The following is a 57,671-nucleotide window of genomic DNA, read 5'->3' on the forward strand; positions in this document are numbered from 1 at the left end:
CCCGCCTCTTGGTGGCGGAACAGACCGTGGCCCGGCAACCCACGAACCTCTTTGAACCCGAGGTTCCAGTCCTACATCAGGGACCGGCCCGCCACACTTCATATCGTCTAGCCCCTGCCGGAGCGGTTCCTGCTTCGGACGGTCCTGGTTGGACTGTTCCTACTTGTCCTTGGCGTCGGGAGTAGCGCCATCGGTGCCGTCATCCTCCGCGGTGCCGCTATCCTCTGCCACACCATCCTCCGGGGCGCCGGAATCCTCGGCGGCCCCGGCTTCGGGGCTGTCGAAGCCGCCGTTCAGCAGTTTCGTGAGTGCGTCGTCCACCTCGCTGTCGCTGGCTTCGGCCAGCTTGCGGCGTTCGCTGAAGCCCTTGGGGTCATCGAGGTCCTCGGCCGTGGGGAGCAGGTCGGGATGCTTCCAGATGGCATCGCGGCCATCAATTCCGCGCTCTTCCTTCAAAGACGCCCACAGTGTTGCGGCCTCGCGGAGGCGCCGGGGGCGCAGTTCCAGTCCCACCAGGGAGGCGAAGGCGTGTTCGGCAGGGCCGCCGGTGGCGCGGCGGCGCCGGACGGTTTCGCGGAGGGCGGCGGCGGACGGGAGGACCTTCTCGGTGGCCGCCGCGGTGAGTTCGTCAACCCATCCTTCAACCAGGGCGAGGGCGGTCTCCAGTTTCTGGAGGGCCTGCTCCTGGGCCGGGGTCCGCTGGGGCATGAAGACACCCTGCGAAAGGGCCTCCTGAATTCCTTCGGGGTTGCTGGGGTCGAGGTCCCGGGCGAGCTCTTCAATCCGGGACGTGTCGATGTGGATGCCTCGGGCGTAGGCCTCGATGGCGCCCAGCAGGTGCCCCCGCAGCCACGGGACCTGGACGAACAGCCGGGCGTGGGCGGCCTCGCGGACAGCAAGGAACAGGCGAATGTCGTTCTCCGGCAGGCTGAGTCCCTCGCCGAACTTTGCCACGTTGCCCGGAAGCAACGCCATTTCCAGGTCGGCCAGCGGAACGCCGATGTCAGTTGAACTGACCACCTCGGCGGACAGTGCACCGATGGCCTGCCCCAGCTGCATGCCGAAGATGGCGCCGCCCATGTTCTGCAGCATGGAGGAAGCGCCGCCCATCATGGACTTCATTTCCTCGGGCATCTGCTCGGTCATGGCGCTGGACAGCGCGTTGGCGATGCTGTTGGCCACCGGCTCCGTAAGCCGCTTCCAGGTTCCGAGCGTTTCCTCGACCCACTCTGCACGCGACCAGGCGCGGCCGATCAGGCCCGTCGCCGGCAGGTCGGTGACCGGGTCCAGCCACAGTTCGGCAAGCCGCAGGGCCTCGTCCACCTCGCGTAACTGCGGCGTCGTGACGGACGGATCAGAACTGCTGGCGGCAACACGACGGGCGTTGTCGTGGGCCAGTTTCCAGTTGACGGGTCCCTCGGACGGGGCGCTCATCATGGCTTGGACCTGTGAAAACATCTGTGCCAGCAGGTTGGGATCGTCGGGGAGCCCGGCCGCTTTCGCCAATTCGGCGGGGTCGATGTCGCCCATGCCCTTGCCGCCCATGAGGTTCTGCAGCATTTCTGCCAGCGGATCCTTCGGGTTTTCTTCGCCGTTAGGCGGATTGAGTGGGTTGGAGGTCATGATCCCGCCGATCGTCGGTGTGACTACTGATCAACCTTCACGCTACCCCGCGGGCGGGCGGCTGTCTGCCGAATGGGGGTCCGTTCGCTGTAGGCAAAGAGCTTTCACCCGGCGCGGACGCGTAGTGTTAGAAATCGGAATGTTTGCAGGTTGTGCCACGGCTGTCCGCTGGCCGCCGCCACGGTGCCGCGAGCTACAAACGCGGTGGGGAGAGGTCCTTCAGTGACGATTACCAAGGGCGATCAGCCCTCAGAGGAGTCCGCGGCTGCCGCGGGCAGCGGCGAGCCGGCCGGCGCGGAAATGCACGGCACGCCCAAGTCGGCGCGCGACCCCCGGGTCTCGACCATGATGCTCGCCGGACTCCTTGCCCTCGGACTCGGCGTGACAGCCGCCGTCCTGCCGGTCCCGTACGTGGTGGAGTCGCCGGGGCCCACGTTCAACACCCTGGCCAGTGACAACGCCAAGCCCGTCATCAGTGTCACCGGGCACGAGACGTTCCCTGCGAAGGGAAACCTTGACCTCACCACCGTCTACGTGGACGGAGGGCCCAATGGTCCGGTCAGCGTTTTCGAGGCCTTCTCCTCCTGGCTCGACGGCTCGAAGGCCGTCTATCCGCAGGAACTGATCTTCCCGACGGGCGTCACCAAGGAACAGTCGCAGCAGGAGAGCGCCGTGGCCATGACCACGTCGCAGGAGAATGCCGTGGCCTCGGCGCTGCACGAACTCGACATCCCGTACGGGCAGAAACTGGAAGTCGCCGATCTTTCTGACGGCTCAGCCGCCGCGGGCAAGCTCAAGGCGGGAGACGTCTTCGCCTCGATCAACGGCAAGGCGGTCACGTCACTGACGGTGATCCAGGAGGAACTGGCCGCCGGCAAGGGCAAGCCGGTCGCCGTCGTCGTGGACCGTGGCGGGAAGCCGGTCACGGAAACCGTAACGCCGGCCCGGAGCGAATCGGGGCGCTACATCCTGGGCGTCCTGCTCAAGTACCGGTTTACCTTTCCGTTCGACGTGAAAATTTCGCTCGACAAGGTGGGCGGCCCCAGCGCAGGAATGATGTTCGCCCTGGGAATCATCGATACCGTGACGCCCGGAGACCTCACCGGCGGAAAACACATCGCGGGGACGGGCACCATCACACCCGAAGGCGCCGTGGGGCCCATCGGGGGAGTTGCCGTGAAGATGCATGGCGCGCGGGCCGCCGGCGCCACGATGTTCCTCGCACCCGCAGCGAACTGTGCCGAGGTCACCGGGCACATTCCGGACGGTCTCCAGGTGGTCAAAGTGGAGAACCTGGACGAGGCGCGCCGTGCGGTCGAACTGGCCGCAAAGGGCGGCGACACATCGGGCCTTCCGGGCTGCACCAACAACTAGACTAAACCTAGGAACTATGGCCGGGCTTCACTCGTGGCAGTAATTGACAGCCGTTGCCACGCGGGCCGTCGGACAGCGCAAGCTGACAGGTGCAGGGTGCCCGCGGGCGCCCGGCACCGGGCATGTTGCTGTCACCTGAAAACTGAAAATACGATCAGCAACTGACAAAGCTATGAGGTACAGAGTTTGTCCCGTCCTGCCAGCCCCACCCCGCCCGGAAGACTCCAACCAAGGCGCGGTGCCTTGACGCCGACGCTCATTGTCGTAGCGCTGGTTGTCGTCGGATTCATTTTCTTCGCCAACGTGTGGACGGACGTCCTCTGGTACCAGCAGCTTGGCTTCTTCGAAGTGTTCCTGACGGAAAACCTCGCCAGGATCGGCATCTTTGCCGTTGGATTCGCCATCATGTTCGCCGGCGTTTTCTTCGCCATCCGGATCGCCTACCATGCCCGCCCGGTTTATGCTCCGGACTCTGAAATCCGCGACAACCTCAACCGGTACCAGGCCCAGCTGGAGCCCGTTCGCCGTGTGGTCATGATCGGACTTCCCGTGCTGTTCGGCCTCTTCGCCGGCAGCGCGGCCTCCAGCCAGTGGCAGAAAGTCCTTCTGTTCTTCAACCAGGAGCCCTTCGGCCAGAACGATCCCGCGTTCGGGCTGGACATCGGCTTTTACCTGATGACGCTACCGTTCCTGGGCTTCGTCACCGGATTCCTGATCAGCGTGGCAATCGTGGCCGGCATTGCCGGCATCCTGACGCACTACCTCTACGGCAGCATCCGGATCATGGAGCGCGGCATCTTCACGAGCCGCGCCGCCCAGATCCACCTCGCCGTTACGGGCGCATCGTTCCTGATCCTCCTCGGCGTCAACTTCTGGCTGGACCGCTACGCCGCCGTGCAGAACAGCGGCGGCCGGTGGGCCGGCGCGCTGTACACGGACGTCAACGCCGTCATCCCCACCAAGGCCATCCTGGCCGTAGCGGCTGTCCTCGTCGCCATCCTCTACATCGTGGCCGCGGTCATCGGAAAGTGGCGGCTGCCCGTCATCGGTACGGCCATGCTGGTCATCACGTCCATCCTCGCCGGCGGCGTGTACCCCTGGGTGATCCAGCAGTTCCAGGTGCGTCCCTCGGAGCAGACGCTGGAACGGGAATTTATCGAGCGCAACATCGGAATGACGCGTTCGGCGTACGGTCTCGACCAGGTCAAGGTGCAGCGGTACAACGCCACCACCACCACCTCAGCCGGGGCGCTGGCGCCGGACGCCCAGACCACCGCCAATATCCGGCTCCTGGACCCGAACCTGATTTCGGACGCCTTCTCGCAGCTCGAACAGTTCCGTCCGTACTACCAGTTCCCCAAGGCCCTCAACGTGGACCGGTACCTGGTCAACGGCAAGGTGCAGGACACCGTCATCGCGGTGCGCGAGCTCAATCCCGAGGGCCTCAGCCCGGATCAGCAGTCCTGGCTGAACCGTCACGTCGTATACACCCACGGCTATGGCGTGGTCGCTGCCAAGGGCAACAAGTTCACGGCGGACGGAAAGCCCGAGTTCCTGCAGTCCGGCATCCCGTCCACGGGTGTCCTCGGCAACGACAAGACCTACGAGCCGCGAATCTACTTCGGCGAGGACTCTCCGGAGTACTCGATCGTGGGAGCGCCGGAGGGCGCGGCGCATCGTGAGCAGGACAGGCCCGCGTCCAAGGAGGGCGGCGAGACCCAGTACACCTTCACGGGCAACGGCGGCCCCAATGTCGGAAGCTTCTTCAACCGGGTCCTGTACTCGATCAAGTTCCAGTCCTCGGACCTCCTGCTTTCCGACGGCGTGAACGACGCTTCGCAGATCCTGTACGAGCGCAACCCCCGTGAACGCGTGCAGAAAGTGGCGCCTTACCTGACCGTTGACGGAAACGCGTACCCCGCCGTCGTCGACGGCCGGGTCAAGTGGATCGTGGACGGTTACACCACCAGCCAGTACTACCCGTACTCCCAGCAGGAACAGCTGTCGGACGCCACCAAGGACTCTCAGACCACCGCCGGCCGCAATGTTGCACTGCCCAACAGCTCGGTGAACTACATCCGCAACTCCGTCAAGGCGACCGTGGATGCCTACGACGGCTCCGTCACCCTCTACGCGTGGGACGATCAGGATCCCCTTCTGAAGGCCTGGCAGAAGGTCTTCCCCACTTCCCTGAAGCCCTTCTCGGAGATGTCTGCGGACGTCATGAGCCACGTCCGCTACCCGGAGGACCTGTTCAAGGTTCAGCGTGAGCTCCTGGGGCGTTACCACGTGACGGACCCCGTGAGCTTCTACAAGAACGACGACGCGTGGAGCGTTCCCAACGATCCCACCGTTTCGGATCCGGTCAAGCAGCCGCCGTTCTACATGTCGCTGCAGATGCCGGACCAGAAGACGCCGGCGTTCCAGCTGACATCGGCCTATATTCCCCAGGTGGTGGACGGGAATGCCCGCAACGTGCTCTATGGATTCCTGGCCGCCGATTCGGACGCGGGCAGTAAGAAGGGCGTGAAGGCCGGTTCATACGGTGAGCTCAGGCTCCTGCAGGTTCCGCCGGAGGCCCAGGTTCCGGGCCCAGGCCAGGCACAGAACAAGTTCAACTCTGATCCGACGGTGTCGCAGGCACTGAACCTGCTGCGGCAGGGTGCCTCCGACGTGCTGAACGGCAACCTGCTGACGCTGCCGGCCGGTGGCGGCATGCTGTACATCCAGCCTGTCTACCTCAAGTCCACGGGTGAGACGTCCTACCCGACCCTGCAGCGGGTGCTGGTGGCCTTTGGCGACAAGATCGGCTTCGCGCCCACCTTGGATGCCGCCCTGAACCAGTTGTTCGGCGGCAATTCCGGGGCGACGGCCGGAGACAAGGACAACAACGGGCAGACGTCCACGCCGCCCGGCGGCACGACGCCTCCGGCAACGGGCGAGGTGGGTGCCAAGGCTGCGCTGAAGGCCGCCCTGGACGAAGCCAACGCCGCCATCAAGGCCGGCCAGGAGGCTTTGGCGAAGGGCGATTTCGCGGCCTACGGCGAACAGCAGAAGAAGCTGGCGGCGGCGTTGAAGAAGGCGCTGGACGCCGAGGCCAGGATTCCCGGCACCGGCACTGCCAGCACTCCGACGTCACCGTCTGCCACGCCGACGCCGACGCCGAGCAGTTAGCGGCTAAGCAGCCGCACGCGAACGGTCAATGGCCAGCACGTGAGGAAGCCGGTCCCGCACCCCCGGAAGGGGAGCGGGACCGGCTTTTCGCATTTCCCGCCCGGCGGCGAAGGCACCGGAGACGCAGATCACGTCGCCGCGATTTGGCCTCCCGTTCACTGGACGGTAGAGTTGTTCTTGCGACGCGGGGTGGAGCAGTTCGGTAGCTCGCTGGGCTCATAACCCAGAGGTCACAGGTTCAAATCCTGTCCCCGCAACTGAAGAAAAGACCCGGATCACCGCAAGGTGGTCCGGGTCTTTTGCTGTTTCCGGCGCTGTTTCCGGCGCTGTTTCCGGATTGGAATGCGGGGTGGCCGGTCCGGGGCGACCGCCCAGGGTCCGCCCCAGGGGTCCGCTCCGGGCGTCCGTGCGGGGTCCGGCCGCGGACGTCGGAGGCCACCGGAACGGGAGTGGCGGGAGTGACGGCAAAAGTAGGGTAGTGTTGATCAAGCGACGCGGGGTGGAGCAGTTCGGTAGCTCGCTGGGCTCATAACCCAGAGGTCACAGGTTCAAATCCTGTCCCCGCAACCACAAAGAGGCCCTGACCGGGGATAATCCGGTCGGGGCCTCTTGCATTGCCGGGCCGTTGTCCAAGTGCTAGCAGTTCCTAGTATTCTCTTTCGCAGGGCCCGGAATTCCTGGCAAGCGCGCGGCACCCACACTGGTCAGTCATTCTCGAGAGGAATGTAGTTCGATGTCCACAACGAAGAACAAGTCCGGCACTTCGAAGGGCAAGCGGTCCAGGCTCTACTGGGCGGTGCCTGCGGCGCTTGTGGCCATGGTGCTGGTGGTCCTTCTCGCCAAGTGGCTCACGGGCCTGCCCGCGGTCCGGTCCTTCATGACGGACTACCCGGGGCACTCGGAGCTGCCGGCCGGTGCTCCCGTCGGTTTCCCCGCGTGGCTGGCGTGGCAGCACTTCCTGAACGCCTTCTTCCTCCTGCTCATCATCCGCACCGGGTGGCAGGTGCGGACCACTACGCGGCCGGGCGGCTACTGGACCCGCAACAACAAGGGACTCATCCGGACCAAGACCGCCCCCACGAAAATCAGCCTGGAACTGTGGTTCCACCTGACCCTGGACGCGCTCTGGATCCTGAACGGGCTGACCTTCGCGGTCCTGCTGTTCGCCACCGGTCAATGGATGCGGATCGTGCCCACCGGCTGGGACGTTTTCCCCAATGCAGCCTCCGCCGTGCTCCAGTACGCGTCGCTGAACTGGCCCACGGAAAACGGCTGGGTCAACTACAACGCCCTGCAGTTGCTGACGTACTTCGTGACCGTCTTCATCGCCGCTCCGCTGGCATTCATCACCGGCCTGCGGATGTCCAACGCGTGGCCCAAAAAAGCTGCCGCCCTCAACAGGGCCTACCCGATCGAGGCCGCCAGGGCAGTGCACTTCCCTGTGATGATCTACTTCGTGGCGTTCATCGTTGTCCACGTGTTCCTGGTCCTGGCCACCGGCGCCCTGCGGAACCTCAATCACATGTATGGCGGAAGCGACGACGTGAGCTGGGTGGGTTTCTGGATCTTCGCCGCGTCGGTGGCGGTAATGGTCGGGGCGTGGTTCCTGGCCACGCCGCTGTTCCTGCGCCCCATTGCCTCCCTCATGGGCAAGGTCACCAGCCGCTGATCCGCGGGCCGCTCAGGTCGCCTTGAGCTGCTGGTAGCTCTCCAGCGCGCGTTCGCGGGATTCCTGCAGGCCCACCAGCGGGCCCGGATAGTTCGGCGCCGCAGCCGGGTTTTTCCAGGGCTCGTGGACGGCACTGTCATCCAGGGCGGCGAGTTCCGGGATGAACCCGCGAAGGTACCGGCCGCCGGCGTCGAACTTCTTGCTTTGCGTCACGGGATTGAAAATCCGGAAGTAGGGCGAAGCATCCGCGCCCGAGCCCGCCACCCACTGCCAGTTGGCCGGATTGCTGGCCGGATCGGCGTCAACGAGTGTGTCCCAGAACCAGGCCTCACCCAGGCGCCAGTCGGCCAGCAGGTTCTTCACCAGGAACGACGCCGCGGCCATGCGGACCCGGTTGTGCATCCAGCCGGTCTGCCACAGTTGCCGCATGCCCGCGTCCACGAGCGGATACCCCGTGCGACCCTGCTGCCACGCCGCCAGTTCGGCCGCCGACGGCGTTTGCCAGGCAAAGCGGTCGAACTCGGGACGGTAATTCTCTGTCGCCAGGCCAGGATTTTCGTACAGGAGCTGCCAGCAGAATTCACGCCAGCCGAGCTCGCTTCGAAAAATACCGACGTCGGCCGGAGCGTGCCGCGGGAACCGCTCGCGGAGCGCGTGCCAGATCCGGAACGGGCTGATCTCGCCAAAGCGAAGATACGGGGAAAGCCGGCTGGTGCCCTCTACCCCGGGCACGTCCCGTCCGGTCCCGTATTCTTCAACAGGCCCGTCCAGGAAGTCCTCAAGCCGCCGGTGGGCTCCTTCTTCGCCGGGCGTCCAGGCCTCCGCGAGGCCCCCGCTCCAGTCGGGGCTGCGGGGGAGCAGCCCCCAGCTGTCGAGATCGTCACCGGCCGGCACGGAGCCGGACACAGTGGCGGGCTTTGGAAACTGAGCGGGTGAGCCGGCAGGTGGCCGGGGCTCTGCTCCGGCCAGGCAGGAACGCCAGAACGGCGTGAACACCTTGTACGGGCCTCCCGTGCCAGTCCGGACCGTCCACGGCTCGAACAGCAGGTTCGCCTGGTGGCTCGTGGCGTCAATGCCCTGTTCGGTGGCCCACTCCTTGATGCCGGCGTCCAGCGTCCGCTCCGGCAGCCCGTAACGCCGGTTCCAAAAGATGGCCCCGGCAGCGGTCTGCTCCGCCAGTTCCCGGATGACGGAGGCGGCGCCACCCCGGCGGAGCAGCAGGCGTGATCCGTTCGACTCCAGGTCCGCGGCAAGAGCGGACAGCGAATGGTGAAGCCACCATTTGGCGGCTCCGCCGAGCGGGCGGATTCCGGGAGAGACCTCATCCAGGATGTAGACCACGGTCAGCGGATCCGGCAGGGAGGCCGCGGCAACGAGGGCCGGGTTGTCGTCGAGGCGAAGGTCGTCCCTGAGCCAGACAATCGTGGAAGCCATGGCTCCACGCTACACGCCGCGGGCATAGCGGAGGCCGGGGTCCTGGGGACCCCGGCCTCCGCCCGGTTAGGTCGCTAGTTAAGGGGCTAGAGCTTGTCGAAGTCAGCCTCTTCGACGGTCGATCCTGACGCCGAACCGTTGGCTCCGGCGCCGATGGCAGGCTTGGCGCCTCCGGACTTCAGAGCGGCCAGGCGTGCCTCGATTTCCGTCTGCTCGCCGAGATCCTCCAGCTGGTTGAACTGGGCGTCAAGGCTCGACGCCGCGAGCTCCTGCTGGCCGCGGACCTTTGCCTCTTCGCGGCGGATTTTCTCCTCGAAACGCCCGACTTCGCTGGTGGGGTCCATGAAGTCGATGCTCTTGAGGGCGTCGTGGACCTGGGACTGCGCGGCAGCCGTCTTCGAACGGGCAACCAGCTCGTTGCGCTTGCTGGTGAGCTGGTTGAGCTTCCCCTTCATCTGGTCCAGGCCGGTCTTGAGCCGGTCCACCACCTCGGACTGGGATGCAATGTTGGGTTCAGCTGCCCTTGCCTCGTTCTCCGAGGACATCTGGCGCTGCAGGGCAACCTTCGCGAGGTTGTCGAATTTCTGGGCGTCGGCTGCATTGCCGCCGGACCGGTACTCATCGGCCTTGCGCGACGCCGCCAGGGCCTTGTTGCCCCAGTCCTGGGCGTTCTTGATGTCCTCGTTGTAATCGTCCTGGAGCATGCGCAGGTTTCCGATGGTCTGGGCCACAGCAGCTTCGGCTTCCGCAATGTTGTTGGTGTAGTCCCTGACCATCTGGTCCAGCATCTTTTGCGGATCCTCAGCCTGGTCCAGCAAGGAGTTGATGTTGGCCTTTGCCAGCTGCGCCATGCGGCCGAAAATGGACTGCTTCATGGTGTTACCTTTCGTCCTGCTCAGTGTGTCCCACTGAATTCAGTGAACAGTTGATACCGCTTCTACCCGCCGGCCGGATTCACCGTCACGGCGCCTAGTTTTGCCCTACTGGAGCTGGCTGCCTGCTAGAAACTGCCGGAGTCGCCTCCGCCGAAGTCGCCGCCGCCAAAGTCGCCGCCGCCGAAGCCGCCGCCTGAGTCGCCGCCCCAGCCTCCGCCGTCGCCGCCGTCGCTGTGACCGCCACCCCAGCCGCCGCCGCTGCCGCCGTTCAGGATGGAGTTGATGAGGATGCCGCCAAGTATGGCGCCGCCCAGGCCGCCGCCTCCGCCGCCGCCGAACATGCTGTTCCTGCCATAGCCCTGATTGGCGTAACCGCCGAAACTGTCGACGTCGGACTGGGCCAGCTGGGCGGCCTGGGCAGCGAGGGCGTGCGCCTGCTGCGCGTACGTCAGTGCGGTGACGGGATCATTGCGTGAGATGGACAGCGCGTAATCGAGGTTGCGCTGGGCCTCCGCCAGCCGGGTCCGGGCTTCAGTACCCACCCCGCCGCGCCTGGCCGTGATGTAATCCGAGGTCGCGCTGATCTGCGCCTGTGCAGACATGATGGTCTGCTGCAGGGATGCCTGGGCACGGCGTGCCTGCTCTTGCTGGTCACGGATACCGCTCAGGGCCTGGTCCAGGGTCCGGTGCGCCGATTCGACGCGCTCGAGCGTGGCGATCGGGTCAATCCTGCCGCCTTGGATTTCACTCTTCACCTGGGCCAGTGCCGCTTCCACGCCGGCTACCGGGCCGGAAAGCTCCGGATGCTCGCCGGTCTGGATCATGGCCTTCGCCTGGGCCAGGTCCTGGGACGTGTCCACGACTGCGGATTCGAGTCCCTGCCGGGCCTCGTCCAGGCTGCCGGCAACCTTGGAAATGGCGCCCAGGAGCACGTTGGTCTGATGCAGGCTCTCCTCGGCGGCACGGACCGCCACGGCGGCAAGGCTTCCCTCGCCTGTTTCGAGCTTTTCGTGGGCGGTGGCACCAGCGTTCTGAACGAAGGCGAGGCGTTCCTTGGCCTGGGTGATGTTGTCCGCGACCTGGACGAGCGCGCTGTCGGCGTACTTGCCGCGCAGCTCAGCCAGCGTCTGTTCAGCCTTCGCTATTTTCGCGTCGGCGTCCACGGCCTCGGCGTTGACGGCGGCCAGGGCCTGCGGCGCGTTCTTTTCCAGTTCGCGGAGCGAGTCGAAGTCGGCCTTCTGCTCTTGGAGCGATGACAGGGCTGCCTCGGAGCGGCGGATGATTTCGCCCAGCCAGCTGCGCTGCTGCTCCTCGGTGTCGGGAATGTGGTCGTCCAGCTGCTGCTGTAGCTTGAAGGATTCGGACATATGCCCCTTGGCCTCCTGGAGCGCCCGGGTGAAGTTGCCGACGGCGGACTCACCGTACTGGGCCTCTGCGAAGCCGAGCTCCTGCTCGCTGGACTTGATGGCGTCGTCGGCCTCGATCAGCAGCGAGCCGCTCTTCTTGCGGAGTTCGTCGACACTCAACGAAGCAAGGGGATCAAGCTCCGCGCCCTGCGGGCCGTAGCTCGCGCTGGACGCCTGGGCCTTCTTCCTGCGGTTCCTGAGGTAGAGATAGGTTCCCGCACCGCCTGCCGCCAGGACGCCGGCACCCACGAGGACGGCCGTTCCGGCGCCGCCGCCGGACGGAACGGTGCCGCTCCCGCCGCCGGCAGCATCACCAACGGCTGCCGCGGTGTCAATGGCAGCCTGTGCGTAGTCCTTCTTTCCGCCAGCCAGGTTGGCTGCGACCGCGTTTTGTGAGATGGCCCCGGCCTTTGAGGCAATGGCACTCGCCGAGTTCGGGGCGAAGTAGTACTGGCCGGCGGTTGAGATGGCAAGGAGGACATCAGCCCTGCCCATGCCCTTCTGTTCGGCGACGGCCTTGCCCCAGTCCGCGGGCTTTGCGGGGTTTTCAAAGGAATTCACAGTGACCACGTACAGGTTGTACTTGTGGTCCTTGAGCAGCTTCTGGATGGCGTCCTGGACTTCACCCTTGCGGCTGCCCAGGACATTAGCCTTATCTACGATGTTCTGGCCGGACGGGATGGGTACCGGATCCTCAGCCCAAGCTGCCGCGGCGGGAAACGCCAGCATTCCAGTCAGGCCGATCACGGCGAGAACACGTTTCAACATTGACCGCATGGCAACCCTTCAGCACACCTGCGACTGTATCGGGACGAACAGTCGTCTCAGAACGCAGCAGCGCCCCCACGCCGGGTGTAAAGCCGCAGGTCGCTGTGGCAATTCTTCTTGATTCTATGGTGCACCAATGGGGCCGTCCACCGCAGGGAATATGCCACCAGCGAAAAGCGCTCAAGAGCCAGGACGACGCCCCGGCTGCGGCTTGGCGCCCCTCGGAAGGGCGGTCGCGGCGCACATTCAGGAACCTCCCAGCAAACATCGATTTTAGTTTCAGTCGAATCGTCCATAGTTAATACAGACGAGGATGAAAGGAAGTCCAATGACTGAGAACCCAGTGCCGGGCGCAGCACCTGAGAACCGAGATCCTGCAGGGCGGCCCGCTGATCCCACGGCTCGGCCTGCGCACGAGGAGGGTTTCCAATCTCAGGGAAGTCAGCCGGAGGGAAACTACAGGGACCACCCCACCGAACAGCTGGGCGGCGGGGATGCGGGCCGCGATAACATGGGCGGCGATGATGCCCTGCCCGCCGGCTCTGCCAACCCCACCATGCGGCTTGACCGGCCGGACCAGGAGGCTCCGGGCGAGCTCCAGGGCCACCCGCAGTCAGAGCCCTTCAACGGGCCGCGTCCCGTATATCCCCAGCACGCTCCTTTCTACGGGCACGAGTCGGGGCCTGCAACCCAGCAGTTCGCGTCCGCCCCGCATCCCGGGGGCCCGGGCCAGCCCCATCAGTCTCCCTATGCCCAGCACGTCCCCCACTCGGCCCCTTATGACAACCGGGCCAACGCGCCCAGGCGCAAGGCCAGTTTCGGCGTTGGCACGCTCGTGGCCAGCATCCTCGCCGCAGGACTCGTTGGCGGTGGGGTGGCGACGGTCGGCGCCGGCAATCTCTTCGTCGCCGGGACGGCGCCAGCCGTCAGCACCGGCAGCCAGCCCGGGACAGTGATCGTCAACAACAAGGATGACGTCAACGCCATCACGGCCGCTGCCGTCAAGGCATCGCCGAGCGTTGTGACGATCAAGGCCACGAACGGCAGCGAGGGCGGCACCGGCTCAGGTGTCATCCTCGACGACCAGGGCCATATTCTCACCAACACCCACGTGGTGACCCTGGACGGCACGGCGGCCAGCGCGGATATTGAAATCCGCACGAACGACGGCCGCGTCATGACAGCGAAGATCGTAGGAACGGACCCCCTCTCGGACCTGGCCGTCATCAAGGTGGACAACCCCTCAGGGCTCACGCCGGCCACGCTCGGTGACTCGGGGAAGCTGAACGTCGGCGACACCGCAGTGGCCATCGGCTCTCCCCTGGGCCTCACGGGCACCGTGACGGACGGTATCGTATCCACCCTCAACCGGACTATCAGCGTTGCGTCCTCGGCAGCACCCAAGGGCGGCGCCGACAATTCCCAGGGCGGAGACCAGGGCTTCGAGTTCGCTCCTCCGGGCCAGGGGCAGGGCCAAAGCTCCGCGAGCAAGGGAACCATCGCCATCAACGTCATCCAGACGGACGCCGCCATCAACCCCGGTAACTCCGGCGGTGCCCTGGTGAACAGCAAGGGCGAGGTGATCGGCGTCAACGTCGCCATCGCGTCGGCCGGCGGCAGCTCCGCAGCGACCGGAACAGGCAACATCGGAGTGGGCTTCAGCATCCCGATCAACAACGCCAAGCGCGTGGCCCAGGAGATCATCGACAATGGCAAGGCGACCCACGGCCAGCTGGGCGTCAGCGTCAAGGCGAAGGCTGCTTCGGCGTCCGGCTTCTCCGTGGGCGCGGATGTCGACACGGTGGAGCAGGGCTCGGCGGCGGCCAAGGCAGGCATCCGGAGCGGCGACGTCGTGACGCGGTTCAACGACCTCGCCATCAGCGACCCGAACCAGCTCACCGCAGCGGTCCGTGAACAGCCGGCCGGCGCAACGGTCAAGATCACCATCCAGCGGAACGGCCGCGAGCAGCAGTTGGACGTGACGCTGGGCGCCGCCGCAGAGCAGTAGGACAGCAGCAGAACAGCAGCGGAAGCAGCAAGCAGTAGCGGCGGGCCGCGCCTCCCAGACGATGGACAGCGAGGCGCGGCCCGCCGTCGTACGCGGAAGAACCTCGCCGCTTCCAATGCAACGGCCCTCTGACACAGGCGTTAACGGGGCGTCATCGGGCCGCCCCTATATGGTTAGCTAGGAGCTACCCGTATCCCGGGCGTTCCGCGGCCATGACCTCACCCGGCTGGCTATCCACAAGCATGGAAGGCTGCTGTAAATACAGTGGAAGAGACATTGAAGATCATCGTCCTGGTCAAGCATGTGCCGGACGCGCAGTTTGACCGGCACCTCAGCGGCGAGGGCCACACCACGGACCGCGATGAGAGCATTCTGTCCGAGCTGGATGAATACGCCCTGGAAGCCGCACTGCAGCTCACCGAGGCGCGCGGCGGAAGCAAGGCGGGCAACAAGGTCATCGCCCTCAGCATGGGCCCGGCCGGCGCCGTGAATGCCATCAAGAAGTCCCTCCAGATCGGAGCGTCCGAAGGCGTCCACCTCACGGACGAGGCACTCGCCGGCTCTGACGCAGCCGCCACCTCGCTGGCGCTCGCCGCCGCGATCCGCCATCTCGGCGCGGACACCCCGGTGGACCTGGTCCTGACCGGCATGGCATCCACCGACGGCGAAACGTCACTCGTTCCGGCCCAGCTCGCTGAGCGCCTCGGCCTGCCGCAGGTGACTTTCGCGTCGTCGCTGGATGTTGACGGGGGACGCATCACCGCCCGCCGCGACGCCGACACGCACTCGGAGACGGTCGAAGCCCCGCTGCCAGCAGTGGTGTCGGTGACGGACCAGATCAACGAGCCCCGCTACCCCAACTTCAAGGGCATCATCGCGGCCAAGCGCAAGAGCATCACCACACTGTCGCTGGCGGACGTTGGAGTGGATCCCTCCCAGGTGGGCCACGCCGGATCCTGGACCACGGTGACTTCGGCTGAGGAACGCCCGCCGCGCACCGCGGGCACCATCATCACCGACGAAGGCGACGCCGGCATCAAGCTGGTTGACTTCCTGGCCGCACAGAAGCTGCTCTAAGAGGGATCACACAACATGGCAAACGTACTGGTATTCATTGACAACCCCGGCCAGGCTCTGAAGAAGAGCAGCCTTGAACTCCTCACCATCGCCCGTTCCCTCGGGGAGACGGCCGTGGCCGTCAACGGCGAACTGCACGACGGCGTCGCAGCCTCCCTCGGTGAGCACGGGGCCGTTGCCGTCTACCGGCCCTCCGCGCAGGACCTTGATGACTATCTCGTGGCGCCCAAGGCAGCTTTCGTGGCGGCGGCGGCCGACAAGTCCGGCGCCACCGCGGTGCTGGTTGAAAATTCGCCTGAGGGCAAGGAAATCGCGGCGCGGCTCGGGATCCGCCTCAGCGCAGGCGTAATCACTGACGTCGTTGCCGTCGACCCCGACGGCACCGCCCGCAAATCAGTGCTGGCAGGTTCCTACACCACCGCGGCTAAGGCGACCACGCCGGTCAGCGTGCTGACGGTCAAGGCCAACAGCGTCACCCCCGAACCGGCCGCGGCGCCCAGCACCCCCGAAACAGTGACGGTTGACGTGCCTGCCGACGCCACTGCTTCGGCAGCGCGCATCACGGCCCGGGAACAGAAGGCCGTCAGCGGCCGCCCGGACCTCACCGACGCGCGGATCGTGGTGGCCGGCGGACGGGGGCTTGACGGCGACTTCGGCCCGGTGGAGGACCTGGCAGACGCGCTGGGTGCTGCCGTGGGCGCATCGCGGGCGGCTACAGACGCCGGCTGGATCAGCCACGACGCCCAGGTCGGCCAGACCGGCAAGACCGTATCCCCGCAGCTGTACATTTCGGCAGGCATCTCCGGCGCCATCCAGCAGAAGGCCGGCATGCAGACGGCGAAGGTGATCGTGGCCGTCAACAAGGACGCGGAATCTCCCGTCTTCGAAATCGCTGACTTCGGCATTATCGGGGATCTCTTCCAGGTCCTGCCGCAGGCGACGGAAGAAATCAAGAAGCGCAAGGGCTGAGTCCTTGACTTCAAACGCTGCTCCGGCACAGAGCCCGTTCAACCCGGACAAGCACCGGGTTGAGCGGGTGCTCTGTTTCGCCGCCCATCCGGACGACATCGACTTTGGCGCTGCCGGGACCATCGCCGCGTGGACGGCAGCCGGCGTCGAGGTGAGCTACTGCATCATGACGGACGGCGATGCCGGCGGTTTCGATCCGGCCCACCGGGCCGAAATCATCGCCATGAGGGCCGCCGAGCAGCAGCGTGCCGCAGCGCTCGTCGGCGTCACCGACATCCACTATCTGCACGAGCGGGACGGATTCCTGGAACCGAACCACCAGGTGATGTGGGGAGTGGTGAAGCTGATCCGCGAAATCCGCCCCGACGTCGTGCTTTCCATGCATCCGGAACGCAACTGGAACCGCATCCAGAAAAGCCACCCCGACCACCTGGCCGTCGGGGAAGCGGTGACCCGGGCCGTCTACCCGGCCGTGGAAAACCCGTACGCGTATCCGGAACTGGCCGAATCCGGCCTCGAGGCCTACAAGGTGCCGTGGCTGTGGCTCTATGCCGGGCCGGAGGAACGCGAAAACCACTTCACCGACGTCACGGAGCACGTGGACAGCAAGCTCGGGGCGATCCACGTCCATGTCAGCCAGCACCCCGACGTCGAGGCCATGGAGGCTGCCGTGCGCAACGGAATGCAGGTCAACGCACGGCGCGCGGGTTTGCCGGACGGCCGCAGCGCGGAGGCATTCCACGTCGTAACAATCAACGGGCCGGGCACGATCGCGGGCTTCTAGTATTGCCACACTGTAACCCGTGTCATATGCTTGCCTCTGTTTAAATCATATTTATTCAGGAAGGCAGACTTTGATGGCGAAGACTGCACAGCAGCCGGTCCTGGTGATCATGGGCGTCTCAGGATCCGGCAAATCAACAGTGGCCGGCGTTGTGTCCGGCAAGCTCGGCTGGGACCTCGCGGAAGGCGACGACCTGCACCCTGCGGCAAACGTGGCCAAGATGCAGGCCGGCGAACCCCTCACCGATGACGACCGTTGGCCGTGGCTGGAAACCATTGCTGACTGGATCCGGCACCACACCCAGGCCGGCACTCCGGGCGTTATCACGTGCTCAGCGCTCAAGAAGCGGTACCGTGATGTGCTCCGGGGCGAAAATGTCGTGTTCGTGTTTCTTCAGGGCAGCAAGGACAACATCTCGGGCCGGCTTGCCTCACGGCACGGACACTTCATGCCTCCGGCCCTGCTCGAATCGCAGTTCGAGGCGCTGGAAGAACCCACCGAGGATGAAAACTACATCGCCCTGTGCGTCTCGGCCACCCCGGCCGAGGAGGCCCAGGAAATCATTGAACGACTGAATCTCGCAGCTGCCTCCGCCGCTCCGGATCAGAACTAGGAACTTACCTTGAACTCTCGCATTGCAACGCAGCTACCCGCTGCCGTCGAAGGCTGGACAGGCCACGACACCCAGCTGCTGGTTGTGGCTGGCCTCGGCATTGCCCTCATCGTGGTGCTGATCGCCAAGCTCAAGCTGCACCCCTTCCTCGCACTCGTGCTGGGCTCGGCCTTCGTGGGCCTGGCATCCGGCGTCGAGCTGCCCAAGATCATCACCAACTTCGAGGAGGGAGTAGGCGGCGTCCTCAAAGAAGTCGGACTGCTGATCGCCCTGGGCGCCATGCTGGGAAAGCTCCTGGCAGACTCCGGCGGCGCGAACCGGGTGGTGGACACCCTGTTGGAGAAGGCAAGCGGCAACAAGGTGGTCTGGTCCATCACGCTCGTGGCCGTCATCATCGGGCTGCCGATGTTCTTCGAGATCGGCCTGGTCCTCCTGCTCCCCGTGGTGGTCCTGGTTACCCAGCGCTCCCGCATGCCCTTGATGCGCATTGCCATTCCGGCGCTGGCCGGCCTGTCCGTGCTCCATGGCCTAGTGCCTCCGCACCCGGGCCCGTTGATCGCCATTAGCGCTGTCAAGGCCGAGCTGGGCACCACGCTGGCCCTGGGCCTGCTGGTGGCCATACCTACGGTCATCATCTGCGGACCGCTGTTTTCCCGGCTGGCGGCCAAATGGGTTCCCGTCGGCGCGCCGGCGGTTGCGGGCGGCATCGACACGGAGCACGGCGCGGACACGACGGGCGTCAAGCGCCAGCCGACGTTCCTCGTCACCCTGCTGACCATCATCTTCCCCGTGGTGCTGATGCTCGCCAAGGCAATCGTGGACATCATCTGGCCGGACCCCCAGACCGCACCGCCGGTCCGGATCTTCTTCGACTTCGTCGGCCAGCCCCTCGTGGCCATGACCCTCGCGGTGCTCCTGGCCATCGTCACCTTCGGCTACGCCGTGGGCTTCACCGGAAACCGGATCACGTCCAAGATCGGCGCGAGCCTCGGGCCCATCGCGGCCATCCTGCTCATTGTGGGTGCGGGCGGCGGCTTCAAGCAGACCCTGATCGGTGCGGGAGTCGGCGACGCCGTCAAGAAGTGGGCTGAAGGCACCAACATGTCGGTGCTGGTCCTCGGCTTCATCGTGGCCGTTGCGCTGCGGCTGGCCACCGGCTCCGCGACGGTGGCCACGGTGACGGCGGCCGGAATCGTCGCGCCGCTGGCCGGCTCGCTGAGCCCCACCCATGCCGCGCTGCTGGCCTTGGCGATCGGTGCAGGGTCACTGTTCCTCTCGCACGTCAACGATGCGGGGTTCTGGCTGGTCAAGGAGCTCTTCGGACTCACGGTGGGCCAGACGTTCAAGACGTGGTCCGTCATGGAAACGCTGATCTCGGTGGTCGGCTTCGGCTTCGTGATGCTGTTGTCGCTGATCATTTAGCGTCACACCACGTGCGGCGGAGCCGCGCAGGCCTTGCTCCTGGTTCATAGGAGCAGGGCCTGCGCGGCTTTTTGTCGTTAACCCCACCGGACGTTTGTAGGCCCGGAGGTAGTAGGCCCGGACGTAGGAGCCACCCACGGACGAACTAGGAGCCACCCACGGACGAACTAGGGTCCCGCGGACGGGGCCCTAGTTCGATGTTCGGCTACCGGGTGGCCATAGCCAGGTGAGGTCAGGTGTTGAGCGCCGCGGCAGCAACCGTGGGAAGCGTGGGCGAGGCGGAGCCGCCCTCAGGCTCCACAGTGATCCCGAGCGAGGCCGCCGAACCGATCCCCTTGACGACGGCAGGCTTTGACAGGGCCTCGGCATCCATCAGGCCCTCGGAAACCGGAGCGGAACCGTCCTTCGGGATCAGCCACATCTGGTAGACCTTGCCCGGGGGAGGAGCGGGAACGTCCTTCATCCGCACCACCAGGGCGTCCCTCGACGACGAGATGGAAACTGTCGCCGTCCCGCCGCCGCTGACATCCACGGTCGCCTGGCGAACGTCTTGTGCCTCCAGGACCTGCCGCAGCGGATCATTCTGGTTGGCCACATAGGCGCCGACACCCACACCGCCCAAGGCGATCACCGCAGCAGCCGCAACACCGACCAGCCAGTTGCGAACGCCGGGGGACCGGCGTCGGACTTCACGGCGTTCGCGTGCAGCGGCAAGCTGATCGGGCACGGGCGGCACAGCCGCCGCGACGGCAGGCGCGTTGCCGATATTCGCGAATGGCGCCGGAAGCTGGGCCACTATGCGGTCGAACAGGTCTGCCGGCGGCTCCTCCTCGTCCGTGAACGAGGTGGCGAGTGTTTCCCTGGCCTGGCGGACGCGCTCGTAGAAGGACTGGCGTTCTGCTTCCGGGGCGGTGCTGACGTAGGCCTCGATGGCTCCGCGCTCAGCGTCGCTCACGGCATCGAGCGCGTAGACTTCGGCGAGCTCGACGGCGCGGCCCGCTGCGAGGTCAGTGGAAATGTCGGCAGCGAAGGCACGGGGCAGCTGGCGGCCGTGTGCATCATTTGTATCGGTCATTTCAACTCACCCCCAGACAGGTCTTCAATCGGATCAGTCCGTCGCGGATGCGGGACTTGATGGTAGGTACGGCCGCGTTGAGCTTTTCAGCGACTTCGCGGTAGGTGAGGCCGCCGTAATAGGCGAGCCGCACGGATTCCTGCTGTGTCTCGGTCAGGGTCTCGAGGCAGCGGACCACGGCCTCGGCCTCCAGCCTGCTGCCCACCTCATCGGACACGGAATCGTGGTCTATGTCCTGGCTGCTGGCGCCGTATTTGGCCTCACGGTCAGTGGATGACTGCGACGACCGGACTTTGTCCACGGCGCGGCGGTGCGAGATGGTCATCAGCCACGCCAGTGGGCTGCCGCTGGCCGGATCGAATTTGGCGGCGTTCTGCCAGACCTGCAGGAACGCCTCCTGGGTAGCGTCCTCGCTCAGCTCCGGATCGATGAGCACCCTGCGGGCCATGCCGAACACGCGGCGCGAGGTGAGCTGATAGAACTCGGCAAAGGACGCCTGGTCGCCGCCGGCAATCCGCTCGAGCAGCGTTGCGAGCTGGCGGTTAAGGTCGACGGCGGTGCCGGGCGGCGCTGGGGCGCCAAAGTTCGGCGCGTTGGGAGTTTCCATCACAGTCAAGCATAGTTCGCCGGACGACAATCGCTGAGCACCCGAACCGGATACGGCACCGTCGTGCCGGGCAAAACGCAGTGCCGTCCTGCTCGCATGAACTGTTTTCACCTGCCGCTCCTCAATCCGGGGGATTTGCTCAGGAGTGATTCGGCGTCGGAGCAGCTCCGGATGGGTGCGGGCAGGCGATTAGTTCCCCCCGCATGCTTCCCGGGCGGGACCTCCCGGTCAGAGCTGGGCGCCCGTGAAGCCCTGCTGCCGCCAGGCCTCATACACGGCGATCGATGCGGCGTTGGCCAGGTTCAGGGAACGCAGCGACGGCAGCATGGGCAGCCGGACCCTGGACGTGACATGGGGATCGTGCTTCAACTCCTCCGGCAGTCCCACCGACTCCGGGCCGAAGAGCAGGACGTCGCCCGGCCGGTAGGAAACGTCCGTGTAGGACACCTCGCCGTCGGAAGTGAAGGCGAAGACCCGCTCGGGCTGCAGGGCTTCCCACGCGGCCTCGATGTCGGGATGAACCGTCACCACGGCCAGGTCGTGGTAATCCAGGCCGGCGCGGCGCAGCTTGGCGTCGGAGAAGTCGAAGCCCAGCGGTTCCACCAGGTGGAGCTCGGCGCCGGTGATGGCGGCCAGGCGGATGGCGTTGCCGGTATTGCCGGGAATTTCAGGGGTATGGAAGAGGATGCGGAACACGGTTCCATCCTATCGCCGGGGAAAATTCCGGCGGACGCACGTGCATCAGTGCCGCGGGACAGCCTCTGTCAGTGCATGCCCCGGAGCAGCCGGGCGAGCACGGGCACATTGACGGTATTGGGTGCCGGGCCCCCGGCCAGGAACTGCTTGAGGCCCCTCGACAGCCCCGCTGCATTGACCACCTGCACCATGTCAGAAGCGCCGCGGGCCCGGCGGTGGTGATCGATGACCGGTTCATGCAGGTTGCCGTCCGGGCTGTGGACCACGGTCCACCCGGTCACGTTCAGTTCCGGAAAAATGTCCTGCATCCGCCTGACCACCGGGGCGAGCTGCGGGGGAGCGATGGACCTGCCGCCGTGGTTCAGCGTGTTGCCGTCCCACGCGTAGGCCCCCTTGGGCAGGAGCATGGAGCCGATCAGCGCCAGCCGGTAGCCTGAGAGCAGGGCGTGGTCGATGTGGCTGTTGTCGGCGGGAGACAGCAGTCCATTGATCAGCCGCGCCGCCGGGATGGCCGGGAGGACCTGCCTGTCGATGAGCTGCACCGTACGCATCTCGCGCTGGATCCTGGCTTCAGCGCCGAAGATGCCGCGTTTCCTTGGCATTCCGTGGATCTGTTGGCTGGCCAGGTCGAGGGGGATCAGCGGCACGCTGCCCGGAACGTCGAAGGGCGGCACGTAGATAGGGGCGTCACCTGAGGTATTCCGGGGAGTTCCGGGCCGGTGGATCGTGGCGGAGGCGTGGCTGCCGGCGGCCGGAGCGTCGAAGTGCGCCTCGTCGGCGCCCGCCGGAGTCCTGTGGCGCGGCCCGCCCGCATAGGAGCGGTCGTAGGCTGCGCGTCGCCGGGGATCGATCAGCGTTTCGTAGGCCAACGTGACCTGCCGGAAGGCGGCGGCGTCGCCGCCGTGATCCGGGTGGGAAGCGCGGGCCGCCTTGCGGTAGGCCACCTTGATCTCTCTTTCCGTGGCGGTCACGGCGACGCGGAGTACCTCGTAGTGGGAACTGCTGCCCTCGGTCAAGCATGGTCCTTCGGTTGTCGTTGCCAGCGCAGACTTGCAGCCCGGTGTGCCCAGCATATCGGCCGGGTCGCCGGGCTACTCAGACAACGCACGGGCCCGTGTCCCGGGTTCCCGGTGGCTGGAGGTCCGGCAGAAGCAGGCCGGACGTCTAGACTTTTCGGGGAGCGGGGCCGGCTTTGCCAGGTGCCGCGGTGGCCTCCCGGGTGATCCGGGATCCACATGACAGCTGGGTCCGTGGGTCCGTGTCCATGAGCCGTGTCCGTCAGTCGACGTCCGTGATTCAGTAGTGAGGTGCGTATGGCAGCCAGGCCCCGGAGTGGAATCCGCCGCAGCGGGCGGCAGGCCGTGGCTGCAGCGGCGGCTGTCGCGTTCCTCGGGGGTTGCAGCCTGGGGATACCCGATCCGGCTGTTCCCGGCACAGTGCCTGCCACACGTCAGCTAGCCACTCCCACCATCACTCCGGGCCACGACGCCGCGGCGGTCGCCGCCCGCAACATGACGTTTTCCGCCGGGACCACGCTCGCCCGTGGGATCCCCGTGGGGCTGTCCGAGGGCCTGGCCGACGCGCCGGAATGGAGGCGTTCGGGGAGCGGCGGAGGCGGTACGAACGTCTACCTCAAGTCCGACGGTTGCCAGGTTGCGGCGAAGGTGAGCGCAAATCAGTGGCCCCTGGTTAAGGGGGATGACCGGGAATCCACGGCCGCGCTGTTCGCCTACCTCGACCCGACCATTCTGCCCAAATACCTCAAACCGGCGGTGCTGCGCTGGGGCGGGGAACCGGGCAGGCCTGGGCCGACGGTGGACGTCCTTGTCCTTGAGCGGGCGGCCCGGCCCGCGGGCAGGGCCGCCGTTGTGCTGGCAAGGGTGTTCGGAACGGCCGGTTCCTCCGTGTACGCATCGGTCTCATGCCCGTCTGCGCCGGCGCTCGCCGCCGCAAGGGCCGACGTCGAGCGCCTGCTGACCGTGGTTCCGCCCTCGGAATAGCGGCAAACGCGTGGGCGGAGCATGGCGGCCCCTGCGCGTGCGAGGGCGCTGGCCTGCTGTTACCGTTTTGCGGCTGTGGCGAGCCGGTTCAGGGCCAGGGCACCCACAAGCAGTCCGAAGTCCCGCAGGGCTACGTCGTAGAAATTGCCGAGGATCAACAGGTTAACGATGATCCCGAGCAGCCAGGCCGCGACGACCAATGAGCCGATCCGCGGGCGGAAGGCTACCAACAGCCCGGCGAGTATTTCGATAACGCCGACGGCGTACATGATGGTCTGCCCGGGCAGCGGCACCACGGACGGCACCACCGGGGCGAGGTAGCTTGTCCAGTCCGTGAGCACGTTGGTGAACTTGTCCAGCCCGAACAGGACCGGGGCCACCGTGAAGACGGTGCGGAGGAGGAGGAACGCCTGCCTGACCGTGTCCGGAGCCAGTGCCTCCGTGCGTCCGGGCTCCTTCAATGCTGTGGTTTTCATGATTGCTCCTTCTAAAAGTGGATGTATTGATTTTAGACCCGCGCACCTTATTTAGCAACGGATCTTGTTTTTAGAGATACGCTGGAGTCATGAACCGTCAACCGAGTACCAGGCTTTCGTGGGCCGGCCGCCTCGCCGCCCTCGCGTCGCTGGGGGATGACACCCGGCGGCGGTTGTTCGAATTCGTCGCTGCGTCGGCTTCCGCGGTGGGACGCGACGACGCCGCGGAAGGCCTGGGCCTGCCCAGGAGCACCGCCTCGTTCCACCTGGACAGGCTGGTCCGTGAAGGCCTGCTTGCCGTGGAGTTCAGGAAGCTCGGCGGGAAGGGTGGCCCGGGCTCCGGCCGGCCGGCGAAACTTTACCGCCCGGCGCTGGAGGAAGTGGGAGCGTCGGTCCCGGAGCGGAGCTACGACCTGGCCGGCGAGCTCATGGCCTCCGCGATCGAGGAATCGATGTCCGGCAGGGCGTCTGCCCATGAGGCGCTGCTTGCCACGTCGTACTCCCGCGGCCGTGCGTCCGCGACCGGGGGAGCGTCATTCGAGGACCTGCTGAGCGGGATCGGGTACAGGCCGGCGCCGGACGGCAACGGCGGACTTGTTCTCATGAACTGTCCCTTCCACCGGCTGGCGGACGGACATGCGGATGTGGTGTGCGCAATGAACGGTGCCTTCCTGAGCGGAGCCGCCGCGGCCTGCGGCATGCCTGAAGACACGGTGGAAGAGGACCGGACAGCCGGGCGCTGCTGCGCCCGGATCAAGCCATAGCTGGCTGCCGCGCCCGGCGCTTCACTCCGGTGAGGAGCACGCCGGAGATGACCAACAATCCGCCTAGTATTTGCGGGGTGGTCACCGGAATGCCCAGGAGCAGGGTGATCACTGCCGTAAAGACCACTATGAGGTTGAGGTAGTTTCCGGCTACGGCCGGTGCGGTGGACTTAAGGGCCAGGTTCCACAGCAGGTAGGCGCCGAACGACGGGAAGAGTGCCACGTACGCGAGCGACCACGCTCCGGCGGCGGTGTCCGGTAGCTCCGCGCCTGCAGCCAGTGCAATTGGCGTGAGCGAGATGGTCGCCATCGCCACCTGGACAGCTGTGGCGGCGATGGCAGGCAGGTCCAGCCGCCTGGCAATGATGGTGTAAAGCCCCCAGACGACGATCGCACAGAGCATGAGCAGCTCGCCGGCGTTGAACGACAGGTGGGAAATCTGCTGCACGTCGCCGCCGGTGAGGACAAGAAGCACGCCGAACAGGCCCAGTGCGATCCCAAGCCAGCCCACCGGGCCGGGCCGGTCTCCAAGCATGAATATGGCCATCACCATGATCAGCGCCGGATTGGCTGCCGTGATGAGGGAGGCGTTGAGGGCAGAAGTGTGGCCCAATGCGCTGTAGAGCAGCAGCGTGTAGCCGCTCATGCCGAGGGCGCTCAGGAGCAGGAGCGCGGGCCAGCGCCGCAGCACGGCCCGCCAGTCCGGTCTTTCCACCCGCTGAGCGAGGAGCAGAAGCGGCACGGCCACGAGGGCCCAACGCCAAAAGGTGAGCTCCAGCGGCGTCATTGACTTCATCGCCGCCTGGCCTACGACAAAGTTTCCGGACCAGAACAGGGTGGCAATGACGAGGAAGATGGGCGCTCTCACCGCTCGAATCTACAGGCGGTGCGCCAACAGGAGGCATTGGGGCGGGCGGCCGCGGCGGTCGCCGGGGGAGTAATTCGCGGCGGGGAGAATTAAGCCGCGGGTAGAATTTTAAGCGTGCCTGCTTACCTGGATCATGCCGCCACCACGCCCATCGCCGCCGAGGCCCTGGCTGCGCTGACCCGTGAACTGGCCCGGACGGGAAACCCGTCGTCACTGCACGGTGCGGGCCGACGCGCGCGGCGGTCCGTGGAGGACTCACGGGAGGCCATTGCCGCGGCCGCCGGGGCTCACCCGTCGGAGGTCATTTTCACCTCCGGCGGCACCGAAGCGGACAATCTCGCAGTCAAGGGTCTGTTTTGGTCGCGGCGCGGCCAGGATCCGCGCCGGCGGCGCATCCTGTGTACCGCCGTCGAACACCATGCCGTTCTGGACACGGTGGAGTGGCTGGAACGCCACGAGGGGGCTGAGGTGTCCTGGCTTCCGGTGGACTCGGAAGGCGTCCTTGACCTTGAGGCGTTCCAGGCCGAGCTGCTCCGGGATCCCGCGTCCATCGCCCTTGTCACTGTCATGTGGGCCAACAACGAGGTGGGCAGCATCCAGCCCATCGCGCAGGTTGTCGAGCTTTCCCGCGCGGCGGGAGTGCCGGTGCACTCCGATGCCGTGCAGGCATTCGGGTCGGTTGCCGTGGACTTCAAGGCTTCCGGGCTGGACGCGATGTCCATCTCCGGCCACAAGATCGGCGGCCCGGTCGGCGTCGGGGCCCTGCTCCTGGGACGTGCCGTGAAGCTCACTCCGGTCCAGCACGGCGGGGGCCAGGAGCGTGACGTCCGTTCCGGCACGCTGGACACAGCCTCCATCGCCGCCTTTGCCGCCGCGGCGGAAGCCGCTGCCAAGAACCTCCCGGCGGAATCCGCGCGGATCTCCGCCCTGCGGGACCGACTCATCGCAGGGGTGCAGGACGCCGTGCCCTCTGCCGTGCTCCGCGGGGCGCGCGGCCCCGGAAGGCTGCCCGGAAACGCGCACTTCACGTTCCCCGGTTGCGAGGGTGATTCCCTGCTCTTCCTCCTCGACCTCGCCGGCGTCGAGTCGTCCACGGGTTCCGCCTGCACTGCCGGTGTTCCGCGCCCGTCGCACGTTCTCCTGGCCATGGGACTGGACGAGGCAACTGCCAGGGGTGCCCAGCGTTTCACCCTGGGCCACCCGTCAACTGACGAGGATGTGGACGCGCTGCTAGCCGCCCTCCCCGGAGCGTATGCCCGCGCCCGGCAGGCGGGCATGGCCGGTCATGAGTCCTCCATCCAGACTGCCGCCACCGTTGCCCGTCAGGGTTCGGGAATCAGCTGATCAAAGGGGACTGCCGCGTCCGCCAGGGCGGCCGCCGCCACCTCGGAGCGGGCCGAGATGAGGGCCTTAATGGTCTTCTGTGCGCCCGGCTTGCCGGTGCGCGGCCAGTTGACGTTCATCCCCGCCACCACGCGCCCGTCCCGCTGCCAGAAGGCAACGAATTCCTTCGCTTCGAGCGAGCCGCGGATGACGGGAGCAGACCCCGCCGCGAGTGTGGGGAATCCCGAGTACTCCATGCTGACGTCGAACTGATCGGTGTAGAAGTACGGAATGGCGTCCAGGACGGCCTCCTGACCGAGCATGGCCTTGGCCGCCACCTTGCCTCCGTTCAGCGCGTTGGCCCAGTGTTCGCTGCGGTGGTGCCCACCCGTGAACGGATGCAGCGCGTTGGCGACGTCGCCCGCCGCGAAAATATCCGGGGCGCTGGTCCGCAGTGAGGCATCGGTGAGGACCCCGTTACGGATCTCGAGGCCGGCTGAACTGGCAAGGGCGGTGTCGGGAACCACGCCTACGGCGATGACCACAACGTCTGCCGGCAGATGCTCGCCCGAATCGGTCAGGACGCCCGTGGCGCTTCCTGCGTGACCCGTGATCTCCTTAGCGGAAGCCGGCAGCCGGAATTGGACACCGTTGCCCTCGTGCAGCGACCGGAAGAACCTGCCCAGGTCCGGACCGATCGCCCCGCCGAGCGGAACCTCCTCGAGTCCCAGCAGGGTGACTTCGTTGCCGTAGGTGCTCGCGGCTGCCGCCAGTTCCATTCCTATCCAGCCGGAGCCGATGAGGACCACCTTCCGGCCACCGGCCGCGAGTTGCCCGCGCAGGCGGCGGCTGTCATCCAGCGTGCGGAACGTCGTAACGCCGTCGAGCCCGCTGCCGGGCAGCGGAATCTGCCGGGGCGCCGCGCCCGTGGCGAGCAGCAGGGCTCCGTACCGTTCGGTTGCCCCGTCGGCGTAGCGGACGATGCGGGCGGAAGGATCGACGCCGGCCACGGGAGCGCCGAGGCGCAGGTTGACGTTGTTTTCGGCGTACCAGGTTTCCGGAACCACCTCGACGGCGTCCTCACCGGCTTTTCCCAGCAGGTATTCCTTGGACAGCGGGGGCCTGATGTAGGGATGATGCGCTTCGGCCGCGGCGACGGTGATGTTGCCCTGGAAGCCTTCGGCGCGCAGCGTGCGTGCCGCGGTGGCCCCCGCCAGGCCGCCACCGGCGATGATGATGCTCTCAAGAGTCATGACATGCTCGATTCATCCGGTGGCCGAGTGCGGCCGCGTTCTAAAACCAGTACGTTTGACTTTAGAAGTGCCGTCCTGCGCGGTCAAGGGAATTTAGGGCCTGATTCGGCCGGGCGCTAGAATAGATGGGCAAGCGGTGTGTCATCTGACGTAGGTGCCAACAGGGGAGTGACCCGAGCCCCGCACTGCGTTTCAGAATCCGGCGTTGCGAATCGCCGGCCGGGCCGCCATCAGACTACAGAAAGCCGAAATGCGAGTTCTAGCAGCTATGAGCGGCGGAGTTGACTCCGCCGTCGCCGCCGCCCGCGCCGTCGACGCGGGGCACGACGTCGTCGGCGTTCACCTGGCGCTGTCCAGGATGCCGGGCACCCTGCGCACGGGAAGCCGCGGCTGCTGCACCATTGAGGACTCGCGCGACGCGTGGCGCGCCTGTGACGTTCTGGGAATCCCTTACTACGTGTGGGACTTTTCCGAGCGGTTCAAGGAAGACGTGGTCCAGGACTTTATCGACGAGTACGCTGCCGGCCGGACGCCCAACCCCTGCATGCGCTGCAATGAGCGCATCAAGTTCGCGGCCCTGCTGGAGAAGGCCATCGCCCTTGGCTTCGACGCCGTCTGCACCGGCCACTACGCGAAGGTGATCACCGACGCCGACGGCAACCCCGAGCTGCACCGCGCCGCTGACTGGGCCAAGGACCAGAGCTACGTCCTCGGGGTGTTGACCCATGAGCAGCTCAAGCACTCGATGTTTCCCCTCGCGGACACACCCTCCAAGGCCGAGGTCCGGGCGGAAGCGGAACGGCGCGGCCTGTCCGTCGCCAACAAGCCGGACAGCCACGATATCTGCTTCATCCCGGACGGGGATACCGCCGGCTGGCTCGCCGAGAAGATTGAGATGAGCACCGGCGACATCGTTGACGAAACCGGTTCCAAGGTTGGCGAGCACCCGGGGGCAAATGCCTTCACGGTCGGCCAGCGCCGTGGCCTCAAGCTCGGCCGGCCTGCCGCCGACGGGAAGCCCAGGTTCGTGCTGGAAATCCGGCCCAAGGAAAACAAGGTGGTGGTCGGGCCGGAGGCGCTGCTCGCCATCGACGAGATCCGCGGCATCAAGGTTTCCTGGGCGGGGCTGCCCATCGCCGAGGTGGGCACAGGGGCGGAGTTTGACTGCTATGCGCAGGTGCGCGCCCACGGCGACCCCGTCCCCGCGACGGCCCGCATGGAGCGGATGGCCGATGACGCCGGAGTGCTGCGCGACCGCCTCGTGGTTACGCTGACTGATCCCCTTCGCGGAGTCGCCCCCGGACAGACGGTGGTCCTGTACCAGGGCAGCCGGGTCCTCGGCCAAGCCACCATCGACGCCGCGCGTTCGTTGCAGCGCGCTGAACTCAACTGACGCGCACCCCTGAACTGGTCTGACGCAACTCCGGACCACGTAACGGCCGACGGATACCCGTCGGCCGTTTTTCGTACCCACGGGTAGCTCCGAAACCCTGCCTCGGCCCCATTATGGTAAATTTTGTGTCTCATCTCACAAGATGCAGCGATTCACCGGGCAACCGTCTGGTTCAATCAAGGCATCAGGACAGCGCGTCGCCCGCACGATTCATGCCGGGCCGCGCGCACTCATCGAACAGAAAGTTCACAGATGGCAATGAACAAAAAGGCCTTGCAGGGCGCTATCGCGTTCGCAGGCATTTCCGCTTTCGCATTGACTGCCTGCACGGGCCCCTCCGGCGGCGGCGGAACAACCACCGGCAGCGCTGGCGGTGGCACCATCACCTATGGCACCACCGACAAGGTGGTAACTCTCGATCCGGCCGGTTCCTACGACGCCGGTTCCTTCATGGTCATGAACCAGATCTATCCGTTCCTCATGAACTCCAAGCCCGGATCTGCCGATGCTTCCCCCGACATCGCCGAATCTGCGTCCTTCACCACCCCGACGGAATACACCGTCAAGCTCAAGCCGGGCCTCAAGTTCGCCAACGGCCACGCGCTGACGTCCTCGGACGTGAAGTTCTCCATCGACCGCGTAGTCAAGATCGCTGACCCCAACGGCCCGGCGTCACTGCTGGGCAACCTGAAGTCAGTGGCAGCCAAGGACGATTCCACGGTCGTCTTCACGCTCAAGGCCGGCAACGACCAGGTGTTCCCGGGTGTCCTCGCATCCAACTCCGGCCCGATCGTCGACGAAGAGGTCTTCCCGGCGGACAAGATCATGGGCGACGACGAAATCGTCAAGGCCAAGCCCTTTGCCGGGCCGTACACCATTGAGAGCTACAAGAAGAACGAGCTGGTCAGCCTCAAGGCCAACCCGGACTACCAGGGCCTCCTCGGCAAACCGGCCAACGACGGCGCCAACATCAAGTACTACGCCGACTCCAACAACCTGAAGCTGGACGTTCAGCAGGGCAACATCGACGTCGCCGGCCGCAGCCTTACAGCCACCGACGCCGCAGACCTGGAAAAGGACTCGAAGGTCAAGGTCCACAAGGGTCCCGGCGGCGAGTTGCGCTACATCGTGTTCAACTTCGACACCATGCCGTTCGGCGCCAAGTCCGCCGACGCCGATCCCAAGAAGGCCCTCGCAGTGCGCCAGGCCATGGCCGACCTGGTGGACCGTGACGCCATCGCCACGCAGGTGTACAAGGGCACCTACCTGCCGGCGTACTCCGTGGTTCCGGACGGATTCGCCGGCGCCATCCAGCCGCTCAAAGAAATGTACGGCGACGGCAGCGGCAAGCCCAGCCTGGACAAGGCCAAGAAGGCCTTCGCCGACGCCGGCATCACCGGCACCGTCAACATCAAGCTCCAGTACAATCCGGACCACTACGGCAAGTCCTCGGGCGACGAATACGCCATGATCAAGGAACAGCTGGAGAAGTCGGGCCTGTTCAAGGTGGACCTCCAGTCCACCGAATGGGTCACCTACTCCAAGGCACGCACCGCGGACGCCTACCCGGTCTACCAGCTCGGCTGGTTCCCGGACTACTCCGACGCTGACAACTACCTGACGCCGTTCTTCGTGCCCGGCAACTTCCTCAAGAACCACTACGAGAACCCGGCTGTTACGGATCTCGTCAGCAAGCAGCTCACCACGGTTGACAAGGCCGAACGCGAAAAGGTGCTGGGCGAAGCCCAGACGGCCGTCGCCAAGGACCTGTCCACGCTGCCGCTGCTGCAGGGTGCCCAGCTGATGGTGGCGGGAGCGGACGTCAAGGGTGTTGAAAAGACCCTCGATGCATCGTTCAAGACCCGTCTCGGCGTAATCTCCAAGTAGGACTGCATCCCCATTAGGTCCTGACCAGCTGAGGAGGCGGGACGCCTGCGAGGCGTCCCGCCTTTCTTACTGGTTGCCGAACAGCAGAATCCGGAGCCCGACGGCCCGGAAACACAAAATTAGGCAGTAATGACAACACTGATTGAGGCGCCGCCAACCGACGCCGACGGCCTTCTGCCGTCAAAGAAGAAGAAGTCCGGTGGGGGACTGGGCCAGTACATCATGATCAGGTTCCTCCTGATCTTTCCCACCATATTCATCCTGGTCACCATGGTGTTCTTCCTCATGCGGATCACCGGTGATCCTGTCACGGCCGCTATGGGCGGCCGGCTACCGCCGGAGCAGCTGCAGGAGCGGATCCATGCTGCGGGCTACGACCGCCCGCTCCTGGTCCAGTACTTCGAGTACCTGGCACAGCTTGCCACCGGGAACTTCGGAACCACGCTGTCGGACAACCGCAGGGTCACCGAGATGCTGGCCACGTACGGCGCGGCCACCCTCGAACTGACCATCAACGCCCTGATCGTCGCGCTTCTGGTGGGCATTCCCCTCGGCATGATCGCTGCCCACCGTCGTGATCACGCTCCCGACGCCGTGCTGCGCGTGTTCGCGATCCTCTGCTACGCCACGCCGGTATTCTTCGCGGGCCTGCTGCTGAAACTGACGTTCTCGGTGTGGCTCGGCTGGCTCCCGGTGGCGGGGCGCGCCAAGACGTCCAGCGAACTGGCACTCACCGGACTGCAGGCACCCACCGGCATCTATTGGCTCGATGCAATCCGCAGCGGCAATGTGGCGGCCCTGGGCGATGTGATGGCGCATGCCGTCCTTCCCGCAGTTGCCCTGGGGCTCCTGACAGCCGGCATCTTCCTCCGGCTGGTGAGGACCAACGTGATCGGCACGCTCGGCCGGGACTACGTCGAGGCAGGGCGTTCCCGCGGTGTAAGCGAATTCCGTCTGGTCACCAAACACGCCTACAAGCCCGCGCTGATCCCCATCATCACCGTGATGGGCCTCCAGATCGCAGTGATGCTCGGCGGCGCCGTGCTGACGGAAAAGACCTTCGAGTGGCAGGGTCTCGGCTTCCAGCTGGCCAACTACCTGACGGCCCGCGACTTTGTGGCGGTTCAGGGCATTGTGGTGCTCCTGGCCGTCATCGTGGCCGTCACCAACTTCATCGTGGACATCGTGGCCGCGCTGATCGATCCCCGCGTGAGGTACTGACATGAGTACGAATGTTCCGGTGGAAACCACCGTGGATCACAGGGCTCCGCTGTTCAAGCGGCTCCCCGTCATTTCGCATTTCAACAAGAGCGTGGGGCTGCAGCGGGGGATGCTCGTCATGGGCCTCGTCCTGACCGGGACGTTCCTGTTGACCGCCATCTTTGCACCGCTCATTGCTCCCTTCGGCTTTGCCCAGCTTTCCGACGCCGACGGCAGCTTTCCCACGCAGGAACCGCCCGGCGGCAAGCATCTGTGGGGCACTACCGTGGGTGGCTACGATGTTCTTTCCCGCGTCGTCTGGGGTTCCCAGACGGCGGTCTTCGTCATCGTTGTAGCTGTACTGCTGTCCATCTTCGCCGGCGTCATCCTGGGCCTGGTCAGCGGCTACATCGGCGGCTGGCTGGACCGCATCCTGGTGGTCGTTGCAGACGCCATTTATGCCTTCCCCTCGCTGCTCGTGGCCATTGTCATGGCCATCGTCATCAGCGGCGGCCAGTCGAGCCTCTTCGGCGGCGTGATGGCGGCAGCCATCTCCATCACCGTCGTGTTCATTCCCCAGTACTTCCGGGTCATCCGGGCCGAGACCATCCGGCTTAAGGCTGAGCCGTTCGTCGAATCGGCCAAGGTAGTGGGCGCATCGAGCATCCGCATCATGAGCAGGCACATTTATCGGAACGCCACGCGGACCCTTCCGCTGATTTTCACGCTGAACGCTTCCGAGGCGATCCTGACCCTTGCCGGCCTGGGCTTCCTGGGATTCGGCATCGAGCCCTCCTCGGCCGCTGAATGGGGCTTCGACCTCAACAAGGCCCTGGCGGACACAACCTCCGGCATCTGGTGGACGGGTGTATTCCCCGGCGTCGCCATCGTCTGGACCGTACTGGGACTCACCCTGGTGGGCGAGAGCATCAACGACCTGAACGATCCGCGCCTTCGCGGCCGCAAGAAAGCTGCCTCCGGCAAGGGCGGGCCGGACTCGACCGCAGGTGCGCAGGCAGCCATCGACGCAGAAGTGAGAAGCTCATGACCGTCAACATCGACAGGAGAGGCACCGGCACAGGCCCGGTCCTCGACATTGACCACCTCGAGGTCACCTTCGCCACCGACGCCGGCGATGTACATGCCGTCAAGGACGTCAGCCTCCAGGTCAACCCCGGCGAGGTCCTGGCCATCGTCGGCGAATCCGGTTCCGGCAAAACAGTCACCGCCAAGACCATCCTCGGCCTGCTGCCCGAAACGGCCACCAGCCGCGGAGCCGTGCTGATCAACGGAAACAACGTCATCAGCGTCAGTGCCAGGGAGCTCCGGCAGATCCGGGGACGCGACGTGGCCATGGTGTTCCAGGAGCCGTCCACGGCCCTGAACCCGGTATTCACCGTCGGCTGGCAGATCGCCGAAGGCATCCGGGCGCATTCCGGCGGTCCCGGCGGAAGGCGGGTTTCGGCCAAGGACGCGAAGACCAGGGCCATCGAGGCCCTGGGGAAAGTGGGGATTCCGGATCCGGAAACGCGGGTCAACTACTATCCGCACCAGTTCTCCGGCGGGCAGAAGCAGCGCGTGGTCATTGCCGCTGCCCTCGCGCTGAATCCTGGCCTCATTGTGGCGGACGAACCCACCACGGCTCTGGACGTCACCGTGCAGGCCGAGATCCTGGAGCTCCTGCGGGACCTGCGGGACAAGTACGGAACCTCCATCGTGCTGATCACGCACAACATGGGGGTCGTGGCAGACCTCGCCGACCGCGTCGTGGTGATGTACCAGGGCGACGTCGTGGAGGAGGCGTCGGTCAAGACCCTGTTTGCCGAACCGCGGCAGGACTACACCAGAAAACTGCTGGCTGCCGTCCCCCACCTCGGCCGGAACTCGGCCTCGGAAGGGATGACGGAACGGGCGCACCAGGGCGGCAAGGTGCTGGTGGAGGCCAAAGGCCTGACCATCGAATACCCTGGCCGGCTGGGCAGCCCCGCCTTCAAAGCCGTGGACGGTGTGAGCTTCACGGTGTCCGAGGGCGAGGTCTTTGGCCTCGTGGGCGAGTCAGGTTCCGGCAAAACCACCATCGGCCGTGCCATTGCGGGGCTCAACCGCACCACGGGCGGAAGCCTCAGCGTGCTCGGCTACGAGATGCTCAACCTCAAGGAGCGGACCTTCAAGCCGCTTCGCAAGGACATCGGATTCGTGTTCCAGGACCCGGCAGCGTCGTTCAATCCCCAGCTGACCATCGGGGACTGTGTGGCGGAGCCGCTGATCATCCACACAAATCCGTCGGCGGCGCAGGCGCGCAAACGCGTCGGCGAGCTGCTCGAATCAGTTCAGTTGCCGGCGTCGTACGCTGACCGCTTTCCGCACGAACTGTCCGGCGGGCAGCGCCAGCGGGCATCGCTGGCGCGGGCCCTGATCCTCAACCCGAAGCTGCTGATCGCCGACGAGCCCACCTCCGCGCTGGACGTTTCGGTGCAGGCGAAGGTGCTGGAGCTATTCAAGGAAATCCAGCGGGAGTTCGGATTCGCAGCCCTGTTCATCAGCCACGACCTGGCCGTGGTGGACATGCTGTCGCACTGGGTGGGGGTGCTGTACAAGGGCAAGCTGGTTGAACAGGGGATCGGCCAGCATGTCATGGGTGCGCCCCAGCACGATTACACCAAGCGACTCATCGCGTCGCTCCCGGTTCCGGATCCGGCCGAGCAGGCCAAGCGCAGGGAGGACCACCGCGCCCTCCTGGGCATCTAGCAGCACCTCCGGCAGCAAAGGCCTGCCCGTCCGGCATGCGTGGCGGACGGGCAGGCCTTTTGCATTCAATTGTCTGCGGCTTACTCGGAAACCACCTTGATGTTGAAGACGCGGTCGCCTTGCCGGAGGAAGATGCGGAGCCACAGCGGAAGCCACATCTCCATCCCCCGCGCCGCTTCGAGGGCGCCCAGATCCCGGATGTGTTCGGGCCGCCAGCCAAATTCCCGCAGCAGCCCGGCCACCACTTCCTTGGCCTGGGCGTCGTCGCCGGCCATGAACACGTCGTGGTCGCCGCCGGCCAGGCGGTCCGGAGCCACCATGACGTCGGCCCGCATGGTGTTCAGGGCTTTGACCACGCGGGTCGTGGGGAAGGACCGCTGGATGGTTTCCGCCAGGCTGTCCGTATTGGAGATGGAGAGCGACGGCGGGAAGCCCGCCGAAAGGTCCAGCGGATTCGCCACATCAAGGAGCACCTTGCCGTCCAGGTTCTTCGTGCTGGCGGCGGCCAACACGTCCAGCGATACGGCTCCGGGAGTGGCATTGATGATCACTTCGCCGTCCGCAGCGGCGTCGAAGAACGTGGCGGCCTTCGCCTGCGGGCCTGCACCAGCGGCCCACTCCAGCGCCGCCGCATTGGTGGCACTCCGGGATCCGATGGTGACCTGGTGCCCCGTCTGGACCAGTTTTCCGGCCAGGGTCCTGCCCACCGTGCCGGTGCCGAGAACTGCAATCCTCATGTCCAACCTCCATGACCGATGTGTGTTGCGTGACACCTACATTGTCCGCCCGTCCGTCGCGGCTGCGGACGTCCGGACCCGGCCGCGCCCGCCCTGACGCCAGCCGCTTAACACCGGCGGAGTTTCCGGCAGTGCCCATAGACTGGATCCATGACCGAGCTAAACCATGATCTGCCTGACACCGACTCCTACGACCCCGCCGCGAGTTCCCTCGCCGGGCATGTGGATCCTTCAGTGATGGCGGAACTGTTGTCGATCCGGTCGAGCATCGACAACATCGATGCGACCCTGGTGTACCTCCTGGCGGAGCGGTTCAAAGCCACCCAGAAGGTGGGTTTCCTCAAGGCGGCGCACCGGCTTCCGGCGGGGGATCCCGGACGTGAGACCGCCCAGATCGCCCGGCTGCGCCGGCTCGCCGAGGATGCCCAGCTGGACCCGGCCTTCGCGGAAAAATTCCTGAACTTCATCATTGGCGAGGTGATCCGCCACCACGAGGCGATCGCCGAGGACCACAACGCGGCCGGCGGCAACAACCGGGCCGGCGGCGCGTCACCCGGGGCCGCAACAGGCATGCCCGCTGCCGGCCCTTCCACCTCGCTCAACGCCTAAGCCGTGCCAGAGGCAGCAACGTCACCGCAACGGCAAGTGACGGCCACCGCACTCGGCCCGTGGCCCGGGGAGGACCCGATCGAAGCCACCCGGATCATCCGCGGGGAACTTGGCAGCCCGCATCTTCCGTTCCTGGCAGAGCTCCCCGGCAGGGGAGTGGGCGCGGACGCCATCGGCCGGACGGCGTCCCTGCTCGTGGAGATGGCCGTGGATGTCCAGCCCCATGGCTGGCGCATCGTCGACCGTCCCGGGCGTGACCTCATCCGGGCCAGATCGGCCCTGTCCACCGATATCAACGTGCTCGCCGACGTGGCCGGCGAAGAGGACGGCCAGGCGGCCGCTGAATTCAAGGTCCAGCTGCGGGGGCCGCTGAGCATGGCCGCCGGGTTGCACCTCCACAACGGTGAACGCGCCCTGATCGACTACGGTGCGCGCCGTGACATTGCAGCCTCCCTTGCCGCCGGCGTTGGCGAGCACCTCACCCGCGTGTCTGCTGCCGTGCCGGGTGCACGGCTCGTGGTGCAGCTCGACGAGCCGGACATCGCCTCCGTGCTGGCCGGCACCATTCCCACCTCCAGCGGCTACCGGACGCTGCGGTCCGTTGCCGGACAGGAAGTGACGGAGCTGTGGCGCGTGGTGATTGACGCCGTCCGCGACGCCGGTGCCGCCGAGATCGCCATCGCGGTCCCGGAGATCGAGGCTCCGTTCGACAGGATCCTCGCCGCCGGCGCGGACGGCATCGCCGTTCCGCTGAAGGCGCTGACGTCCCGCCAGTGGGAGCAGCTGGCCGAAGCGGTTGAAGCCGGCAGGCGGATCTGGGCTGGCGCCCTGCGCGTGGACAACCCTGCCGGCGAGCTGCCCCGGGTCGCCGATGTCGTTGAAACGGTACGTCGCCCCTGGCAGCAGCTGGGGTTGCCGCTGGCAGAGCTGGGGACGCTCCGGATCACGCCGTCGGGTGGGCTTGAGGAGCACACCCCCAAGGCCGCGACGGCGGTGCTCACGCGCCTGACGCAGGCGGCCGACGGCCTGAACCAGCTGGCGCTCGGCTGAGGCGGAGGCGTTAGGTCCGTTGTTCCCAGCGGTCCGGCACGGCATGCAACGGGAGGAAGCCAGGCGCCGAATTCCCGCCCGGGTAGGCCTCGAGCCGGTAATCGAAGTGCCCGGCATAGACCAGGACCAGGCCGACCTGCGGCTGGATCACCTTCACCTGGATCCGGTGCCTGCCATGTGCCCCTTCTGACGGGTCCCACCACTGTTCGGCATAGGCTTTGGCATCGAGCGGCGGGGGCAGCTGCACACGCAGCGGCCCCAGGAACAGCCGGGACGCTTCGGAGACCCCGCGGAGCCGGCCTTTGGCCGTCGCGCTCAGGTTCAGGTCGGTGACCAGGCGGCGGTACCTGCCGACGTAGTCCACGAGCCGCGCCGCTCCGGGGGGATCGCCCGTGCCCGGGGAGCGCACGCTGGTGGTGTCCTGGAAAATCCGGGTGCGGCCGGGAAAGAAGATCTGCCGGCGGGCGGTCAGGCTCGAGCGGCCGAACGGGTCCAGATGTGCATGGTTTTCGATCCGGAACGGTACGCGCTCACCGTATTCCGGGAAGAAGGCCTCCTCGCCGGCGGTCAACCCCAGCAGCGGCCGCAGCCAGCGCTGCCGGCAGCCCACGACGTCGAACACGCCCTCCCCGACGCCGTACCGGCCGGAACCGGGGGCCAGTGAAAAGTAATCCTGGAGTTCGGGCTGAAGACGGCCGAAGCCGGCACCCATGGCCTGCTGGTAGATCGGCGTGTTCACGGAAGACCTCCTGATGGGCTGAGCTGCTGAATTGATTTTGAATGCTCTTTACCGTTCACAGGCGGCCCGCCGCCTTGAGCCGGATGTAGGCGTCCGCCAGCGCAGGGGGCAGCTGGTGGGGTTCCGCGTCCACGACCTCCACGCCGAGGTGGCGGAGCTGCAGGCTCACCGCCTCGCGCTCCAGCAGGGCGCGTTCCGCCGCCGCCGCGCGGAACACCTGCGCCGCCGTCGTCCGTTCCGCCAGCAGCTCGCCCAGCATGGGATCGCGGACGGAAGCCACCACCACCATATGCTGCTGGGCCAGCCGCGCCGCCATCGGAATGAGCCCCTCCTCCGGAGCGCCGCCGTCGAGCGACGTCAGCAGCACCACGAGTGAGCGGTGCGCGGAAACGGCCCGGACCTGCCCGGGAATCTGTGCCCAATCAAGCTCGATGAGCTCCGCTTCGAGGGGCGCCATGGCCTGTACGAGCTGTCCCAGCAGGTTTCCGCCGGCAGCCGTTCCGGCCCTGGCCCGCGTCCGGCGGTCGAAGGCGAAGAAGTCCACCCGGTCCCCGCCCCGTTCAGCGAGGACGGCCAGCAGCAGCGCCGCTTCGATCCCGGTGTCCAGCCGCGGTTCGTCGTTGATGCGGGCTGCGGCAGTCCGTGACGTGTCCAGCATAATCACCACCCGCCGGTCCCGTTCCGGCCGCCAGGTGCGGACCACGACGGCGGACCGCCTCGCCGTGGCACGCCAGTCTATGGAGCGGACATCATCGCCGCGGACGTAGTCGCGGAGGGAATCGAACTCCGTGCCGGCGCCACGGATCTGGACGGCGGCCTTGCCATCCAGTTCCCGGAGCCTCCGCAGCTTCGAGGGGAGGTGGCGCCGGGAATTGAACGGCGGCAGCACGCGGACCGACCCCGGGCACTCCAGGGTTTTTTGGCGTGCGGCGAGACGGAGCGGGCCGAAGGACCGAAGGGTGACGTGCGGCGCGGTGAGGTCGCCCCTCCTGGTAGGCCGCAGCCGGACGGTCAGCCGCCGTCTCTCGCCTGGCGGGACTTCTGTTTCCTGGACCGGGTTTACGGCCCCTGCGGACGGTTGCCACGCGTCGCGCACCAGTGCCCTCAGCGCCCGTTTCCCCGTGTTGTGCACCGTGAGCACCGAGTCCGCGGTGCCGGCCAGCGTGACATTTCCGGGCGTGGACCGCGCCACGGCAACGTGAGCTACAGATGCGGCGAGGCCCAGGTCCACCAGGACCAGCGCGGCCAGGACAAGGAGCACGGCCAGCGCAGCCTCCCACCCCGGGAAAAGGAGCACAGGGCAAAGCCCGGCGAGTGCCAGGAGTACCAAACGGCCCGAAATTGCCATGAGCTAGCGGGGGACGGGCACGGACGTCAGGATGCTCCCCAGCACATCGTCGGCCTGGACGCCGTCCATCAGCGCCTCGGGCCGGAGCGCCACGCGGTGCCGCAGGCACGGAAGGGCCAGCGCCTTGACGTCATCCGGGGTGACGAAATCGCGGCCGGACAACCAGGCCCAGGCCCGCGACGCGTTCATCAGGGCCGTCGCTCCGCGCGGCGACACGCCCAGCTGGAACGAGGGGGCTGAGCGGGTGGCGCGGACAAGGTCAACGATGTAGCCCATGACTTCGGGCGCCACAGCCACGTCCGCCACAGCCCGGCGGGCCCGCTCCAGTTCATCCGCGCCCGCGACCGGACGGATGCCGGCGGCGGCCAGATCACGGGGATCGAAACCAGCGGCATGCCGGCGGATGACCTCGATTTCGGCGGCGCGGTCCGGCAGGGGCATGGTCAGCTTGAGGAGGAACCGGTCCAGCTGCGCTTCCGGCAGCGGATAGGTGCCTTCGTACTCCACGGGGTTCTGCGTGGCCGCAACCATGAAGGGCACGGGAAGCGGCCGCGACACACCGTCCACCGAGACCTGGCGTTCCTCCATGGCCTCCAGGAGCGAGGCCTGGGTCTTCGGCGGGGTCCTGTTGATCTCGTCTGCCAGGAGCATATTGGTGAAAACCGGGCCCTCACGGAAACTGAAATCGGAGTTGGCCGCGTCATAGACGAGGGATCCGGTGACGTCGCCCGGCATGAGGTCCGGCGTGAACTGCACGCGCTTGGTGTCCAGGCTCAGGGCCGCGGACAGGGCGCGGACCAGCAGCGTCTTAGCCACGCCCGGGACCCCTTCGAGCAATACGTGGCCGCGTGACAGGAGGGCGATCAGCATGCCGGTGACCGTGGACTCCTGTCCGACGACGGCCTTGGCCACCTCGTGCCGCACATCGAGGAGTGCCTGGCGGACGGGATCCGGAGCCCCGTGCGCGGACGGCCCGGCCAAGGTGGTCACCGGGGCATCGCCGTAGGTCCCGGGAGCATCGCCGGTTGGTTGGTCGCTCATGTACTGGTTACCTCTTTCTCTAGTCCTGACAGCTCCTGGGCCCAACTGACGAGTTCGGCCTCCGTTTGCGGGCGGCGGTGCAGGTTGCGGTACATGTCGGCAGGGTCGCGTCCCAGATGCCTGGCCGCGGCCGCGGACACGTCGGCAGACTCCACGCCGGCACCCAGCCGAAGGGATCCGGCAAGGCGGACCAGGGTCCCCGCCCGGAGATTGTCCGCCGCACGGTCCACCGCGTGCGCATCGTGGTACAGGCGGGCCCTGCCCTCGGCCGTTTCGGCGGCCTTGACGATAACCGGCAGGGGCTCGAAGACCAGCGGCCCGAGGCGCCTGCCCCGCCAAAAGACCGCCAGCAGGGCCACGAAAGTGAGCCACGGGCCCAGGACGGCCACCCAGTCCGGGGCGAGATCGTCCAGGGTCTTCGGGGACGCGGTGAAGCCAAGGTCGGCAACGCCCGGCAGGTACCAGACAAGGTGGCTTTGGCTGCCCAGGGTCCGCAGGGTCAGGGCCGCGTTGCCGTTTTCGTCCAGCAGGCGGTTGCCGATGATCGCCGTGCTGCCGAGGACCACCAGCTTTCCGTTCTCGGCCGCGGCGTAGAGGCCGCGCCCGTTGCCGGTAGCGCCGTAGCAGGTGCTGCCGCCGGTGTAGAGGAAGCCCTGGTCAGCGCTGACTGTCCCCGCCGCCTCGGCATCGGCAACGGCGCAGCCCGGCTCCAGGGTGGTTGCCGCCTCCGGCACTACACCTGCCTGCCGGACAGTGCCGCCCAGGCCGGTCAGCGTGGCGAGGCGCGGCGACACGACCACGAGCCGGTCGGCGGCTGACAGCAACTGGCGGAGCCGTTCACCCTCCAGGAAACCCCGCTGGTCATAGAGCAGGACGGTGGATCCGCTGCCCTTCCGGCGGGCAGCAGCCACAGACGCGAGCGTTTCCTCGAAGGACTCCGACTGCTCCACCGTTACGCCATGGCGGCCCAGAATTTCGGCCGCAGCCTTGGCGCCGTTTGGTGCAGGGTTGCGGATGGACAGCTCGGTGGAATCGGACCGCGGCGACAGTTGCACGGCGAGGATCACGGCGAGGGCGACGACCATGACAAGGCTGAACACCAATCGCCCCCGGTGCCGTCGGATCCATCCGGGCAGCCTTCGCACGTCAACGTGGCGGACGGCTCCGCCGAGGCCCGGCGGGCTGTTGGCTGGTTCGCCCCCGCCGGTTGGGCGGACTCGCTCCGGCGCTGTCATTTGGGCACCGCGAGCCCTGCGGTTGCGCCGTCAGCATAGGAGGGTGCGAGGGAATCGAGTGCGGAGTCCAGGGCGGCAATGGCCTCGTGGTGGGCCTCGTTCGCGCTGCCGCTTCCGTAGCGCACGGCGTCAAACACGGTTGCCGCTTGTGCCAGCTTCTCGGCAGCCGTCGGGAAGACGGCGGCAAGCTGTGCGGCAGCTTCGTCCGCTGTGCGGCCCGGCTGAGGCTCGAGGACCGCCCGGTCTTCGGCGGAGCGCACCAGGGCGCGGAACTGATCGACGACGGCGGCCGCCCAGTCGCCGCGGGCTGCGGCGGCTGCCGCGAGGCGGCGGTACGCTGCGGCGGTAACCCGCCCGTCGGGGTCGAACACTTCTTTTGGCGCCCGGCGCCGGGCGTTGAGACGCGGCCTGGCCAGGATGATGGCCAGGCCCAGCAGGACCGCGATGCCGATTCCGATCAGCGGCGCGGTGGGGCTGCCTTCGGCGGTGGCCTGACCGCTGCCCAGTGACTGCAGCCAGTCCAGGAACTGGCGCCAGAGTTCGGCCAGCCAGCCCGGTTCGGCATCCCGGTATTCGCGTTTGGACAGCTCTTCCACGGCCCAGCGGCGCGCCTCCTCCCGGTCGGGCTGCACCGGAGGCTCTGTGGCCAGGAGGGTCAGCATGTGCCTGGCCAATCGCCGGCGAACAGTGCCTGCCGGCCGGTCATCCGCGCAGCGGAGGAGCGCCGGACGGTGGGGGCCAGCCCGCCGCGGGCCCGGCCGAACCGGCACCGTAGACAGGCACTCCGCGGCCCGGGACTCCGCCGTCGTCGGCCCCGGTCTCCAGCAGCCGGAGCAGCGCGATGTCGAGGCCGTCCTTGCGCATGCGCAGGTCCATGTACAGCAATGCCATGACGGACGTCTGGAAGGCGAATCCCACGGCACCGGCGAGGGCAGACATGACTGTGGTGGCCACGACAACCACGATTCCGATGGCGGCGGCCTGGCCCGCGGCGTCGTGCGGGGCCACCACCCCGGTGAACAGCCCGGAGAGGAGACTGACAGGGATCATGACTATCTGGGCGATGACACCCACGAGAAGCGCTACCACCAGGATGATGCCGAAGATGCGCCACCAGTGCCCGCGGGTGATGCTCCAGGAGCGCCGGATCCCGTCCAGGGCACCGAGCTCTTCAATAACGATGGCTGCCGGCGCGACGGACAGCTTCACGGCGACCCACATGAAGGCCGCAAGAAAAGCGAGCCCCAGCGGAAACACGACTGCGAAGGACAGCGCGCCGGCCGTGCTGACCAGCAGGATGGCGACCACCGCGAACAGCGCCGTTGCCAGGATGCCGGCTCCAGCCGCGATGCCTGCCATGCGCACCAGCGCCCAGGCGCGTCCGCGTGCCAGCAACCACATCTGCCGGAAACCGGTCCGCCGGTTGAGGATGGACCTGGCCACCGGAACCACCATGGCACCCTGAAGCACCGTGGAAATAAAAACGCTCAGGATCGAGACAACCGCGACTGCGCTGGTCACTGCCAAACCGATGCCGGCCAGCTCGGCATTGCTTTGGGTCTCCAGCCAGGCGCTTATCGACGCTTCGGAGGTTGTCCCCGCCGCCGTGAGGACGCCGGCGGCGATCGCCCCCAGGGCCTGGGCAAGGAGGCCCGCCCCCAGCATGGCTTTGGGGTTTCGCCTGATCGTCTGGAATGAGCCGTCCATGATCTCGCCGAACATCAGCGGCCGGAGGGGCACCACCCCCGGCTTTGGCGGCGCGGTATAGGCGGGGTAGCCGGCGGGCCGGTTCTGGTAGGCGCCCCACGGCTGTTGGTTTCCGGGTTGGGGGTTACCCCACTGGGGCGGTGCGCCCCAGGTCTGCGGCGGCCGTCCGTCCTGGTTTTGGGGGGAAGCAGGGCCCCATGGCTGGCGTCCGGACTCCGGCGGCAGGTGCTCTGGCGGCGGGCAATTCGGGTCCTGCTGTGACAAGCTGTTCCTCCCCAAGGTTCGCACCGGAAACGGCCGGGCCACTCCAGACTATAGTTCCGCCGTCGGGCAACCTAGCCTCCGGGAGATTTCACCGCCTGGCGGCGGCGCGGCCCGGTCCTGCAGGCCGTTAAACCGCAAGGTCTTCCCCGCCGAAGCCCGGCGTTGCGCGCACGGAAGCAGGGCGTTGACGCCATGCCGAGGATGCGGCCAATAAGACAAAGCAACAGCAATAAGGGAATATATAACTATGAAGGCACGCATTCTGGTAGTTGACGATGACGAGGCACTCGCAGAGATGATCGGCATCGTCCTGCGCAACGACGGCTTCGAGCCCGTTTTTTGCGCCGACGGCGGTCAGGCCCTGGAAATCTTCCGTTCGTCGAAGCCGGATCTCGTGCTGCTGGATCTCATGCTCCCCGGTACCGACGGCATCGAGGTGTGCCGGCAGATCCGGGCCGAGTCGGATGTTCCCATTGTCATGCTGACGGCCAAATCCGACACCTCGGATGTGGTGCGCGGCCTGGAGTCCGGCGCCGACGACTACGTTCCCAAGCCCTTCAAGCCGGCGGAGCTCGTGGCCCGCGTCCGGGCACGCCTCCGCCCGGGCGACCAGAAGGCGCCGGAGACGCTGCGCATCGCGGACATCACGATCGACGTCGCCGGCCACCTCGTGAACCGCGGGGACGAGCGGATTTCCCTGACGCCCCTGGAGTTCGATCTCCTGGTGGCGCTGGCACGCAAGCCGTGGCAGGTGTTCACCCGCGAGCTGCTGCTGGAGCAGGTCTGGGGTTACCGGCATGCGGCGGATACCCGGCTGGTCAATGTCCATGTCCAGCGGCTGCGGTCAAAAATTGAACGTGATCCGGAAGCTCCGGAAGTAGTATTGACGGTTCGTGGTGTCGGCTATAAAGCAGGTTCCTGAACCGCAGGGGCCCAATCCCTCTGATGCCCCGGTGGACTCCGCTCCCGGAGCCCCCTCGCCGAACCCTGCGACGGCGGAAAAGACGTCCGATGCACCCCGCAAACCCGGTGCCCACCCCGTGCCGGAACACACCGACGCCTTTGGCGCGAGCCTCGCCAGGTTGCCGTCGCAGATCCGGATCTGGCGGCGCCGTGCGCTGATCGTCACAGTGCGGGTCGGCCGCCTGGTGCGCACCGGCATGGACCGGTTTTTCCCGGGAATCCGCTACCTCCTGCATTCCCTGCAGCGCCGGTGGCGCCGGTCGCTGCAGTTCCGGACTGTCCTGACCACACTGTTGCTGTCCATCAGCTCCTTTGCCATCGTGGGCGCCTACCTGTCCAACCAGATTGCCAACAACCTTTTCCAGGAGCGGCTGACCCAGGCGGAGTCCGAAACCCGCTATAACGTCAAGCAGGTGCAGGACACGTTCGACGGCGCGCAGGTCACCGACCAGTCCAGTGTGATCACCCTGGTCTATGACACGTTGAATGCCGTTGAGGGCAGGGGCTCTGTTATCCAGCGCCGCTACGTGTTCGAGGCGATGCCGGAGCAGACCAAGCCCCGCAACCGCTGGGTCGAGTCCCGGGCGTCCGACCAGCTGACCATCAGCGTCATCCCGCCCGAACTCCGGACCGCCGTGCAGAATTCCGGCAAAGAGCAGTTCTGGGCCTCCACCGAGTTCCCGGTGGGGACAGAAGACCGTCCCGGCATCGCCGTCGGAAACAAGGTTACGTTCAACGGCACCGTCTATGAGCTGTACCTGATCTATGACCTCAACACGGCACAACAAACGCTGAACGAGATCCAGAACGTCCTCTGGGCGGGCGGCGCGGCGCTGATCCTGATGATCGGCGGCATCGCCTGGTACGTCACCCGGAACGTCGTCAGCCCGGTGAGCCACGCCGCCGTAGTGTCCGAGAAGCTCGCGGCGGGGCAGCTGCAGGAGCGCATGGTGGTCAAGGGTGAAGATGAAATGGCACGCCTGGGAGCGTCCTTCAACCACATGGCCGCCAGCCTTCAGGAACAGATCACGCAGCTGGCCACGCTCTCCCAGATGCAGCAGCGGTTCGTCTCGGACGTATCCCACGAGCTGCGGACGCCGCTGACCACGGTGAGGATGGCGGCTGAGGTGCTCTTTGATGCCCGTCACGATTTTGACCCTATTAATAAGAGGTCGGCCGAGCTGCTCTACAACCAGGTGGAACGATTCCAGTCGCTGCTGGCCGACCTGCTCGAAATCTCCCGGTTCGACGCCGGCGTCGCCATGCTGGATGCCGAGGCCACGGACATCGTGCAGCTCGTGTCCCACGTCATGGAAGGGGTCTCGCCCGTTGCAGAGGAGTACGGCTCGGGCATGACCCTTAACGCCCCGGAGGGCAGCGTCGTGGTGGAAATGGATGCCCGACGCATTGACCGGATCCTGCGGAACCTGGTGCTGAACGCCCTCGAGCATGGTGAAGGCCGGCCCGTCAACATCTCCGTGGCCTCCAATGAAACCGCGGTCGCCGTCACCGTCAGGGACCATGGAATCGGCATGAGCCCGGCGGAGGCTGCCCGGGTCTTCGACCGCTTCTGGCGCGCCGACCCTGCCCGTGCCCGCACCACGGGAGGCAGCGGGCTGGGGCTCTCCATCGCCACCGAGGACACGAAGCTCCACAACGGCTGGCTGCAGGCCTGGGGCAACCCGGGCGTCGGCTCCAATTTCCGGCTGACGCTGCCCCTGAAACAGGGCGGCACGATCACCAAGTCGCCCCTTCAGCTGGAGCCCGCGGATGTGGGCCTGCCCGGCCACGGCGACCACTCCGTGCTCGTGCTGGGCAGCGCTGCTGCCGGGCCGGCGGACGCCGGTGACGACGCCATCCCCGCTGACGGCGCTGCCGCCGCTGAGGCCGACGAAGTCCGCGTGCCTGGCGGTCCCCACGTGGCGGCCGGAACCCACGTGCCCGGTGGAACCCGGGCTTCGGGAGTGTCCGGGACAGGGGAGCGGTCATGAGCGGCCGGAGGCCGAATGTCCGCGGCGTGGTGGCGTGCGTTCTCGCCGTCGTGCTGCTGTTCCTGGCGTCCTGCGCCCAGATCCCCAGGTCCGGTCCCGTCGGCAAGAGCCGCGAAGAGGGCGCCGGAAATCCTAATGCACCCGTTTTCTTCCCGCGCGCCCCCCTGACCGGATCAAGCCCGGAGGCGGTGATCGAGGACTTCTACAGCGCCGGCAGCGGATACGAGGATGACTACGCGGTGGCGCGGCAGTACCTTACCCAGGCGTCCGCGGTCGCCTGGAAGCCGGATCAGCGGACGCTCGTCTTCCGGTCGGAGCAAGTCGTGAAAACCGGCGTCGAGGGCGTCTTCAACTACCAGCTGGACGTGGCATATTCCGTGGATGCCGACGGCGTGGCCACCCAGATGCCGGAAGGAACCAAGGAAAGCATCCCTGTCACCCTGGTGCAGGTCGACGGCGAGTGGCGCATTTCGAAAATTCCTGACGGCACGGCCATCCCCGAGGAAACCTTCCGGGTCATCTACGGGGCCTACCCGATCTACTTCTACGATCCGAGCTTCACGTACGCCGTTCCTGACGTGCGCTGGTTCATCAAGAAGAAAACCGTGAAGTCGATGACGAGTGCCCTGCTCGGCGGGCCGGCGCCGTATCTGAAGGGCGCCGTCGTCAGCGCCTTCCCCTCCGGCATGAAGCTGGCCCGCGAGTCCGTGCCGGTGGTTTCGGGAGCGGCGCAGGTGGACCTGTCGGCGAAGGAACTGACCGACGCCTCCACCGAGGACAGGCTCCGGATGCAGACTCAGCTGGCCCTGACGTTCCGCAGCCAGCCTGACGTGATCAACGTAGAGCTCCGGGCCAACCAGGACCTTGTCCGCGTGGAGGACAACGGCTCGGTGCTGCCCCCGGTCCAGAACAGAAACGCTCCGGCACGCCAGATCGCCGTCAGCAACAACGAACTCGTGCGGTACGAGAACAACAGGATTTCGCCGCTGCCCGACATGCAGTCGGTCGCGGCGCTGAGGCCCCGTTCGCCTGCCGAATCGCCGGTCTCCCAGTCTGTTGCGTTCCTGAACGGCAGCCGCAGCACCCTGTATTCGATGGTGCCCGGGCAGCCCGCGCGTGCCCTGACGACCCGCTCGACCCTGACGCACCCTTCCTTCAGCCTGCACGACTGGGTGTGGACTGCGGGGCCGGGCGCCCAGGGAGTCACCGAGCTGACGGCATTCCGGCCCACTGGCGTGGCTGCCGGCGCCACGGTGCCGTCAGTGACGCTGACCCCTTCCTGGCTGGCGGGCCGCTCCGTGAAAGATTTCCGCGTCTCCCGCGAGGGGGTCCGGGCGCTGGTCATTTCCGAGCAAAACGGCCAGACACGCGTCCAGGTGACGGGAATCATCCGCAGTGCTGACGGAGCGCCCAAGGAGCTGACCACGCCCATCACGCTGCAGGCCAGCGGCAGCCCGGACCAGGGCGCGTGGGTCAACGACACCACGGTTGTCGTGATGAAGGGCGCGGCGTCCGCAGACGTAACTCCGGAACTGCTGTCCCTCACCTCCGCCGAGCCGCAGAAGCTGGCCCCGTGGCCGGGGCTGGTGGCTCTCAGCGCCGGCAACGGACCCGAGGAGATCTTCGCCCAGTCTGCCGACGGCATTTTCCAAAGGCTGGGAAATGGCTGGTCCCCGCAACTGAAAGGGCCCACCGACCCTTCATTCCCTGGCTGACCCGTTCGGGGGGAGTTTCCACATACGGCAGTCGGGCTCTTCATGCCGGGCCGTCCGGTCCGGCAGGCTTGGCGTGTGGGACAGCGACGAGCAGCTCAGCCGGGCAGGGGGCCGACAGATCCCGACCTGCTGGTTCAGCCGGCATGGTCCGCGAGGCACCGCGGCGAACACCGGAAACGGATCCTGAAGGCCGCAGACCTGATTGCGGCAGCCGCAGCGGAGGTTCTGGCCTTGGCGCTGCCCATAGAGTGCGTCTGCTGCGGCCGGGAGGACCTGGCTATCTGCGCCGGCTGTGAGCGCCGGCTCCGGCTCCTGACCCGGCATCCGTTCCGGGCTGAGTCAGCGGCGCCTGCCCTCATGGATACTGACGGTTCGATCATTCTGCCGGTGGTGGCTGCCGGCATCTACCGGGAGGAACTCGCGCAGTCGGTCCTGGCCTTCAAACGCCACGGACAGCGGCAGCTCCGGAGTGTCCTGGGCAACGCACTCGGGCGGGCGATCGCCGCCGCAGCCGCGGGCGACCGGGGGATCGTTTTGGTGCCGGTGCCCAGCAGCAACAGCGCGTTCCGGACAAGAGGATTCAGCCCTGTCCATTTGCTGCTGGCCAGAGCCCTCCGCAGCAGCAGCCTCAGCGGCGTCAGCTGCCAGGACGCCCTGCGGAAAGTCAGGATCGCGGGCGCACCGGCGGCATTGGCGGGCGGCCAGAAAGGGCTCGGCCGGGGGGACAGGGCCCGGAGGGTCCGCGGTTCCATGCGGGCCGTCCGGAGGGCTGCCCGGGGCGGGCTGCGGGGACGGCCGTGCATCATTGTCGACGACGTCCTGACCACCGGAGCGACCCTCGCTGAAGCTGCCAGAGCGGTCCATCAGGCAGGGGGAATTGTCCGCGGCGCGGTGGTCCTGGCGGCCACCCGCGCACCCGACGCGCCGCCCTCACCGGCGTAGGACTTGGCATGCCGGGCCTACCGGAGACATACAAAAAAATAAACAGCGAAAGGATGAATAACTCGTTGCTATGAACTAACGTCGGGTATGGGTACCAAGATCAGTTGTACCTTTCGATAGCGGCTCGGAAAGGGGCTCGACTGTCAATCAGATCGTCCCCGCGAAGTGCCGCCGTCGTGTCACCGAAGTCATTTGGAGGGCACCATGGAGTTCATGATCAGCGGACGAAATCTGACGGTCTCGGACCGATTCCGCGAATACGCCGGCGAGAAGATCTCGAAGATCGAATCGCTTGGGGACAAGGTCCAGAGGGTCGACGCGAAGGTTTCGAAGGAAACGAATGCGCGTCAGACCGGTGACCAGCTCACAGTCGAAGTGACAGTCCTGGGCCGCGGCCCCGTGATCCGTGCCGAAGCAAGCGCCGCAGACAAGTTCGCCGCTTTCGATCTCGCCTACAACAAGCTGCTTGAGCGGCTGCGTCGGGCCAAGGACCGCAAGAAGGTCCACCACGGGCGGCACACGCCCAAGGCGGTGCGCGAGGCAACAGCAACCCTGGAGCCCGCGAGCCCCAATGAGCCGATTTACGTCGAAGCGAGCCACCGCCCCGAACCTGCTCCGGAGCCGGCCGAGAAGTCGCCGTACGACGTCGACAACGACATTCCTGCCGGTGATTCGCCGGTACTGATCCGCCGCAAGGTGTTCCCGGCCGCCTCCCTTACCCTCGATGACGCCGTGGACAACATGGAACTTATCGGCCACGACTTTTACCTCTTCGTGGACAAGGCCACGAATGCCCCTTCCGTCGTGTACCGCCGCCGGGGCTGGACGTACGGTGTTATCACCCTGGACCATTACTGCGAGCCCGGTGAGAACACGCATGAAGAGAAGATCCACGCGTACCGCTCGGACGACGCGGCCGCGACTGCATAAGATAGTGCCCAAACAACGAAAGGGTTGACATGGGTGCATCGCTGAGCCTTTCACAGGCCCGGCGGATCGCCCTGGCAGCACAGGGATTGGACAAAGGACGGCCCGCCGGCCCCGTGACTTCACGGACGGTGGGCCGGACCTTTGCCCGGATCCAGCTGGTCCAGATCGACTCTGTCAATGTCCTGGCACGGAGCCATTTCCTGCCGTTCTTTTCCCGGCTCGGCAACTATGACCGGGCCATCCTCCAGCAGATGTCCGGAAAACATCCCCGGCGCATGATGGAGTACTGGGCGCATGAAGCCAGTTTCATCCGGCCAGAGCACTTCCTGGATCTCGTGGCCTGGCAGAACCGCACTTGGGTAGGGGCCTCAGCCATGGATCCGGGTCTGCGTTCCGGCGTGACCGGCCGCATCCTTGAGGCCTTGGCCGGCGGCAAGCCCATGACGGCGGCTGAGCTCACGGCGAGGATCGGGCATGTGGAGGACCGCAAGCACGTCAACTGGGGCTGGAACTGGAATGCGGTCAAGCGGGTTCTGGAACACCTCTTTGAAGAAGGCGTGGTGTCTGCCGCGTCGCGGACGGAGCAGTTCGAACGCAAGTATGCACTGACGCGCAGCGTCCTGCCCGGGCACGCGCTGGACACGGCGCCGGAGCCAGGGGAATCGATGGACAGGCTTATCGAGGCCGCGGCACAGGCACACGGGATCGGTACGGTGCGGTGTTTCGCAGACTATTTCCGGACGCCGCTCAAGGCCGCAGCGCTCTCGGTGGAGCACCTCGTGGACAGCGGACGGCTGGTTCCTGTCACAGTGGACGGCTGGGACAGGAAGCTGTACCGCCATACAGATGCGCGGCTGCCGCGCACGGCCACAGGCAGGGCACTGCTCAGCCCCTTTGACTCCCTGGTCTTCGAGCGGCGCAGGCTTGAAGAGCTCTTTGGCTTCCACTATCGGATCGAGATCTACACTCCGGAGCCCAAGCGCCGCTTCGGCTACTACGTCCTACCCTTCCTGCTCCGGGACCGCCTCGTGGCGAGGGTGGACCTCAAGGCTGACCGGGCCGGCAGCCGGCTCTTGGCCAAGGCGTGCTTTGCCGAGCCGGACGCGCCGGCGGACACCGCCGTCGAACTGGCCGCGGAACTGCGGCTGATGGCCGACTGGCTCGGGCTCGCCGAGGTGGTTGTGTCCCCGGTAGGGGACCTTTCCGCCAGTGTCGCGGCCGCCGTCAATGCGCCGGCGCCGCCGTATCCGCTCTGAGGGAACAGGCGCAACGTGCTGTGCGTCTCTCCCGTAGACTGAACACGCCAGAATTCGGCAGCATGAGACTGGGAGCAACTTCACGTGGCATCACTAATCGAAAAACTTCTCCGCACGGGTGACAAGAAAACCCTGAGGCAACTGCGGAACTATGCCGATTCCATTAACGCCCTTGAAGACTCATTCAAAACTTTCACCGATGCTGAGCTGCGTGAAGAAACGGACCGGCTCCGGGCCCGCCACCAGGACGGTGAAACGCTCGACGATCTCCTTCCCGAGGCCTTTGCCGCTGTCCGGGAAGCGTCCTCCCGCACCTTGGGCATGCGCCACTTTGACGTACAGCTCATGGGCGGTGCGGCGCTTCACCTCGGCAACATCGCGGAGATGAAAACCGGTGAAGGCAAGACGCTTGTGGCCACCGCTCCGGCCTATCTCAACGCCCTGGCCGGCAACGGCGTTCACGTTGTCACCGTGAATGACTACCTGGCCGAATACCAGTCGGAACTGATGGGCCGCGTCTACCGGTTCCTCGGCCTCAGCAGCGGCTGCATCCTTTCCAACCAGGACCCGTCGGTCCGCCGGGAGCAGTACGCCGCCGACATCACGTACGGCACCAACAACGAATTCGGCTTCGACTACCTGCGCGACAACATGGCCTGGGACCAGTCCGAGCTCGTCCAGCGCGGACACCACTTTGCGATCGTGGATGAAGTCGACTCCATCCTGATCGACGAGGCCCGGACCCCGCTGATCATCTCCGGCCCCGCCCAGGGTGACACCAACCGCTGGTACAGCGAGTTCGCGAAGGTCGTGCTCCGCCTGCAGCCGGACCACGACTACGAAGTCGACGAAAAGAAGCGCACAGTCGGCGTCCTCGAAAGCGGGATCGAAAAGGTCGAGGACTACCTGGGCATCCAGAATCTCTACGAATCCGCCAACACGCCGCTGATCGGTTTCCTCAACAACGCCATTAAGGCCAAGGAACTGTTCAAGCGGGACAAGGACTACGTCATCCTGGACGGCGAAGTGCTCATCGTCGACGAGCACACCGGCCGTATTCTCGCCGGCCGCCGCTACAACGAGGGCATGCACCAGGCGATCGAAGCCAAAGAAGGCGTCGAAATCAAGGCCGAGAACCAGACCCTCGCCACGGTGACGCTGCAGAACTACTTCCGCATGTACGGCAAACTCTCCGGTATGACCGGCACCGCGGAAACAGAAGCCGCGGAATTCATGAGCACCTACAAGCTGGGCGTCGTCGCCATCCCGACCAACCGGGACATGCAGCGGATCGACCAGTCTGACCTCGTCTACAAGAACGAAGCCGTCAAGTTCGACGCCGTCGTCCGGGACATCGCTGAGCGCCACGAAAAGGGCCAGCCCGTCCTGGTGGGCACCACGAGCGTCGAGAAGAGCGAATACCTCTCACGGCTGCTCGCCAAGGAAGGCATCCGCCACGAGGTCCTCAACGCCAAGAACCACGCCCGTGAGGCCGCCATCGTGGCTCAGGCTGGCCGCAAGGGAGCCGTGACCGTCGCCACCAACATGGCCGGCCGCGGTACTGACATCATGCTCGGCGGCAACGCCGAGTTCACGGCCATCGCCGAGCTTGCCCAGCGCGGCCTTGACCCGGAGGAGAACTCCGAAGAGTACGAGGCCGCATGGCCTGCCGCCCTCGCGGCTGCCAAGCAGGCCGTCAAGGACGAGCACGAAGAGGTGCTGGATCTCGGCGGCCTCTATGTCCTGGGCACCGAGCGCCACGAATCACGCCGGATCGACAACCAGCTGCGCGGCCGCTCCGGACGCCAGGGAGACCCGGGCGAGTCCCGCTTCTACCTCTCACTCACCGACGACCTCATGCGGCTGTTCAACTCAGGCGCAGCGGAGCGCCTGATGAACAGCTCCGTGCCTGACGATGTGGCGCTTGAATCCAAACTCGTCTCCCGTGCCATCGCGTCGGCCCAGGGCCAGGTCGAGGGCAGGAATGCCGAGCAGCGCAAGAACGTCCTGAAGTACGACGACGTCCTCAACCGCCAGCGCGAGGCAATCTACGGCGACCGCCGTCGGATCCTTGAGGGCGACGACCTCCACGAGAAGGTCCAGTACTTCATCGAAGACACCATCAACGCCCTGATCGACGCCGCCACCGCCGAGGGCAACGGCGACGACTGGGACTTCGACCAGCTCTGGACGAACCTCAAGACGCTCTATCCCGTCAGCGTCACGGCGCACGACGTCATCGATGAGGCCGGCGGAAAGTCCCGGATCACGGTTGAATTCCTGAAGGAAGAGATCCTGTCCGACGCGCGGCTCATGTACCAGGCCCGCGAGGAAACCATCGGTTCCGAAAGCATGCGCGAGCTTGAGCGGCGCGTTGTCCTTTCCGTCATCGGCCGCAAATGGCAGGAACACCTGTATGAGATGGACTACCTGAAGGAGGGCATCGGCCTGCGCGCCATGGCCCAGCGCGATCCGCTGGTCGAGTACCAGCGCGAGGGCTTCACGATGTTCCAGGCCATGATGGAAGCCATCCGCGAGGAGAGCGTCGGGTTCCTGTTCAACCTTGAGGTTGAAGTCACCCCTGCCGAGGACGTGGTCATTGCCGATGCCGCGGGCGGCCACACCGAACACCACGAGCCGCAGATCCACGCCGCCGGGCTGGAAGCTCCCGAGAAGCCGGCCCAGCTGCAGTACACGGCGCCGGGTGAAGACGGCGGGGCCCAGACGCGCATTGAGGGCAGGTCCACCGGGCGCTCGGGAAACCCGGCCAAGGCCGGATCGCAGGACCGCCGTGATGCCAAGAAGAAGAAGCGTTAGGACTTAGGGCGTCTGTAAGAACAAAGTGAGGGACCGGAGCAGTTGCTCCGGTCCCTCGCTGCTTCCGGGCCGGCTCATCCGATTTCAAGGGCGGTCACGCGCCAGACCTGCTTGCTTCGTTCCAACCGGACGGCGACAGCCCGTGTCCGAAGTTCGTCGATCACCACCGCGCTGGCTTCGTAGATGTCCGGTGTCACCTCACAGGCCCGAACCGACCTGACCGTGGGGTTCCGGTGCAGGCCGCCCAGCCTGCGCGGTGACCTGGCTGCCTCGTGGCGGATCAGGGAGGCACGGTGCTGCAGGGCCGTCAGGCAGCGCTGGTCCAGCCGGCGCGCCAGCTGATGGATCGGCCGCGTGCCGGCAAGGACCTCAATGGCGGCCTGGACCGTGGCTCTCGTAATGGCGTGGATTTCGCGCATTTCCTCCGTCCCCGCGGCCCGGATGGAAGGGGCAAACTGGGGCCTTGCGGTGCCCGCGCTCCGGACGGGAGTTAAAGCAGTCATGATTCGGTCCTTTGGTTGCAGTGGCATGGCGGGACGGCAGTTGCACGGACGGATCACCCACCCGCGGGTCACGGGACAGGTGGCGTGAGGACCTGCCCCGGGAGCAGGACGTTCGGGTCCGCGCCGATGACGTTGCGGTTGGCTTCATACCAGCGGGGCCATTGCGCGGCGATTTCGACGTCGCTCGCCGCGGGGCCCAACGCCCGGGCAGCGATGGCCCACAGGGAATCACCGGCCCGCACGGCCACTTCCGTGCCTGCGGTGTTCGGGAGCTGGCGGGCTGACCTGACCGGGACGGCGGCCACCAGCCGCGGCTCCGTGACCGGCGCGCGCGGCTTCCACTGGGGCTGGAGATCCGGTGCCCCGGGTAGCGGGCGGCCGGAAACATCGGGTTCTTCGGCCGGCCGGTTCCGGCCGGCCGTGGAGGGTCCGGCTGTGGGCGTCCAGGCGGCCGACACGGCGGCCCGGCTGTTTGATGACACCGGCGCAGCGGGCGCTGCGTCCGCGTGGGCCAGGGGCGCCCCCATCAGTTGCAGGCCCAGGGCAGCGAGGGCCAGCCTGTGCATGAAGACGGGGCTGAACCCTCCGGTGACGGCGGCCGCACGCTTCCGACCCGCGCGCTCCAGCAAAGCAGCTGCAATGGCCGCAGCCAGGGACAGCACCCACCACGACACCACCGCCAGGCCGGCAGCGCTGGCCAACAGGCCGAGGAGATCCTCGAATCCGAGGGACCGCCTGTAGGAGGCGGAACGCTGCCATTGCTCCAGCAGCCTGCTGCCCGCAAACGCCAGGAACAGCCCGAGGCCCAGGATGACCAGCGCCAGGGCGGCGTCGGACCTGATCGGTCTGGCTGACTGTGGCTCGCCGGTCATGTCGTCCCCCTCGTTTAATACATTTTGATGTAGTTTGACTATGTTTGATCTCAATAAGCACAGTGTGCATCACGTTTGTGTTTGTTGTCTAGGGACGCGGAGCTGCGTTGTCGGATTGACCCTCCCTGAAGGCCCGCCTACGCTGGCGCCATGCGATGGAATGCTCTTTTTGAGGACCTTGAGGCCCAGATTGCCGAGGCCGAGGTCCTGACCCGGGAATCCGAAGTGGCTGACCGTTCACGTGCTGAGTTGGCTTCCGTCGAACTTGCCGAGCGGCTCCGCGGGTCGCTGGGGCGGCGCATCGGTGTCCACCTCGCCTCAGGCACCGTCTTTGCCGGCACGTTGAGTCACGCGGGCGCAGAAAGTCTGGTCATTGACGAACCCGCGCACCAGGTGCTGATTCCGTACGCGGCCGTGGGTCATTACGTGGGCATTGGCAGGTTCGCCGTCGGGGAGTCTTCAGTGGTGCGCCGGAAGCTGGGCCTGGCCAGTGCGCTGAGAATCCTGGCGCGCGACAGGGCGGGACTGACCGTCGTGATGGCGGCGGGGGACGTGCGCATCACCGGCGTCATTGACAGGGTCGGGCGGGACTTCTTTGACCTCGCCATGACCCATGAGGGGGAGGCGCGCCGGGCGTCGGGTGTCACGGACGTCGCTACGGTGCCGTTCCGGGCGCTGGGCGCACTGCGCTCGATGCGGGGCGGGGATCTCTAGCCTGCCGCCGGAGATTCAGACTGACTTGGACTTGGCCTCTTGGATCATGCGGCTGGCCTCGGCATAGCGCTCTTCAATGTACTGTTCGAGCATTTTCTCTTCTACGCGCCACTGACCGCGGCCGCCGACCTGGATAGCCTTCAGTTCGCCGCTGCGGACCAGTGCGTAGGCCGCGGGCGCATTGATCTGGAGTTGTTCGGCTACATCTGCAAGGGTGAGGAAACGGGGCATGATCCCATTCTGCCACCGGAGGCACTTGATGATGCCGTTATCCACAGTTTGATGATGTTTGCCCCCGTGACTTTCGGTTTGGCCAAGGATGCCGTAACAATGATCATGACCGGCGCGAACTGGGCGCCCGGCGCGTCAGGGGGAACGGTACGCATGAGTGTCAGCGCCACGGCCATGGGAGCCCGTCTCAAGAAGCCCTCTTGGAAGGACCCGCGGCTCCTGGTGGGCGTGCTGCTGGTCCTTGCCTCGGTTGTCGGTGTCATCTCGCTCGTCGGCAGCGCGGATCAGACCACCGAAGTATTGGCCGCCCGGGAGGCGATTGCCGTGGGTCAGAAGCTCACCCCCGAAAACGTCAGCCGGGTCAAAGTCCGGCTGGGGGACGTGGAACAGCACTACTTTACGGCCGAGTCAGGGATGCCTGAAGGCATGGTCGCCGTGCAGCGGATCGGTAAGGACCAGCTACTGCCCCGGGAAAGCCTGGGCAGCGTGGACGCCCTGGACCGGAAGCCGGTGGCCATCAC

General features: G+C 66.3%; 49 protein-coding genes and 2 tRNA genes (1 of these 51 running past the window's edge). 30 read left to right on the top strand and 21 right to left on the bottom strand.

Annotated elements, in window-relative coordinates; translation table 11 throughout:
* Positions 1-159 precede the first annotated feature (159 nt).
* A complete protein-coding gene (locus tag ABFP37_RS03845) occupies positions 160-1,623 on the bottom strand; it encodes a zinc-dependent metalloprotease (RefSeq protein ID WP_347032786.1) in 1,464 nt (487 codons plus the stop codon).
* 222 nt (positions 1,624-1,845) lie between these two features.
* Here ABFP37_RS03845 and ABFP37_RS03850 point away from each other — a divergent pair, with 222 nt between their 5' ends.
* The 5 genes from ABFP37_RS03850 to ABFP37_RS03870 all read left to right on the top strand — a co-directional run bounded on the left by ABFP37_RS03850 (position 1,846) and on the right by ABFP37_RS03870 (position 7,840).
* Complete coding sequence (locus ABFP37_RS03850) at positions 1,846-2,997, top strand: S16 family serine protease (protein WP_347032787.1); 1,152 nt, start codon at positions 1,846-1,848, stop codon at positions 2,995-2,997.
* Positions 2,998-3,240: 243 nt separating this feature from the next.
* Positions 3,241-6,171: a UPF0182 family protein gene (locus ABFP37_RS03855; RefSeq protein ID WP_139362790.1), complete on the top strand. Its 2,931-nt coding sequence runs from the start codon at positions 3,241-3,243 to the stop codon at positions 6,169-6,171.
* 183 nt (positions 6,172-6,354) lie between these two features.
* Positions 6,355-6,428: transfer RNA gene (locus tag ABFP37_RS03860), tRNA-Met, on the top strand.
* Between the two features lie 236 nt (positions 6,429-6,664).
* A tRNA-Met gene (locus ABFP37_RS03865) sits at positions 6,665-6,741 on the top strand.
* A 163-nt stretch (positions 6,742-6,904) separates the two neighbouring features.
* Positions 6,905-7,840, top strand: coding sequence for a hypothetical protein (locus ABFP37_RS03870; RefSeq protein ID WP_347032788.1), 936 nt, complete (start codon positions 6,905-6,907; stop codon positions 7,838-7,840).
* Between the two features lie 12 nt (positions 7,841-7,852).
* Here the strand turns inward: ABFP37_RS03870 and ABFP37_RS03875 are convergent, their stop codons facing one another.
* The 3 genes from ABFP37_RS03875 to ABFP37_RS03885 all read right to left on the bottom strand — a co-directional run bounded on the left by ABFP37_RS03875 (position 7,853) and on the right by ABFP37_RS03885 (position 12,323).
* On the bottom strand, positions 7,853-9,274 hold the full coding sequence (locus tag ABFP37_RS03875) for a deoxyribodipyrimidine photo-lyase (RefSeq protein WP_078028052.1): 1,422 nt from the start codon (positions 9,272-9,274) through the stop codon (positions 7,853-7,855).
* An 86-nt stretch (positions 9,275-9,360) separates the two neighbouring features.
* On the bottom strand, positions 9,361-10,149 hold the full coding sequence (locus ABFP37_RS03880; RefSeq protein ID WP_078028051.1) for a PspA/IM30 family protein: 789 nt from the start codon (positions 10,147-10,149) through the stop codon (positions 9,361-9,363).
* Between the two features lie 125 nt (positions 10,150-10,274).
* Positions 10,275-12,323, bottom strand: a complete 2,049-nt coding sequence (locus ABFP37_RS03885) for a TPM domain-containing protein (RefSeq protein WP_347032789.1) — start codon at positions 12,321-12,323, stop codon at positions 10,275-10,277.
* 328 nt (positions 12,324-12,651) lie between these two features.
* Here ABFP37_RS03885 and ABFP37_RS03890 point away from each other — a divergent pair, with 328 nt between their 5' ends.
* The 6 genes from ABFP37_RS03890 (at position 12,652) to ABFP37_RS03915 (ending at position 19,196) form a co-directional block, all read left to right on the top strand.
* Positions 12,652-14,331 carry a trypsin-like peptidase domain-containing protein gene (locus ABFP37_RS03890; protein WP_078028049.1) on the top strand — a complete coding sequence of 560 codons (1,680 nt, stop codon included), beginning with the start codon at positions 12,652-12,654 and terminating at the stop codon, positions 14,329-14,331.
* 264 nt (positions 14,332-14,595) lie between these two features.
* Positions 14,596-15,408, top strand: a complete 813-nt coding sequence (locus tag ABFP37_RS03895) for an electron transfer flavoprotein subunit beta/FixA family protein (protein ID WP_347032790.1) — start codon at positions 14,596-14,598, stop codon at positions 15,406-15,408.
* Positions 15,409-15,423: 15 nt separating this feature from the next.
* Positions 15,424-16,377: an electron transfer flavoprotein subunit alpha/FixB family protein gene (locus ABFP37_RS03900; protein WP_078028047.1), complete on the top strand. Its 954-nt coding sequence runs from the start codon at positions 15,424-15,426 to the stop codon at positions 16,375-16,377.
* A 4-nt stretch (positions 16,378-16,381) separates the two neighbouring features.
* Entirely contained in the window at positions 16,382-17,161 is a 780-nt protein-coding gene (locus ABFP37_RS03905; RefSeq protein ID WP_078028046.1) for a PIG-L deacetylase family protein, read from the top strand.
* Between the two features lie 73 nt (positions 17,162-17,234).
* Positions 17,235-17,774, top strand: coding sequence for a gluconokinase (locus ABFP37_RS03910; RefSeq protein ID WP_078028045.1), 540 nt, complete (start codon positions 17,235-17,237; stop codon positions 17,772-17,774).
* A gap of 9 nt (positions 17,775-17,783) precedes the next feature.
* Positions 17,784-19,196, top strand: a complete 1,413-nt coding sequence (locus ABFP37_RS03915) for a gluconate:H+ symporter (RefSeq protein WP_347032791.1) — start codon at positions 17,784-17,786, stop codon at positions 19,194-19,196.
* A gap of 232 nt (positions 19,197-19,428) precedes the next feature.
* On the opposite strand, the gene ABFP37_RS03920 is transcribed toward ABFP37_RS03915, so the two are convergent.
* The 4 genes from ABFP37_RS03920 to ABFP37_RS03935 form a co-directional block, all read right to left on the bottom strand.
* The gene (locus ABFP37_RS03920; RefSeq protein ID WP_347032792.1) at positions 19,429-20,271 is read right to left on the bottom strand and encodes an anti-sigma factor; all 843 of its coding nucleotides are present in this window, start codon (positions 20,269-20,271) and stop codon (positions 19,429-19,431) included.
* Between the two features lies 1 nt (position 20,272).
* A complete protein-coding gene (sigK, locus tag ABFP37_RS03925; protein ID WP_347032793.1) occupies positions 20,273-20,878 on the bottom strand; it encodes an ECF RNA polymerase sigma factor SigK in 606 nt (201 codons plus the stop codon).
* 228 nt (positions 20,879-21,106) lie between these two features.
* Positions 21,107-21,574: a tRNA (cytidine(34)-2'-O)-methyltransferase gene (locus ABFP37_RS03930; protein WP_347032794.1), complete on the bottom strand. Its 468-nt coding sequence runs from the start codon at positions 21,572-21,574 to the stop codon at positions 21,107-21,109.
* 68 nt (positions 21,575-21,642) lie between these two features.
* Entirely contained in the window at positions 21,643-22,590 is a 948-nt protein-coding gene (locus ABFP37_RS03935) for a J domain-containing protein (protein ID WP_347032795.1), read from the bottom strand.
* 297 nt (positions 22,591-22,887) lie between these two features.
* Between ABFP37_RS03935 and ABFP37_RS03940 the strand changes: the two genes are divergently transcribed.
* A complete protein-coding gene (locus ABFP37_RS03940; protein WP_347032796.1) occupies positions 22,888-23,574 on the top strand; it encodes a hypothetical protein in 687 nt (228 codons plus the stop codon).
* A 59-nt stretch (positions 23,575-23,633) separates the two neighbouring features.
* On the opposite strand, the gene ABFP37_RS03945 is transcribed toward ABFP37_RS03940, so the two are convergent.
* Complete coding sequence (locus ABFP37_RS03945) at positions 23,634-24,050, bottom strand: hypothetical protein (RefSeq protein ID WP_139362789.1); 417 nt, start codon at positions 24,048-24,050, stop codon at positions 23,634-23,636.
* An 89-nt stretch (positions 24,051-24,139) separates the two neighbouring features.
* Between ABFP37_RS03945 and ABFP37_RS03950 the strand changes: the two genes are divergently transcribed.
* Positions 24,140-24,814 carry a helix-turn-helix domain-containing protein gene (locus ABFP37_RS03950; RefSeq protein WP_078028039.1) on the top strand — a complete coding sequence of 225 codons (675 nt, stop codon included), beginning with the start codon at positions 24,140-24,142 and terminating at the stop codon, positions 24,812-24,814.
* On the opposite strand, the gene ABFP37_RS03955 is transcribed toward ABFP37_RS03950, so the two are convergent.
* Positions 24,804-25,682, bottom strand: a complete 879-nt coding sequence (locus tag ABFP37_RS03955; RefSeq protein WP_347032797.1) for a DMT family transporter — start codon at positions 25,680-25,682, stop codon at positions 24,804-24,806. The two genes, ABFP37_RS03950 and ABFP37_RS03955, sit on opposite strands and share 11 nt — an antisense overlap.
* Positions 25,683-25,796: 114 nt before the next feature.
* Here ABFP37_RS03955 and ABFP37_RS03960 point away from each other — a divergent pair, with 114 nt between their 5' ends.
* Complete coding sequence (locus tag ABFP37_RS03960) at positions 25,797-27,026, top strand: cysteine desulfurase family protein (RefSeq protein ID WP_078028038.1); 1,230 nt, start codon at positions 25,797-25,799, stop codon at positions 27,024-27,026.
* Here the strand turns inward: ABFP37_RS03960 and ABFP37_RS03965 are convergent.
* Positions 27,005-28,258 (bottom strand): FAD-dependent oxidoreductase, encoded by a 1,254-nt coding sequence (locus tag ABFP37_RS03965; protein ID WP_347032798.1) that lies wholly within the window; start codon positions 28,256-28,258, stop codon positions 27,005-27,007. The two genes, ABFP37_RS03960 and ABFP37_RS03965, sit on opposite strands and share 22 nt — an antisense overlap.
* A gap of 250 nt (positions 28,259-28,508) precedes the next feature.
* On the opposite strand from ABFP37_RS03965, the gene mnmA reads away from it, so the two are divergent.
* From mnmA to ABFP37_RS03990, 5 genes are all read left to right on the top strand, one after another.
* The gene (mnmA, locus tag ABFP37_RS03970; protein ID WP_078028036.1) at positions 28,509-29,651 is read left to right on the top strand and encodes a tRNA 2-thiouridine(34) synthase MnmA; all 1,143 of its coding nucleotides are present in this window, start codon (positions 28,509-28,511) and stop codon (positions 29,649-29,651) included.
* Positions 29,652-29,903: 252 nt separating this feature from the next.
* Positions 29,904-31,538 carry an ABC transporter substrate-binding protein gene (locus ABFP37_RS03975; RefSeq protein ID WP_078028035.1) on the top strand — a complete coding sequence of 545 codons (1,635 nt, stop codon included), beginning with the start codon at positions 29,904-29,906 and terminating at the stop codon, positions 31,536-31,538.
* 129 nt (positions 31,539-31,667) lie between these two features.
* The gene (locus ABFP37_RS03980) at positions 31,668-32,759 is read left to right on the top strand and encodes an ABC transporter permease (RefSeq protein ID WP_078028034.1); all 1,092 of its coding nucleotides are present in this window, start codon (positions 31,668-31,670) and stop codon (positions 32,757-32,759) included.
* A gap of 1 nt (position 32,760) precedes the next feature.
* Entirely contained in the window at positions 32,761-33,786 is a 1,026-nt protein-coding gene (locus ABFP37_RS03985) for an ABC transporter permease (RefSeq protein WP_347032799.1), read from the top strand.
* The gene (locus ABFP37_RS03990; RefSeq protein WP_078028032.1) at positions 33,783-35,486 is read left to right on the top strand and encodes an ABC transporter ATP-binding protein; all 1,704 of its coding nucleotides are present in this window, start codon (positions 33,783-33,785) and stop codon (positions 35,484-35,486) included. Before ABFP37_RS03985 ends, ABFP37_RS03990 begins: the two co-directional genes overlap by 4 nt.
* Positions 35,487-35,566: 80 nt before the next feature.
* Here the strand turns inward: ABFP37_RS03990 and ABFP37_RS03995 are convergent, their stop codons facing one another.
* Complete coding sequence (locus tag ABFP37_RS03995; RefSeq protein ID WP_078028031.1) at positions 35,567-36,223, bottom strand: NAD(P)-binding domain-containing protein; 657 nt, start codon at positions 36,221-36,223, stop codon at positions 35,567-35,569.
* A gap of 150 nt (positions 36,224-36,373) precedes the next feature.
* Here ABFP37_RS03995 and ABFP37_RS04000 point away from each other — a divergent pair, with 150 nt between their 5' ends.
* On the top strand, positions 36,374-36,832 hold the full coding sequence (locus ABFP37_RS04000) for a chorismate mutase (protein ID WP_078028030.1): 459 nt from the start codon (positions 36,374-36,376) through the stop codon (positions 36,830-36,832).
* Between the two features lie 36 nt (positions 36,833-36,868).
* Positions 36,869-37,882 (top strand): hypothetical protein, encoded by a 1,014-nt coding sequence (locus tag ABFP37_RS04005; protein ID WP_347032800.1) that lies wholly within the window; start codon positions 36,869-36,871, stop codon positions 37,880-37,882.
* 10 nt (positions 37,883-37,892) lie between these two features.
* Here ABFP37_RS04005 and ABFP37_RS04010 read toward each other — a convergent pair whose 3' ends face one another.
* From ABFP37_RS04010 to ABFP37_RS04035, 6 genes are all read right to left on the bottom strand, one after another.
* On the bottom strand, positions 37,893-38,621 hold the full coding sequence (locus ABFP37_RS04010; RefSeq protein WP_347032801.1) for a DUF4166 domain-containing protein: 729 nt from the start codon (positions 38,619-38,621) through the stop codon (positions 37,893-37,895).
* A 55-nt stretch (positions 38,622-38,676) separates the two neighbouring features.
* Positions 38,677-39,918 carry a DUF58 domain-containing protein gene (locus ABFP37_RS04015; protein ID WP_347032802.1) on the bottom strand — a complete coding sequence of 414 codons (1,242 nt, stop codon included), beginning with the start codon at positions 39,916-39,918 and terminating at the stop codon, positions 38,677-38,679.
* A 54-nt stretch (positions 39,919-39,972) separates the two neighbouring features.
* A complete protein-coding gene (locus ABFP37_RS04020) occupies positions 39,973-41,010 on the bottom strand; it encodes a MoxR family ATPase (RefSeq protein ID WP_347032803.1) in 1,038 nt (345 codons plus the stop codon).
* Positions 41,007-42,095 carry a DUF4350 domain-containing protein gene (locus tag ABFP37_RS04025; protein WP_139362804.1) on the bottom strand — a complete coding sequence of 363 codons (1,089 nt, stop codon included), beginning with the start codon at positions 42,093-42,095 and terminating at the stop codon, positions 41,007-41,009. Before ABFP37_RS04025 ends, ABFP37_RS04020 begins: the two co-directional genes overlap by 4 nt.
* Positions 42,096-42,241: 146 nt before the next feature.
* Positions 42,242-42,907 (bottom strand): DUF4129 domain-containing protein, encoded by a 666-nt coding sequence (locus ABFP37_RS04030; protein ID WP_078028026.1) that lies wholly within the window; start codon positions 42,905-42,907, stop codon positions 42,242-42,244.
* Between the two features lie 40 nt (positions 42,908-42,947).
* The gene (locus ABFP37_RS04035; RefSeq protein WP_139362788.1) at positions 42,948-44,216 is read right to left on the bottom strand and encodes a hypothetical protein; all 1,269 of its coding nucleotides are present in this window, start codon (positions 44,214-44,216) and stop codon (positions 42,948-42,950) included.
* 247 nt (positions 44,217-44,463) lie between these two features.
* Here ABFP37_RS04035 and mtrA point away from each other — a divergent pair, with 247 nt between their 5' ends.
* The 7 genes from mtrA (at position 44,464) to secA (ending at position 54,830) form a co-directional block, all read left to right on the top strand.
* The gene (gene mtrA / locus ABFP37_RS04040) at positions 44,464-45,138 is read left to right on the top strand and encodes an MtrAB system response regulator MtrA (RefSeq protein ID WP_078028025.1); all 675 of its coding nucleotides are present in this window, start codon (positions 44,464-44,466) and stop codon (positions 45,136-45,138) included.
* Positions 45,139-45,169: 31 nt separating this feature from the next.
* Positions 45,170-47,170: an MtrAB system histidine kinase MtrB gene (gene mtrB / locus ABFP37_RS04045; RefSeq protein WP_347032804.1), complete on the top strand. Its 2,001-nt coding sequence runs from the start codon at positions 45,170-45,172 to the stop codon at positions 47,168-47,170.
* Positions 47,167-48,885 carry an LpqB family beta-propeller domain-containing protein gene (locus ABFP37_RS04050; protein WP_078028024.1) on the top strand — a complete coding sequence of 573 codons (1,719 nt, stop codon included), beginning with the start codon at positions 47,167-47,169 and terminating at the stop codon, positions 48,883-48,885. Before mtrB ends, ABFP37_RS04050 begins: the two co-directional genes overlap by 4 nt.
* 75 nt (positions 48,886-48,960) lie before the next feature.
* Positions 48,961-49,827: a phosphoribosyltransferase family protein gene (locus ABFP37_RS04055; RefSeq protein ID WP_347032805.1), complete on the top strand. Its 867-nt coding sequence runs from the start codon at positions 48,961-48,963 to the stop codon at positions 49,825-49,827.
* A 204-nt stretch (positions 49,828-50,031) separates the two neighbouring features.
* Entirely contained in the window at positions 50,032-50,757 is a 726-nt protein-coding gene (gene raiA, locus ABFP37_RS04060) for a ribosome-associated translation inhibitor RaiA (protein WP_078028022.1), read from the top strand.
* A 113-nt stretch (positions 50,758-50,870) separates the two neighbouring features.
* Complete coding sequence (locus ABFP37_RS04065; RefSeq protein WP_347032806.1) at positions 50,871-52,013, top strand: crosslink repair DNA glycosylase YcaQ family protein; 1,143 nt, start codon at positions 50,871-50,873, stop codon at positions 52,011-52,013.
* An 84-nt stretch (positions 52,014-52,097) separates the two neighbouring features.
* A complete protein-coding gene (secA, locus tag ABFP37_RS04070; protein ID WP_078028020.1) occupies positions 52,098-54,830 on the top strand; it encodes a preprotein translocase subunit SecA in 2,733 nt (910 codons plus the stop codon).
* Between the two features lie 74 nt (positions 54,831-54,904).
* Here the strand turns inward: secA and ABFP37_RS04075 are convergent, their stop codons facing one another.
* Both ABFP37_RS04075 and ABFP37_RS04080 read right to left on the bottom strand, forming a co-directional pair.
* Positions 54,905-55,333: an Rv3235 family protein gene (locus tag ABFP37_RS04075; protein ID WP_347032807.1), complete on the bottom strand. Its 429-nt coding sequence runs from the start codon at positions 55,331-55,333 to the stop codon at positions 54,905-54,907.
* A gap of 68 nt (positions 55,334-55,401) precedes the next feature.
* Entirely contained in the window at positions 55,402-56,205 is an 804-nt protein-coding gene (locus ABFP37_RS04080; protein ID WP_347032808.1) for a hypothetical protein, read from the bottom strand.
* A gap of 150 nt (positions 56,206-56,355) precedes the next feature.
* Here ABFP37_RS04080 and ABFP37_RS04085 point away from each other — a divergent pair, with 150 nt between their 5' ends.
* The gene (locus ABFP37_RS04085; protein WP_078028018.1) at positions 56,356-56,919 is read left to right on the top strand and encodes a hypothetical protein; all 564 of its coding nucleotides are present in this window, start codon (positions 56,356-56,358) and stop codon (positions 56,917-56,919) included.
* A 15-nt stretch (positions 56,920-56,934) separates the two neighbouring features.
* On the opposite strand, the gene ABFP37_RS04090 is transcribed toward ABFP37_RS04085, so the two are convergent.
* The gene (locus ABFP37_RS04090; RefSeq protein WP_043419585.1) at positions 56,935-57,150 is read right to left on the bottom strand and encodes a helix-turn-helix domain-containing protein; all 216 of its coding nucleotides are present in this window, start codon (positions 57,148-57,150) and stop codon (positions 56,935-56,937) included.
* A 99-nt stretch (positions 57,151-57,249) separates the two neighbouring features.
* Between ABFP37_RS04090 and ABFP37_RS04095 the strand changes: the two genes are divergently transcribed.
* Positions 57,250-57,671: the 5' portion of an SAF domain-containing protein gene (locus ABFP37_RS04095; protein WP_347032809.1), read on the top strand. Its footprint extends 277 nt past the window's final position; only the first 422 of its 699 coding nucleotides appear in the window; it begins with the start codon at positions 57,250-57,252; its stop codon lies off the right edge, out of view.

Source organism: Burkholderia sp. RS01 (assembly GCF_039748055.1).
Classification (GTDB): Bacteria; Actinomycetota; Actinomycetes; order Actinomycetales; family Micrococcaceae; genus Arthrobacter.

Excerpts from the sequence above, each read along its gene's own strand:
- ABFP37_RS03885 (WP_347032789.1), bottom strand. The coding sequence starts at position 12,323 with ATGTTGAAACGTGTTCTCGCCGTGATCGGCCTGACTGGAATGCTGGCG.
- ABFP37_RS03910 (WP_078028045.1), top strand. The coding sequence starts at position 17,235 with ATGGCGAAGACTGCACAGCAGCCGGTCCTGGTGATCATGGGCGTCTCA.
- ABFP37_RS03940 (WP_347032796.1), top strand. The coding sequence starts at position 22,888 with ATGGCAGCCAGGCCCCGGAGTGGAATCCGCCGCAGCGGGCGGCAGGCC.
- ABFP37_RS04030 (WP_078028026.1), bottom strand. The coding sequence starts at position 42,907 with ATGCTGACCCTCCTGGCCACAGAGCCTCCGGTGCAGCCCGACCGGGAG.
- ABFP37_RS03990 (WP_078028032.1), top strand. The coding sequence starts at position 33,783 with ATGACCGTCAACATCGACAGGAGAGGCACCGGCACAGGCCCGGTCCTC.
- sigK (WP_347032793.1), bottom strand. The coding sequence starts at position 20,878 with ATGGAAACTCCCAACGCGCCGAACTTTGGCGCCCCAGCGCCGCCCGGC.
- mnmA (WP_078028036.1), top strand. The coding sequence starts at position 28,509 with ATGCGAGTTCTAGCAGCTATGAGCGGCGGAGTTGACTCCGCCGTCGCC.
- ABFP37_RS04085 (WP_078028018.1), top strand. The coding sequence starts at position 56,356 with ATGCGATGGAATGCTCTTTTTGAGGACCTTGAGGCCCAGATTGCCGAG.
- ABFP37_RS03920 (WP_347032792.1), bottom strand. The coding sequence starts at position 20,271 with ATGACCGATACAAATGATGCACACGGCCGCCAGCTGCCCCGTGCCTTC.
- ABFP37_RS03975 (WP_078028035.1), top strand. The coding sequence starts at position 29,904 with ATGGCAATGAACAAAAAGGCCTTGCAGGGCGCTATCGCGTTCGCAGGC.
- ABFP37_RS03870 (WP_347032788.1), top strand. The coding sequence starts at position 6,905 with ATGTCCACAACGAAGAACAAGTCCGGCACTTCGAAGGGCAAGCGGTCC.
- ABFP37_RS03950 (WP_078028039.1), top strand. The coding sequence starts at position 24,140 with ATGAACCGTCAACCGAGTACCAGGCTTTCGTGGGCCGGCCGCCTCGCC.
- raiA (WP_078028022.1), top strand. The coding sequence starts at position 50,032 with ATGGAGTTCATGATCAGCGGACGAAATCTGACGGTCTCGGACCGATTC.
- ABFP37_RS04025 (WP_139362804.1), bottom strand. The coding sequence starts at position 42,095 with ATGGTCGTCGCCCTCGCCGTGATCCTCGCCGTGCAACTGTCGCCGCGG.
- ABFP37_RS04000 (WP_078028030.1), top strand. The coding sequence starts at position 36,374 with ATGACCGAGCTAAACCATGATCTGCCTGACACCGACTCCTACGACCCC.
- ABFP37_RS03965 (WP_347032798.1), bottom strand. The coding sequence starts at position 28,258 with ATGACTCTTGAGAGCATCATCATCGCCGGTGGCGGCCTGGCGGGGGCC.
- ABFP37_RS03880 (WP_078028051.1), bottom strand. The coding sequence starts at position 10,149 with ATGAAGCAGTCCATTTTCGGCCGCATGGCGCAGCTGGCAAAGGCCAAC.
- ABFP37_RS04090 (WP_043419585.1), bottom strand. The coding sequence starts at position 57,150 with ATGCCCCGTTTCCTCACCCTTGCAGATGTAGCCGAACAACTCCAGATC.
- ABFP37_RS04020 (WP_347032803.1), bottom strand. The coding sequence starts at position 41,010 with ATGAGCGACCAACCAACCGGCGATGCTCCCGGGACCTACGGCGATGCC.
- ABFP37_RS04050 (WP_078028024.1), top strand. The coding sequence starts at position 47,167 with ATGAGCGGCCGGAGGCCGAATGTCCGCGGCGTGGTGGCGTGCGTTCTC.
- ABFP37_RS03890 (WP_078028049.1), top strand. The coding sequence starts at position 12,652 with ATGACTGAGAACCCAGTGCCGGGCGCAGCACCTGAGAACCGAGATCCT.
- ABFP37_RS03875 (WP_078028052.1), bottom strand. The coding sequence starts at position 9,274 with ATGGCTTCCACGATTGTCTGGCTCAGGGACGACCTTCGCCTCGACGAC.
- ABFP37_RS04080 (WP_347032808.1), bottom strand. The coding sequence starts at position 56,205 with ATGACCGGCGAGCCACAGTCAGCCAGACCGATCAGGTCCGACGCCGCC.
- ABFP37_RS03845 (WP_347032786.1), bottom strand. The coding sequence starts at position 1,623 with ATGACCTCCAACCCACTCAATCCGCCTAACGGCGAAGAAAACCCGAAG.
- ABFP37_RS04075 (WP_347032807.1), bottom strand. The coding sequence starts at position 55,333 with ATGACTGCTTTAACTCCCGTCCGGAGCGCGGGCACCGCAAGGCCCCAG.
- mtrA (WP_078028025.1), top strand. The coding sequence starts at position 44,464 with ATGAAGGCACGCATTCTGGTAGTTGACGATGACGAGGCACTCGCAGAG.
- ABFP37_RS03945 (WP_139362789.1), bottom strand. The coding sequence starts at position 24,050 with ATGAAAACCACAGCATTGAAGGAGCCCGGACGCACGGAGGCACTGGCT.
- ABFP37_RS03900 (WP_078028047.1), top strand. The coding sequence starts at position 15,424 with ATGGCAAACGTACTGGTATTCATTGACAACCCCGGCCAGGCTCTGAAG.
- ABFP37_RS03980 (WP_078028034.1), top strand. The coding sequence starts at position 31,668 with ATGACAACACTGATTGAGGCGCCGCCAACCGACGCCGACGGCCTTCTG.
- ABFP37_RS03995 (WP_078028031.1), bottom strand. The coding sequence starts at position 36,223 with ATGAGGATTGCAGTTCTCGGCACCGGCACGGTGGGCAGGACCCTGGCC.
- ABFP37_RS03985 (WP_347032799.1), top strand. The coding sequence starts at position 32,761 with ATGAGTACGAATGTTCCGGTGGAAACCACCGTGGATCACAGGGCTCCG.